Origin of the sequence: Marinobacter gudaonensis, from assembly GCF_900115175.1 — a bacterium.
Lineage (GTDB): Bacteria > Pseudomonadota > Gammaproteobacteria > Pseudomonadales > Oleiphilaceae > Marinobacter > Marinobacter gudaonensis.
In genome coordinates this window covers 188,895-246,565 of the sequence record NZ_FOYV01000003.1, presented here as the reverse complement: position 1 = coordinate 246,565, position 57,671 = coordinate 188,895, and the positions used below count along the sequence as shown (strand labels likewise).

General features: G+C 60.4%; 49 protein-coding genes and 2 tRNA genes (2 of these 51 cut by a window edge). 30 read left to right on the top strand and 21 right to left on the bottom strand.

The features are described from left to right. On the bottom strand, window positions 1-2,177 hold the 5' portion of the coding sequence (gene purL, locus BM344_RS15895) for a phosphoribosylformylglycinamidine synthase (RefSeq protein WP_091992166.1). It extends 1,729 nt beyond the left edge of the window; the window shows 2,177 of its 3,906 coding nt (coding positions 1-2,177); it begins with the start codon at window positions 2,175-2,177; its stop codon lies beyond the left edge, outside the window. A 334-nt stretch (window positions 2,178-2,511) separates the two neighbouring features. On the opposite strand from purL, the gene mltF reads away from it, so the two are divergent. After that, a complete protein-coding gene (mltF, locus tag BM344_RS15890) occupies window positions 2,512-4,011 on the top strand; it encodes a membrane-bound lytic murein transglycosylase MltF (RefSeq protein ID WP_091992165.1) in 1,500 nt (499 codons plus the stop codon). A 3-nt stretch (window positions 4,012-4,014) separates the two neighbouring features. Here mltF and BM344_RS15885 read toward each other — a convergent pair whose 3' ends face one another. Then, complete coding sequence (locus BM344_RS15885) at window positions 4,015-4,485, bottom strand: regulatory protein RecX (protein ID WP_091992164.1); 471 nt, start codon at window positions 4,483-4,485, stop codon at window positions 4,015-4,017. A gap of 170 nt (window positions 4,486-4,655) precedes the next feature. Here BM344_RS15885 and BM344_RS15880 point away from each other — a divergent pair, with 170 nt between their 5' ends. Next, window positions 4,656-7,118 carry a DUF349 domain-containing protein gene (locus tag BM344_RS15880; protein WP_091992163.1) on the top strand — a complete coding sequence of 821 codons (2,463 nt, stop codon included), beginning with the start codon at window positions 4,656-4,658 and terminating at the stop codon, window positions 7,116-7,118. A 14-nt stretch (window positions 7,119-7,132) separates the two neighbouring features. Here the strand turns inward: BM344_RS15880 and BM344_RS15875 are convergent, their stop codons facing one another. Next, entirely contained in the window at window positions 7,133-7,396 is a 264-nt protein-coding gene (locus tag BM344_RS15875; protein WP_091992162.1) for a late competence development ComFB family protein, read from the bottom strand. Window positions 7,397-7,587: 191 nt separating this feature from the next. Between BM344_RS15875 and BM344_RS15870 the strand changes: the two genes are divergently transcribed. The 4 genes from BM344_RS15870 (at window position 7,588) to BM344_RS15855 (ending at window position 14,199) form a co-directional block, all read left to right on the top strand. After that, entirely contained in the window at window positions 7,588-8,796 is a 1,209-nt protein-coding gene (locus BM344_RS15870) for an acetyl-CoA C-acetyltransferase (RefSeq protein ID WP_091992161.1), read from the top strand. A gap of 29 nt (window positions 8,797-8,825) precedes the next feature. Beyond that, on the top strand, window positions 8,826-10,976 hold the full coding sequence (locus tag BM344_RS15865; RefSeq protein WP_091992160.1) for a 3-hydroxyacyl-CoA dehydrogenase NAD-binding domain-containing protein: 2,151 nt from the start codon (window positions 8,826-8,828) through the stop codon (window positions 10,974-10,976). A gap of 230 nt (window positions 10,977-11,206) precedes the next feature. Further along, window positions 11,207-13,387 carry a carboxy terminal-processing peptidase gene (locus BM344_RS15860; RefSeq protein ID WP_091992159.1) on the top strand — a complete coding sequence of 727 codons (2,181 nt, stop codon included), beginning with the start codon at window positions 11,207-11,209 and terminating at the stop codon, window positions 13,385-13,387. A 23-nt stretch (window positions 13,388-13,410) separates the two neighbouring features. Next, the gene (locus BM344_RS15855) at window positions 13,411-14,199 is read left to right on the top strand and encodes a helix-turn-helix domain-containing protein (protein WP_228143662.1); all 789 of its coding nucleotides are present in this window, start codon (window positions 13,411-13,413) and stop codon (window positions 14,197-14,199) included. 19 nt (window positions 14,200-14,218) lie between these two features. On the opposite strand, the gene mtnA is transcribed toward BM344_RS15855, so the two are convergent. After that, entirely contained in the window at window positions 14,219-15,277 is a 1,059-nt protein-coding gene (mtnA, locus tag BM344_RS15850; RefSeq protein WP_091992158.1) for an S-methyl-5-thioribose-1-phosphate isomerase, read from the bottom strand. A 110-nt stretch (window positions 15,278-15,387) separates the two neighbouring features. On the opposite strand from mtnA, the gene BM344_RS15845 reads away from it, so the two are divergent. The 8 genes from BM344_RS15845 to rdgC all read left to right on the top strand — a co-directional run bounded on the left by BM344_RS15845 (window position 15,388) and on the right by rdgC (window position 21,221). After that, on the top strand, window positions 15,388-16,725 hold the full coding sequence (locus BM344_RS15845; RefSeq protein ID WP_091992157.1) for a TRZ/ATZ family hydrolase: 1,338 nt from the start codon (window positions 15,388-15,390) through the stop codon (window positions 16,723-16,725). Window positions 16,726-16,759: 34 nt separating this feature from the next. After that, window positions 16,760-17,476: a bifunctional 2-polyprenyl-6-hydroxyphenol methylase/3-demethylubiquinol 3-O-methyltransferase UbiG gene (gene ubiG / locus BM344_RS15840; protein WP_091992156.1), complete on the top strand. Its 717-nt coding sequence runs from the start codon at window positions 16,760-16,762 to the stop codon at window positions 17,474-17,476. After that, on the top strand, window positions 17,460-18,134 hold the full coding sequence (gene gph / locus BM344_RS15835) for a phosphoglycolate phosphatase (RefSeq protein ID WP_091992155.1): 675 nt from the start codon (window positions 17,460-17,462) through the stop codon (window positions 18,132-18,134). The genes ubiG and gph overlap by 17 nt, the downstream gene beginning before the upstream one ends. Window positions 18,135-18,192: 58 nt before the next feature. Beyond that, window positions 18,193-18,942: a YciK family oxidoreductase gene (locus BM344_RS15830; protein ID WP_091992154.1), complete on the top strand. Its 750-nt coding sequence runs from the start codon at window positions 18,193-18,195 to the stop codon at window positions 18,940-18,942. After that, a complete protein-coding gene (locus tag BM344_RS15825; protein WP_091992153.1) occupies window positions 18,942-19,175 on the top strand; it encodes a glutaredoxin family protein in 234 nt (77 codons plus the stop codon). Before BM344_RS15830 ends, BM344_RS15825 begins: the two co-directional genes overlap by 1 nt. 12 nt (window positions 19,176-19,187) lie before the next feature. After that, window positions 19,188-19,958: a peroxide stress protein YaaA gene (yaaA, locus tag BM344_RS15820; RefSeq protein ID WP_091992152.1), complete on the top strand. Its 771-nt coding sequence runs from the start codon at window positions 19,188-19,190 to the stop codon at window positions 19,956-19,958. A gap of 24 nt (window positions 19,959-19,982) precedes the next feature. Beyond that, window positions 19,983-20,183: a DUF2788 domain-containing protein gene (locus BM344_RS15815; protein ID WP_091992151.1), complete on the top strand. Its 201-nt coding sequence runs from the start codon at window positions 19,983-19,985 to the stop codon at window positions 20,181-20,183. A gap of 111 nt (window positions 20,184-20,294) precedes the next feature. Next, the gene (gene rdgC, locus BM344_RS15810; RefSeq protein WP_091992150.1) at window positions 20,295-21,221 is read left to right on the top strand and encodes a recombination-associated protein RdgC; all 927 of its coding nucleotides are present in this window, start codon (window positions 20,295-20,297) and stop codon (window positions 21,219-21,221) included. Between the two features lie 16 nt (window positions 21,222-21,237). On the opposite strand, the gene BM344_RS15805 is transcribed toward rdgC, so the two are convergent. After that, on the bottom strand, window positions 21,238-23,982 hold the full coding sequence (locus BM344_RS15805) for a bifunctional acetate--CoA ligase family protein/GNAT family N-acetyltransferase (protein WP_091992149.1): 2,745 nt from the start codon (window positions 23,980-23,982) through the stop codon (window positions 21,238-21,240). A gap of 202 nt (window positions 23,983-24,184) precedes the next feature. Between BM344_RS15805 and BM344_RS15800 the strand changes: the two genes are divergently transcribed. Further along, window positions 24,185-25,111 (top strand): histone deacetylase family protein, encoded by a 927-nt coding sequence (locus tag BM344_RS15800; protein ID WP_091992148.1) that lies wholly within the window; start codon window positions 24,185-24,187, stop codon window positions 25,109-25,111. Between the two features lie 5 nt (window positions 25,112-25,116). On the opposite strand, the gene BM344_RS15795 is transcribed toward BM344_RS15800, so the two are convergent. Next, complete coding sequence (locus BM344_RS15795) at window positions 25,117-26,040, bottom strand: flagellar protein MotY (RefSeq protein WP_091992185.1); 924 nt, start codon at window positions 26,038-26,040, stop codon at window positions 25,117-25,119. Window positions 26,041-26,220: 180 nt separating this feature from the next. Here BM344_RS15795 and pyrC point away from each other — a divergent pair, with 180 nt between their 5' ends. Then, complete coding sequence (pyrC, locus tag BM344_RS15790) at window positions 26,221-27,252, top strand: dihydroorotase (RefSeq protein ID WP_091992147.1); 1,032 nt, start codon at window positions 26,221-26,223, stop codon at window positions 27,250-27,252. Window positions 27,253-27,299: 47 nt separating this feature from the next. Next, window positions 27,300-27,956 (top strand): ribonuclease T, encoded by a 657-nt coding sequence (gene rnt, locus BM344_RS15785; protein ID WP_208603452.1) that lies wholly within the window; start codon window positions 27,300-27,302, stop codon window positions 27,954-27,956. A 49-nt stretch (window positions 27,957-28,005) separates the two neighbouring features. Here rnt and BM344_RS15780 read toward each other — a convergent pair whose 3' ends face one another. Further along, window positions 28,006-29,991 carry an SDR family oxidoreductase gene (locus BM344_RS15780; RefSeq protein WP_091992146.1) on the bottom strand — a complete coding sequence of 662 codons (1,986 nt, stop codon included), beginning with the start codon at window positions 29,989-29,991 and terminating at the stop codon, window positions 28,006-28,008. Window positions 29,992-30,383: 392 nt separating this feature from the next. Here BM344_RS15780 and BM344_RS15775 point away from each other — a divergent pair, with 392 nt between their 5' ends. Together BM344_RS15775 and BM344_RS15770 are read left to right on the top strand one after the other, a co-directional pair. Further along, window positions 30,384-30,683 (top strand): hypothetical protein, encoded by a 300-nt coding sequence (locus BM344_RS15775; protein WP_091992145.1) that lies wholly within the window; start codon window positions 30,384-30,386, stop codon window positions 30,681-30,683. A 64-nt stretch (window positions 30,684-30,747) separates the two neighbouring features. Then, complete coding sequence (locus tag BM344_RS15770; protein ID WP_091992183.1) at window positions 30,748-33,570, top strand: insulinase family protein; 2,823 nt, start codon at window positions 30,748-30,750, stop codon at window positions 33,568-33,570. Here BM344_RS15770 and BM344_RS15765 read toward each other — a convergent pair. Together BM344_RS15765 and BM344_RS15760 are read right to left on the bottom strand one after the other, a co-directional pair. Next, window positions 33,567-34,217 (bottom strand): TIGR04282 family arsenosugar biosynthesis glycosyltransferase, encoded by a 651-nt coding sequence (locus tag BM344_RS15765; RefSeq protein ID WP_091992182.1) that lies wholly within the window; start codon window positions 34,215-34,217, stop codon window positions 33,567-33,569. The two genes, BM344_RS15770 and BM344_RS15765, sit on opposite strands and share 4 nt — an antisense overlap. After that, window positions 34,204-34,911: a TIGR04283 family arsenosugar biosynthesis glycosyltransferase gene (locus BM344_RS15760; protein WP_091992144.1), complete on the bottom strand. Its 708-nt coding sequence runs from the start codon at window positions 34,909-34,911 to the stop codon at window positions 34,204-34,206. Before BM344_RS15760 ends, BM344_RS15765 begins: the two co-directional genes overlap by 14 nt. 87 nt (window positions 34,912-34,998) lie before the next feature. On the opposite strand from BM344_RS15760, the gene BM344_RS15755 reads away from it, so the two are divergent. The 4 genes from BM344_RS15755 (at window position 34,999) to BM344_RS15740 (ending at window position 37,632) form a co-directional block, all read left to right on the top strand. Continuing rightward, window positions 34,999-35,075 (top strand) — tRNA-Arg (locus tag BM344_RS15755). A gap of 101 nt (window positions 35,076-35,176) precedes the next feature. Then, entirely contained in the window at window positions 35,177-36,076 is a 900-nt protein-coding gene (locus BM344_RS15750; RefSeq protein WP_091992143.1) for a cation diffusion facilitator family transporter, read from the top strand. A gap of 99 nt (window positions 36,077-36,175) precedes the next feature. Then, window positions 36,176-37,018, top strand: a complete 843-nt coding sequence (locus BM344_RS15745; RefSeq protein ID WP_091992142.1) for a cytochrome c oxidase assembly protein — start codon at window positions 36,176-36,178, stop codon at window positions 37,016-37,018. Further along, a complete protein-coding gene (locus tag BM344_RS15740) occupies window positions 37,015-37,632 on the top strand; it encodes an SCO family protein (protein WP_407656870.1) in 618 nt (205 codons plus the stop codon). Before BM344_RS15745 ends, BM344_RS15740 begins: the two co-directional genes overlap by 4 nt. Here BM344_RS15740 and BM344_RS15735 read toward each other — a convergent pair. The 3 genes from BM344_RS15735 to BM344_RS15725 are packed head-to-tail and all read right to left on the bottom strand — an operon-like array spanning window position 37,629 to window position 42,607. Further along, the gene (locus tag BM344_RS15735) at window positions 37,629-38,252 is read right to left on the bottom strand and encodes a condensin complex protein MksE (protein ID WP_208603451.1); all 624 of its coding nucleotides are present in this window, start codon (window positions 38,250-38,252) and stop codon (window positions 37,629-37,631) included. The genes BM344_RS15740 and BM344_RS15735 overlap by 4 nt on opposite strands. After that, window positions 38,245-39,672, bottom strand: a complete 1,428-nt coding sequence (locus tag BM344_RS15730) for a hypothetical protein (RefSeq protein WP_091992141.1) — start codon at window positions 39,670-39,672, stop codon at window positions 38,245-38,247. The genes BM344_RS15735 and BM344_RS15730 overlap by 8 nt, the downstream gene beginning before the upstream one ends. Next, on the bottom strand, window positions 39,665-42,607 hold the full coding sequence (locus BM344_RS15725; RefSeq protein ID WP_091992140.1) for a hypothetical protein: 2,943 nt from the start codon (window positions 42,605-42,607) through the stop codon (window positions 39,665-39,667). Before BM344_RS15725 ends, BM344_RS15730 begins: the two co-directional genes overlap by 8 nt. A 156-nt stretch (window positions 42,608-42,763) precedes the next feature. On the opposite strand from BM344_RS15725, the gene BM344_RS15720 reads away from it, so the two are divergent. Together BM344_RS15720 and BM344_RS15715 are read left to right on the top strand one after the other, a co-directional pair. After that, window positions 42,764-43,411: an MBL fold metallo-hydrolase gene (locus BM344_RS15720; protein WP_091992139.1), complete on the top strand. Its 648-nt coding sequence runs from the start codon at window positions 42,764-42,766 to the stop codon at window positions 43,409-43,411. Window positions 43,412-43,530: 119 nt separating this feature from the next. Next, window positions 43,531-44,196, top strand: coding sequence for a hypothetical protein (locus BM344_RS15715; RefSeq protein ID WP_091992138.1), 666 nt, complete (start codon window positions 43,531-43,533; stop codon window positions 44,194-44,196). Between the two features lie 9 nt (window positions 44,197-44,205). On the opposite strand, the gene BM344_RS15710 is transcribed toward BM344_RS15715, so the two are convergent. Continuing rightward, entirely contained in the window at window positions 44,206-44,829 is a 624-nt protein-coding gene (locus BM344_RS15710; RefSeq protein WP_091992137.1) for an L-threonylcarbamoyladenylate synthase, read from the bottom strand. After that, window positions 44,829-45,182 (bottom strand): BolA family protein, encoded by a 354-nt coding sequence (locus BM344_RS15705; protein WP_091992136.1) that lies wholly within the window; start codon window positions 45,180-45,182, stop codon window positions 44,829-44,831. The genes BM344_RS15710 and BM344_RS15705 overlap by 1 nt, the downstream gene beginning before the upstream one ends. A 274-nt stretch (window positions 45,183-45,456) precedes the next feature. On the opposite strand from BM344_RS15705, the gene BM344_RS15700 reads away from it, so the two are divergent. From BM344_RS15700 to BM344_RS15685, 4 genes are all read left to right on the top strand, one after another. Further along, entirely contained in the window at window positions 45,457-47,640 is a 2,184-nt protein-coding gene (locus tag BM344_RS15700) for a DNA topoisomerase III (RefSeq protein WP_091992135.1), read from the top strand. A gap of 66 nt (window positions 47,641-47,706) precedes the next feature. Beyond that, on the top strand, window positions 47,707-48,441 hold the full coding sequence (locus BM344_RS15695) for a response regulator transcription factor (RefSeq protein WP_091992134.1): 735 nt from the start codon (window positions 47,707-47,709) through the stop codon (window positions 48,439-48,441). Continuing rightward, window positions 48,434-50,068 (top strand): FecR family protein, encoded by a 1,635-nt coding sequence (locus BM344_RS15690; RefSeq protein ID WP_091992133.1) that lies wholly within the window; start codon window positions 48,434-48,436, stop codon window positions 50,066-50,068. The genes BM344_RS15695 and BM344_RS15690 overlap by 8 nt, the downstream gene beginning before the upstream one ends. Before the next feature lie 33 nt (window positions 50,069-50,101). Continuing rightward, entirely contained in the window at window positions 50,102-52,669 is a 2,568-nt protein-coding gene (locus tag BM344_RS15685) for a CHASE2 domain-containing protein (RefSeq protein WP_091992132.1), read from the top strand. A gap of 28 nt (window positions 52,670-52,697) precedes the next feature. On the opposite strand, the gene BM344_RS17680 is transcribed toward BM344_RS15685, so the two are convergent. Next, window positions 52,698-53,075, bottom strand: coding sequence for a fibronectin type III domain-containing protein (locus BM344_RS17680; RefSeq protein WP_228143660.1), 378 nt, complete (start codon window positions 53,073-53,075; stop codon window positions 52,698-52,700). On the opposite strand from BM344_RS17680, the gene BM344_RS17520 reads away from it, so the two are divergent. Then, window positions 53,076-53,327 carry a hypothetical protein gene (locus BM344_RS17520; RefSeq protein WP_139229653.1) on the top strand — a complete coding sequence of 84 codons (252 nt, stop codon included), beginning with the start codon at window positions 53,076-53,078 and terminating at the stop codon, window positions 53,325-53,327. It abuts the gene before it with no gap. A gap of 40 nt (window positions 53,328-53,367) precedes the next feature. Here the strand turns inward: BM344_RS17520 and BM344_RS15675 are convergent. The 6 genes from BM344_RS15675 to lpxD all read right to left on the bottom strand — a co-directional run. Beyond that, window positions 53,368-53,444, bottom strand: a tRNA-Met gene (locus BM344_RS15675). A 197-nt stretch (window positions 53,445-53,641) separates the two neighbouring features. Next, window positions 53,642-54,325: a ribonuclease HII gene (rnhB, locus tag BM344_RS15670; RefSeq protein WP_091992130.1), complete on the bottom strand. Its 684-nt coding sequence runs from the start codon at window positions 54,323-54,325 to the stop codon at window positions 53,642-53,644. Next, on the bottom strand, window positions 54,325-55,506 hold the full coding sequence (gene lpxB, locus BM344_RS15665; protein ID WP_091992129.1) for a lipid-A-disaccharide synthase: 1,182 nt from the start codon (window positions 55,504-55,506) through the stop codon (window positions 54,325-54,327). Before lpxB ends, rnhB begins: the two co-directional genes overlap by 1 nt. Before the next feature lie 18 nt (window positions 55,507-55,524). Then, on the bottom strand, window positions 55,525-56,316 hold the full coding sequence (gene lpxA / locus BM344_RS15660) for an acyl-ACP--UDP-N-acetylglucosamine O-acyltransferase (RefSeq protein ID WP_091992128.1): 792 nt from the start codon (window positions 56,314-56,316) through the stop codon (window positions 55,525-55,527). After that, window positions 56,316-56,753, bottom strand: coding sequence for a 3-hydroxyacyl-ACP dehydratase FabZ (gene fabZ, locus BM344_RS15655; protein ID WP_091992127.1), 438 nt, complete (start codon window positions 56,751-56,753; stop codon window positions 56,316-56,318). Before fabZ ends, lpxA begins: the two co-directional genes overlap by 1 nt. 11 nt (window positions 56,754-56,764) lie before the next feature. Continuing rightward, window positions 56,765-57,671 carry the 3' portion of a UDP-3-O-(3-hydroxymyristoyl)glucosamine N-acyltransferase gene (lpxD, locus tag BM344_RS15650; protein ID WP_091992179.1) on the bottom strand. 119 nt of this gene lie beyond the right edge of the window, so only the last 907 of its 1,026 coding nucleotides appear in the window; the start codon falls outside the window, past its right edge; the stop codon is at window positions 56,765-56,767.

Here is a 57,671-nt window from a genome sequence, read left to right as displayed (position 1 = left end):
GCCGCCGCCAGGTTGGTGATGACCTCGCCCACCGCCATACGACCAGACGCGGGCGCATCGATGGTCGCAACCGGCGTGCGCTCGCCCATGGCCATAGCTTCACCGGTACGAACATCGAATGAGCTGGCCGTTACCGCCACATCAGCCACCGGCACCTGCCAGGGCCCGACCATCTGGTCGCGTGCCACCAGGCCAGTGATGGTTCGGTCGCCAATGGTAATCAGAAAGCTCTTGGAGCCAACCGATGGCAGGCGCAATACCCGACGAATGGCATCGTGGAGATCAATCTTCGTGGAGTCGAAGATCGGCTTGGTGAAGGAGGCCCGCCTGATACTCCGATGCATCCTCGGCGGCTTGCCGAAAAGGACCTCCATCGGGAGATCGACCGGCTTGTCGTCAAAATAGGAATCGCCGAGTTCCAGGTGATGGGCCTCGGTTGCCTCGCCAATCACTGCATAAGGGCAGCGTTCGCGACGACAAAGTGCATCAAACAGATCGAGGTTCTCGGCCGCAACCGCCAGTACGTAGCGTTCCTGGGACTCGTTGCACCAGATTTCCAGAGGTGACATGCCCGGCTCGTCACTGGGGATTTCACGGAGCTCGAATTTACCGCCCCGACCGCCGTCCTTGACAAGCTCCGGCATGGCATTGGAGAGGCCACCGGCGCCAACGTCGTGAATAAAGGCGATCGGGTTCCTGTCACCCATCTGCCAGCAGCGGTCAATCACTTCCTGGCAGCGACGTTCCATCTCAGGGTTGTCGCGCTGTACGGAGGCAAAATCCAGGTTCTCGTGGCTGGAACCTGAATCCATGGAGGAGGCAGCACCACCACCCAGGCCGATCAGCATAGAGGGACCACCCAGCACGATGAGTTTGGCGCCCACCGGAATATTGCCTTTTTCCACGTGTTCTTCACGGATATTGCCAAGGCCGCCGGCGATCATGATCGGCTTGTGGTAGCCCCGCACTTCCTCACCGGCAGCGCCGGGCACCATTTCTTCGAAGGTGCGGAAGTAACCTGCCAGGTTTGGCCGGCCAAATTCGTTGTTAAACGCGGCGCCGCCGATCGGCCCTTCAATCATGATATCGAGCGCGGATGCAATCCGGTCCGGCTTGCCGTAGTTGATCTCCCAGGGCTGGGCATCATCCGGCAAATTCAGGTTGGAGACAGTGAATCCTGTCAGCCCCGCCTTGGGTTTGGACCCACGGCCGGTTGCGCCCTCATCCCGGATCTCGCCCCCGGAACCGGTGGCGGCACCGGATGCCGGTGCGATCGCGGTAGGGTGGTTGTGGGTTTCCACCTTCATCAGGATGTGAATATCTTCCTGATTGTAACCGTAGACGCCGGTTTCCGGATCGGGGAAGAAGCGCCCGCCACGACTGCCGCGGATCACCGAGGCGTTATCCTTATAGGCCGACAGCACGCCCTCGCTGTTCATCTCAAACGTGTTGCGGATCATGGCGAACAGGGATTTTTCCTGACCCTCACCGTCGATATCCCAGGAGGCGTTGAAAATCTTGTGCCGACAGTGTTCGGAGTTTGCCTGGGCAAACATCATCAGCTCAACGTCGGTGGGGTCGCGTTCCAGGTCAGTGAAGGATTTGACCAGATAATCGATTTCGTCTTCTGCCAGCGCCAGACCTAACCGGGCGTTGGCTTCCACCAGGGCTGTACGGCCGCCGGCCAATACCGGTACGCGACCCAGCGGGCGGGGCTCTTCATGGCTGAACAGGAGCTCTGCCCCGCCCATTTCGTGAAATACTTTCTGGGTCATACGGTCGTGTAACAACGCCGCTATCTTTTCGCGCTGTTCCAGACCCAGTTTGCAGCCGGAACGTATATAGAAAGCCGTGCCGCGCTCAATACGATGAATCTGCCGGAGCCCGCAGTTGCGGGCGATATCCGTCGCCTTGCTCGACCAGGGCGAGAGGGTGCCTGGGCGCGGTACCACAAGAAAGAGTACGCCATCCGGCTCTTCAACCGGTACACTCGGTCCGTAGGTCAGGAGACGATCGAGAATAGCCTGTTCCGCGTCCGAGAGATCAGCCTCCAGATCAACGAAGTGCATGAACTCGGCGTAGATGTGTTCGACTTCAGGCACGATATCCTGAATCCGGGAGTGCAGCTTGCGTGAGCGGAAAGGCGAGAGCGCGGGAGCGCCGCGAAGTTCAAGCATGATATCAACCTGTATCGCGCGAAACGGGGAAATCCGGGTGCATTCTGAAAGGCCGCCATGATACTCGAAAGGCAGGCCGGGATACAGCGTGGAGAGGATTATTCACACGCCGTCGAATTGACATTATTTTGCATATTAATTGAGCAGATTTATTGACCGGCCGTGCGCCAGGAAGGATCATTGGTAAACGCGAAAGGGAGTTTTTGCGTATCCGATAGTCAGGCAAACGGGTTATCTCCCCGTAACCGGCGCATAAACGCGCCCGTAGAGTGCCCCTGGAAAAGTGCCTCACCGAGGCGTTCCAGCCGTACCGGAGATCAGGGATTTGTCCAGAATGCTCACTGCCATCAAACATGCTCCACACAAGGCACTGATTTCGTTGTGTGCTGTGTTGGTCGTGGCCGGGTGTTCGCAACCCTCCACGCTGCAGGAGATTCGGGACGAAGGCGTTCTCCACGTCATCACACGGTTGTCTCCCTCTATCTATATCGAAGGCCAGGAAGGGCCCAGCGGTTACGACTATGAACTCGCCAAACTGCTCGCCGACGAACTGGGTGTGGAGCTGCGGGTTCGAGTGGCCAGCGACAACACCGAAATACTCTCGGTCCTCGACAAGAACTACGCTCACATCGGTATGGCCGGCCTGTCACCACAGCCCGCGCTGGAGGGCCGCTACAAGACCGTTTCCATTGGCATTGCCGCTCAGTCCATGCTGGTGTATCACCGGGAACTTGACCGTCCGGAATCACTGGCAGAGCTGGCCGGGAAAACCATCCACGTTGCCGCCGACAGCAATCACGAGTTCCGGCTCAATGCGGCCAAGCAGGCCCACGATGGTCTCCAATGGCAGGTTCATTCCGGGCTGGACGCAGCAGGGGTCCTTGCGCGGGTTGAGAGTGGCGAATTCCCCTATGCCATGGTCTCGTCCAACGAGCTCGATCTGAACCACGTGTTCTTCCCGATGGTGAAAGAAGCGTTTGCGGTGGGTGAGACCACTGATCTGGCCTGGTTCTTTCCGGCGACCCAGGACAACTCCCTGAGCAATGCCGTCGAAGCGTTCTTCGAACAGAGACGCAGCGATGGCACGCTTGCACAAATTTCCGAGCGCTTCTACGGCCACCTGGATCGACTCAACTACGTTGGCGCACGCACCTTCATGCACCACGTCGAAAACCGTCTGCCGAAATACGAAGACCTGTTCCGGGACTATGCGGAAGCGTTCAATATGGACTGGCGTTTGCTCGCGGCCATTGGCTACCAGGAATCCCACTGGCGCCCCAATGCGGTTTCACCCACCGGTGTGCGGGGCCTGATGATGCTGACTCGAAACACCGCCAGCCACATTGGCATCAACAACCGGCTGGATGCGGAGGAGAGCATTCAGGGGGGCGCCAAGTATTTCCGTATCGTGCACGAGAAAATTCCAGAGCGTATTCCAGAACCGGACCGCACCTGGTTCGCACTGGCATCCTACAACGTCGGTTTCGGTCACCTGGAGGATGCCAGGAGGCTCACGGAAGGCGCCGGCCGGGACCCGGACCGCTGGATGGACGTAAAAGAATTCCTGCCATTACTGGCGCAGAAGGAGTGGTACAGCAAAACCCGTTTCGGCTATGCACGGGGACACGAACCGGTCATCTACGTTCAGAACATTCGGCGCTACTACGACGTGCTTTCAAGACTCAACGCGCCACTTGAGCAGGAGCCAGAGCAAGCCGAGCAGTTCGTCCGAATCGAAGGTGCCGAAAAAGCCCGTCCGGACACAGGCGCTGCCGAGGGCGACCTTCGCGCCGCCCTGCCCCGTGAACTCGGCATGATTCCGCCGACTCTATAGCTGTCAGTCCTCCCGGGCCTCCAGAGCCCTTTCTACCTGGGTAGCTGAGTAGCCGCGACGGCTCAGAAACCTCGCCTGTCGTACTTTTTCGTCCCAGTCGTCGGCGAGATTGGCCAGACCGAACCGCTTCTCGCGAAGGCTGATGGCCTGTTGGCACCAATCCTCGTCGGTCATGGCCTCAAGGCATTCCGGGCTTTGATGCACACCCCGCTGCTGGAGTTCACCGAGAATCCGGAGCGGACCATACCCCAGATCCATCCGCTGCCGGGCGTAGACATCCGCAAACCGGTCATCATCGAGCCAGCCCTCCTGCTCGTATTCATCCAGCACCGCCTCAATAATCTCCCCTGGCAGCTTTCGCTGGCGCAACTTCAGGGTCAGTTCCAGCCGGCTATGCTCGCGCCGGGCCAGCAGCCTCAGGGCTGCCGACCGGGCCCGGTATTCCTGATCGTCCTGATTTTCCGGTTTTGCCATACAGACCCTTTCCGCTGATGCTCACAAAACGCTAGACTACCCGCGATTTTCCCTGACTGACCAGCCCCTGGCAGATCAGAACTGTCCGGCCCTTCTCCGGGGCCGATGGCCGGTGGCGGCGAAACCACGCCCAACACCGTGAACTGGTTGCAATACCGAAGGATACTCTAATGGCCGCGTTCATCCAGAAACTGTTCAGATCCAGAAAAACACCGGAAGCCACCGCCCCTGGAAAAAATTCACCGGCGTCCATGGCGGACGAACAGGAACCTTCGCGGTCAGACCAGCGAGAAGAGCAGCTTCGGATTCTGGACGGCTCACCCTCTCAGGCAGACCTCGCAGAGCTCGCCATAAACGGCGCCACGGCGGATATACGTCAACGTGCGGCTAGCCGGCTGTCCGACCCCGATACGCTGCAGGACGTGCTGAAGCGAGCAAAAGGCAAAGACAAAGGCGTTTACCAGACCGTCAAGCTGGCCCTGCAGGCGCACCGCGAAGAACAGGCCCGACTCAACAACATCCACCAGAACATCGCCGTCCTTATCAGTCACGCCAGCGAGCAGGCCAGAAGCGAAGACACCAAGCTGTACAAGGCGCGACTGGACGCCCTGATTAACCAGTGGTCCGACGTGGAGACGCACGCCACGCCCGAGCAGACCCAGGCGTTTCTGGAGGCGGTCCATCGTTGCCGGGAGCGGTTGGCTGCCATGCAGTCTGCAGCGGAGGACGAACAGCGCCAGCGCGACCAGGCAACGCAGCGGTCAGAAACCCTGGCCCTGCTGGCTGATACACTTGAAGAGCTGCAACGCCACGCGCCTGACACACTGCCCTCCCTGGCGTCGCTCGATGCGCTTCAGAAAACTCAGGAGAACCGCTGGCTGGAAGCCACCCGCGACACTGCCGTGGATAAGCAGGAGCAGAAAAGCTACGAAACCTCCATGCTGACGCTTCGCAACTATGTGAACGCCGTGAGGCGGGCCAGCCAGGCACGGGAGGAAATCAACGACATCACTGCCAAACTGGCAAACCAGGAAAACGCCACTGACGACCAACGTTCCAGAGCCAGCGTCCTGTTGAAAGAAATCAGCTGGCCGGAAGGCTACCCGGAGCCCGTGCCCCTCGCGTCTCTGAGGCAACTCGCCGGTAAACGAGCATCAGCAAACACCACAGCCGACAACCCGGAGCGCCAGAAAGCCCTGGCGGAACGGCTGGAACGCACCATTGCACAGCTAGAAGCTGCCCTCGAGGCCAAACAGCTCAAAGAGTCGAAACAGTTGTTCAAGGCCGCCCAGCAGCAGGTTCGGGAGCTGGATGGGCGCCGTAGCAAACCTTTCCAGCCTCGTATGCAATTACTTAATGGCCAACTGAGGGAGCTCAGCGACTGGCAGGGCTTTGCCACCGAACCCAAGCAGATTGCCCTCTGTGAGCAGATGGAATATCTGGCCGAGCAGCCCATGGACCCGGAGGCAAAAGCCGAACGGATCAAGGAACTGCAAAATGAGTGGCGGGAACTCGGCGGGTCTTCCGACCGCACGCTCTGGTCACGCTTCAAGGCGGCATCGGATCGCGCCTTCGAACCCTGCAAGGCCTACTTCTCGGCGAAATCCGGCCTCAAGCAGGCGAACCTTGAAAAGCGCACCGCCATTTGCGACCAGCTCGAAGCGTTCCTAGACAACGCCGACTGGTCGTCCGTCGACTGGAAGGCGGCCGAGCGCATCCACCAGACTGCCAGGCAGGAATGGAAGGAAGCCTGGCCGGTGGAGTTCCGTGACAACCGGCAGGTGCAGAAGCGCTTCGATGAGCTTCTCAAACGCCTGGAGGCGCCACTGGATCAGGAGCGCCTCAACAACGAGCAGTTGAAGCAGGACATCGTGCAGCGGGCCGAGGCACTGGTGCAGCACGAACCACTGCAGGACGCCATGAACCAGGCCAAGGCCCTGCAGTCCGAGTGGAAAGCCATCGGCATTACCCGACACCGGGAAGACCGCAAGTTGTGGCAGGCGTTCCGCAAAGCCTGCGACCAGATCTTCGCCCGCCGGGATGCCGAACGCAGTGAACAGCAGGAAGCCGCCCGGGCCGCTGACGAAGCTGCGCAGGCCAATCTGCAGGAGGCAGCCGAGCTGGCTGCGGCCAACGACGAGGCATCTGCAGGCAAAGCCCTGTCGACACTGCGTGCTATCGACACATCGACGGTTTCACGGAGTGTTCGGGAGCAGGTCCAGCAGGAGCAGCAGCGAGTCAAGGTACTGCTGTCTACCCTTCGTCTGCAGAATCAGGTGGTGTCCTGGCAGGAGCTCATCACAACCGCCGCCAACGGCAAGCCGGTTAATGAGCAGATCCCGGACCACTGGCCGTCACTGGCACGGGGGATTGGCGTGGAAAGCCCGGTCGAACTGGTCATACGGGCAGAAATCCTCTGCGGCGTGCCATCGCCCGAGAGTGACCAGCAACGCCGCATGGAAATCCAGGTTCAGCGCCTGGCTGACGGTATGGGTGCCTCGGGCATTGAGGCCGATCCGCTGCAAGAGGTAGAGGCGCTGGTTGCGTCATGGTGCCTCGATCAACCGGGCAGCGCCGGCTCCGACCAGGCAGCGCGACTGAACGCTGCACTGGCCAGCCTCAAACCGACCTGATCGATAAAAGCCCGTCAGTCCCGCTGGTGCTCCCTGACAAATGCCCTGGCCTCTTTCACGGCGGCCAGGGATTTGCGCTTCATTTCCTTCAACTCATCGTCGGCCAGATAGAACATCATATCGATGGAATGGCGATAGTAGCGTGTTGGCAGCCGATTCAAGGCCACACACATCACGTCCGTCAGGAAGTCCGCCGTGTCAGCCTCCTCCCGGGTCGCGTCTATCGCGTCCACCACCAGGCGTTCGTAGAAATTGTCGATCGCATCGCGCAGAGACATGGCTCTCGCCCCCCTGAATCCATACTGCTCTTGCTATCACCATAGAAGTCCCGGCGCGGCTTGTCATGGACCCTGAGCAATTTTGTCAATGCGATTGGCAGCGGGCGTCATTACTCCCTGCCACCGCTACGGGCTATGGTTGCATCACACAGGCTACCCATTTCAGGACAACGACAACCAGAGGACAGACCATGACCACCGAAGCGTACATCTTCGATGCGGTCCGCACGCCCAGGGGGCGCGGAAAGAAAGACGGTTCCCTGCATAGCGTCAAACCGATCACGCTGCTGACCACCGTACTTACCGCCCTGCAGGAGCGAAACAGCCTGGATACGGCCCAGGTAGACGACATTGTCATGGGCTGCGTTACTGCCGTTGGGGACCAGGGGGCCGACATTGCCAAAACCGCTGCCCTGGCAGCCGACTGGGACGAGCAGGTGGCCGGCGTTACCCTCAACCGTTTCTGCGCGTCGGGGCTTGAAGCAGTCAACCTGGCGGCAATGAAGGTACGCTCCGGCTGGGAAGACCTGGTGGTTGCCGGTGGCGTTGAGGCCATGTCCCGGGTTCCCATGGGCTCCGATGGCGGTGCCTGGGCCACCGATCCGGAAACCAACCTGCACACCGGCTTCATGCCCCAGGGCATTGGCGCCGATCTGATAGCGACTCTTGAGGGCTTCAGCCGAGAGGATGTCGACGGCTTTGCCGTGAAATCTCAGCAGAAAGCGGCGAATGCCTGGGAAAAGGGCTACTTCGGAAAATCCATCATTCCGGTCCGTGACCAGAATGGCGTGGTGATCCTCGATCGTGACGAACACGTGCGCGGTAACACCACGGTAGAGTCGCTTGCTGGCCTGAAGCCCTCGTTCCAGATGATGGGCGAGATGGGATTTGATGGCGTTGCACGTGAGAAATACCACTACGTAGAGAAAATCAACCACGTGCACCACGCCGGCAATTCCTCGGGCATTGTCGACGGCGCCACCGCCCTTCTGATCGGGAGCGAAGCCAAGGGCAAGGCCCTGGGGCTGACACCCCGCGCCCGCATTGTCGCAACCGCGGTCACCAGTACCGACCCCACCATCATGCTCACCGGGCCTGCCCCGGCTGCCCGCAAGGCACTGGCGAAAGCCGGCATGACGGTCGACCAGATCGATCTGTTTGAAGTGAACGAGGCCTTTGCCTCGGTAGTGATGCGTTTCCAGCGGGAGCTTTCGGTTCCCGATGACAAAGTGAACGTGAACGGCGGTGCCATCGCCATGGGCCACCCGCTGGGCGCCACGGGCGCGATGATCCTCGGCACCCTGCTGGACGAGCTCGAACGCCGGGAACGGCGCTACGGCCTGGCCACCCTGTGTGTGGGTGGCGGCATGGGCATTGCCACTATTATCGAGCGCATCTGACCCCGATCACGTTTCAAGGAGAACCGACCATGAATGCCATCCATTACGACCTGGGGTCAGACCAGATTCTGACGCTCACTATCGATATGCCAGGCCAGTCCGCCAACACCATGAACTCGGCCTTCCGGGAAGCCCTCTCAGAGACAACGGCCCGGGTAAAAGGCGATCTCGACAAGATCCGGGGCGTCATCATCGCCTCTGCCAAAAAAACCTTCTTCGCCGGTGGCGACCTCAAAGAGCTCCACAAGGTCACCCATGATGATGCCCAGGCCTTTGAAGACATGGTCAACGGCCTGAAAGCCGACATGCGGTTTCTGGAAACCGCCGGCAAGCCGGTGGTTGCAGCCGTCAACGGGACTGCTCTGGGCGGCGGGCTGGAAATAGCACTGGCCTGTCATCACCGGATTGTTCTGGACGACGACAGCATTCAACTGGGGCTGCCGGAAGTCACCCTGGGCCTGTTGCCGGGCGGTGGCGGCACCCAGCGGCTGCCGAGAATGATTGGTCTGGAAGCGGCTTTTCCCTTCCTGATGGAAGGCAAGAAGGTGAATCCAAAGGCGGCCCTGAAAGCCGGCATCGTCGATGAGCTGGCGGATTCGGTAGAAGACATGATGACCCGGGCCCGCACGTTTATCGACGCCAACCCGAAATGCCAGCAACCCTGGGACCAGAAAGGCTTCAAGTTTCCCGGCGGCGCCCCCCACCACCCGGCCATGGCTCAGAAGCTGGCCATCGCCCCGGCCATGCTCAAGCAGAAAACCCGGGGCTGCTACCCGGCACCCGAGCGGATTCTCTCAGCCGCCGTGGAAGGCGCCCAGGTGGATTTCGACAACGGCAGCCTGATCGAGACCCGGTACTTTGCCGAGCTGGTCATTGGCCAGGTGGCTAAGAACATGACCGGTACCTTCTGGTTTCAGCTCAACGCCATCAAGGCAGGTGGCAGCCGGCCCGAGGGCGTTGAGAAAGAAACCTTTCGCAAGGTAGGCGTACTGGGTGCCGGCATGATGGGGGCGGGCATCGCCTATTCCACAGCGACCCGGGGCATCGATGTGGTTCTAAAGGACGTATCCCTGGAAAATGCCGAGAAAGGCAAGGCCTACTCGGAGAAACTGTTGACCAAGAAGGTCAGCCGCGGCCGTATGACCGAAGAGCAGAAAGCCACGGTTCTGGACCGAATCACGCCCACCGATTCCGCAGACGATCTTGACGGCTGTGATCTGGTGATTGAAGCCGTGTTCGAGGACAGCGAGCTGAAAGCCAAAGTCACCGGAGAAGCCGAACCGAAGCTGGTGGCGAACGGAATCTTCGGGTCCAACACCTCGACCATTCCCATCACCCAGCTCGCCGAAGCCTCGGCAAAACCCGAGAATTTCATTGGTTTGCATTTCTTCTCGCCGGTGGACAAGATGCAGCTGGTGGAAATCATCGTAGGCGAGAAGACCTCCGATGACACCCTCGCACGCGCGTTTGACTACGTTCAGCAGATTGGCAAGATCCCGGTGGTGGTCAACGACAGCCGTGGCTTCTTCACCTCGCGGGTGTTCGGCACCTTCGTTAATGAAGGTATCTGCATGCTGGGCGAAGGCATCCATCCGGCCAGCATCGAGAATGCCGGCCTGCTGTCGGGCATGCCGGTGGGGCCGCTGGCCATCTCCGATGAAGTCAGCATGACACTGATGCAGCACATCCGGAACCAGAGCCGGAAAGATACCGAAGCCGCGGGCGGTACCTGGAACCCGCACCCGGCCGAAGCCATCATCGATGCCATGGTGAACGAGCACGGCCGCAAGGGTAAGGCCGCGGGCGCCGGGTTCTATGAATACCCGGCCAACGGAAAGAAATACCTGTGGCCGGAACTGGAGACGCTGTTCGTGAATCCGGAAACGGCCCGATCCGTGCCCTTGCAGGAACTGAAAGACCGGATACTCTTTATCCAGGCCATCGAAACGGTGCGCTGCCTTGAAGAGGGTGTGCTGAGAACCGTGGAGGACGCCAACATCGGCAGTATCTTCGGCATTGGCTACGCCCCGTGGACCGGTGGCGCCATCCAGTTCATTAACCAGTACGGTGTTCGGGCCTTCGCCCAGCGCGCAGCAGAACTGGCTGAGCGGTATGGTGAGCGGTTTGCGCCGCCCAGGCTGCTTCTGGAGAAAGCCGAAAGTAACTCGGATTTTTCCTGACCTGAGCAACGTTTATGCGCTGGAAAGCACCTTTCCGGCGCAGATTCCTCCCAGCCCCGGCTCCCAACGCGCCACCGTTACCAACCTGCCAACTTCATGGACAGATTGTCACGAACCGATACGCCGTGCCTATGGCAACAGGTGTAGCGCTTGCCTACAATCAATTTAATCGCTCACGGGAAACGGCCCGCAGTATCCGGCCTAAATCCCACCGTCAGGTAAGTATCTCTATGACCATTGCGGAAATCATCTCGGCTCGTTCCACCCTGGCAGGCAGTCGCCGCACCGGGGCATGTAAGGCAATCGCCATTGCCCTCCTGCTGTCCGCGCCACTCGGGCTGCAGGCGAAAATTGACGCCAATGCTGTGTATGAGCCGGTTTCTCCAACCATCGACCAGGCCCGTGCAAACATCCTGATCGCACGACAGCTTCAGTTCACCCATTTCCGCGATCTGGGCATCAGCGATGAGCTCTCCGGCGATGTCTTCGACGCCTACCTGGATTACCTCGACGGACAGCGTATCTATCTCTCCCGGGAGGACATTGCCAAATTTGACGAGGTACGCACCAAGCTGGGTTCTGCGCTCAAGACCGGCCAACTGCAGCCGGGCTTTGATATCTACAACCTGGTTCAGCAGCGCATTATCGAACGCCTGAAGTTCGCCCTGAACACCATCGATAACGGCCTGGACTCGCTGGACTTTTCCTCCAATGAGCGAATCCTCGTAGACCGCTCCGAAGCCGATTGGGAAGCGGACGCCAAGGCCCTGGACGAGCTCTGGATCAAGCGCATCAAGAATGCCGTACTGGCCCAGCGCCTGAACGGGGCCGAAGATGAAGACATTGCCGACACCCTTCGGCGCCGCTATGAAGGCCAGTTAAAGCGTGCCTATCAAGCCCGCAGCGAAGATGCCTTCCAGGCCTACATGAATGCCTTCACCGGCATGTGGGACCCCCACACCTCGTACTTCTCTCCGCGCACGTCGGAGAACTTCAACATCAACATGAGCCTGTCGCTGGAAGGCATTGGCGCTGTGCTTCAGTCTGACAACGAGTACACCAAGGTAGTGCGGTTGGTACCGGGAGGGCCTGCCTCCAAGCAGGGCGAGCTGCAGCCGGCCGACCGCATTGTCTCGGTGGCCCAGGAGGGTGAAAAGCCCGTCAACGTGATTGGCTGGCGCCTGGACGAGGTCGTTGACCTGATTCGTGGCCCCAGGAATTCTACCGTGACCCTGGAGGTGATTCCTGCCAACGCCTCGGATGAAACCATCACCGAGACCATCGCCATCAAACGCGATGAAGTGAAGCTCGAGGAGCAGAGCGCCAGCAAGGATGTGATCGAGCTGAACCGGGGCAGCAAGGACTACCGGATTGGCGTGATCACCATTCCCACGTTTTACGCGGACTTCCAGGCCATGCAGGCCGGAGACCCGAACTATAAGAGCACCACCCGTGATGTTCGGCAGCTTATCACCGAGCTGGAAGCCGAGGGCGTTGAAGGCCTGGTGATCGATCTGCGCAACAATGGCGGCGGTGCCCTGCACGAAGCCAACGATCTGGTGGGACTGTTCATCGACAAAGGGCCCACGGTACAGATCCGTAACGCCAACAACGATGTCCAGGTGCTTAACGACGAGGACCCCTCAGTTGCCTACGACGGCCCGCTAGTTGTACTCACCAACCGCATGAGCGCCTCGGCCTCTGAGATCTTCGCCGGAGCCATCCAGGATTATGGTCGCGGTCTGGTTGTCGGCTCCCAGACCTTTGGCAAGGGTACTGTGCAGGCCGTTCGGCCCCTGAATCATGGCCAGCTGAAGATCACCCAGTCCAAGTTCTATCGGGTCTCTGGTGGCTCCACCCAGCACAAGGGTGTGATCCCTGACATTGAAATCCCGTCCCGGATCGACAAATCCCGGATTGGCGAAGATGCACTGGAACATGCCCTGCCCTGGGACCAGATTGAAGCTGTTCCGCACACTCGCTATTTCGATTTCAGCGGCATTATTGATGAACTTCGCAAGCGCCACGAGGAGCGTTTCGCCACCAATCCAGAGTTCAGCCTTCTGCAACAGGAAATCGACTTCCTGGAGCGGCAGCGTGAGACCGACACTGTCAGCCTGAACCTGGAAGAGCGGCGGGCCCAACATGAGCAGATCGAGCGTACCCGGCTGACCATCGCCAACGCCCGTCGCGAGCTGCAGGGCAAGGAGCCGTTCGATTCTCTGGAAGATCTGGAAGACTGGCAGGACCAGCAGGCAGCCGATCCGGACACCACCGACGACGAACTCGATTTCATCATCCGTGAAGGCGGCCACATCATGGCGGACATGCTGGACCTGGACCAGAAAATGGCGTCCATCCTGAACCCGCAGCAGTTTGCCGTGCAGGCCCCGGCAGCAGCTGCCCGATAGTCCGGCACCACCATGGATGAACGATGACCGACAGGGATAAGGAAACGCCGGCCAGTCCCCAAAAGGCGCGCGTACTGCAAGACATGCTCCTGGATGCGCTGCACGCCATGCGCTCCATGGAACAGGTGGAAGACCTGGAGAAACCGGACGCAGCCGAGCGTACGCCAGAGGGCCTGGTCGACCGGCTGGCCAGCCTTACCGGTTCGGCCCTGCGCTTTGGCGCCAGGGCCACGGATACATCGCTGCGGGTGGGCCGGGCGCTGATCAATTCACAGGACCAGCTGCGCGCCATGCTCACCGCCGGGCAATCCTTACGGGATATTCGCGAGGTGGCCGGGCTGACGCTCTCGGAGATGAGCGAAGCCCTGAATCTCCGGGACAAGTCCGTGCTCGAAGCCATAGAAAACGGCACGACCACCCTCTCTTTCGAGCTGATCCTGCGCCTGGCAGCCCTGATCGCCCGGAACGACCCCATCCCGTTCATCATGCGCACCACCCGGAACTACAATCCTGAGGTCTGGCAGATCCTGAACGACTGGGGCGTCGCCCGACTGCCATTGCAGTTCGAGCGCGAGCGGGAGTTTATCAATATTTTCCGGCGCCACGACGACGCCCGCGCCCTGTCCGACGAGGGCTTTCGCAGGGTGCTCGAGTTCACCCGACAGAGCTTTGAAATGTCATTGCATTTTATTGAAGAGCAGGAACGTCAGGTGGCCGAGATAAAGGCTTCACACACGAAGGGCCAGCCCTCCGAGAACACCAGGCCAGGGCAGGCCCCGAAGGGCAGAAAACCGCCCTCGGGAGAGTCCTGAGCCCCTGCACACCCCTAGCCTAGCCAAACAATGCCTTCATTCCGGTGATGTTGGGGCTGTGTACAACCCCCTTCTCGGTCACGATCGCATCAATCATGCTGGCTGGCGTTACGTCGAACACCGGGTTGAACACATTGACCCCCTCCGGAGCCAGGGGAATGCCCCGGATCTCGCGCACTTCCAGACCGTCCCGCTCTTCCAGCGGAACCTCTGCACCGGACGCCAGGGACATGTCCACGGTGCTTGAAGGCGCCACAACCATAAAACGGACCCGGTGATGGCGGGCCAGCACCGCAAGGCTGTAGGTGCCGATCTTGTTCACCACATCGCCGTTGGCGGTAATGCGGTCGGCGCCAACGATAACCCAACGCACGTCCTTGCGGGCCAGGATGGAGGCGGCCGCACCGTCGGCGTTCAGGGTCACCGGGATCTGATCCCGGGCCAGTTCCCAGGCAGTCAAACGGCTACCCTGCAGCCAGGGTCGGGTTTCATCCGCAAACACTTCCTTGAGCAGCTTCTTTTCGTGCATGCGCCGGATCACACCCAGTGCCGTTCCATAGCCGCCGGTGGCCAGGGCGCCGGTGTTGCAGTGGGTCAGTACCGAAACCGGCTTTTCCAGGTTCATCAGGTCCAGGGCGTGGTCGGCCATGGCTACATTGGCCTCAACGTCTTCCCGGTGAATGGTCTCCGCCTCGCTGGCCAGGCGTTTCACCGCCTCATCCAGTGAGTGACAGGCGTGAAAAACCCGCTCCATTCGCTGCAGGGCCCAGAACAGGTTGACCGCTGTCGGGCGCGAGGCCGCCAGTTCGCGGATTGCCTGCTTGATTTCCGCCTTCCAGTCGCCACCGCCTGCATGCCGGGCCGCCAGGGCCACCCCATAGGCTGCACTGATACCGATAGCGGGCGCCCCCCGAACCACCATATCGCGGATGCTCTGGGCCACCCCGGAAGCCCCCTCGAGAGTCATCCAGTGCTCCTCCCCGGGCAGCAGCCTCTGGTCCAGCAACTCGAGACGGCTGCCATGCCAGCGAATCGCCACTGTGCCCATAGCGGTGGAAGAGGTGCCTTGTTTTGCCATGTGGTTTGCTCCGGTTTCAAGCGCTGAAAACCGCCAGTATAACGGTTATACTTCCGGGCTACATTTCCGACGTGCGCTGGTCAATCACCGGGCGCTGAAAGGCAGGTTTAATGACGGCAGACACCATCAACGCGGCCGATATCCGCATCAATGCCCGCTGGCTGATCCCGATCGAGCCGGCCGACACGGTGCTTGAACATCAGGCAATCATCCTTCAGGGCGACCGGATTGCGGCGGTACTATCCCAGTCCGAGGCCGACCGGATTTACCGGACCCGGGAAACCGTGAACCTGCCCGATCACGTAGTAATGCCCGGCCTGATCAACATGCATGGCCACGCAGCCATGACCCTGTTCCGCGGCATGGCGGACGATCTGCCCCTGATGACCTGGCTGAACGATCACATCTGGCCCGCGGAAGGCCGTTTCATCAGCGAGCAGTTCATCGCCGACGGCACCCAATTGGCGATGGCCGAAATGCTGCGTACCGGCACCACGACCTTCTCGGATATGTACTTCTTCCCTGAGGTTGCCGCCCAGGTGGCACACGATGCCGGTATGCGTGCCCAGATCTGCTTTCCTCTGCTGGACTTCCCCACGCCATGGGGCTCTGGCCCAGAGGAATACCTGCGAAAAGGCCGCGAATTTATCGGGACCTGGCAATCGAACCAATACATCACACCGGCGATTGGTCCGCACGCACCTTACACGGTGTCCGATGCCCCACTGAAGGAGGCCGTGGTCCTGTCGCGGGACACGGGCGCACCCATCCAGATCCACCTCCATGAAACCGCGTTTGAAGTGGCCGAGGCCAGTGAGAAACTGGGGCAGCGACCGACCGCCCGCCTGGCTGAGCTCGGCCTGCTGGGCACCAATACCCAGTGTGTACACATGACACAAATTGATGACAGCGACCTGGCACTGCTGCGCGAAACCGGTGCCCATGTGATCCACTGCCCCGAGTCCAACCTGAAACTGGCCAGCGGCCTGTGTCCGGTCCAGAGGCTACTCGATAACGGCGTGAACGTGGCGATTGGCACGGATGGCGCGGCCAGCAACAACGACCTGGACCTGTTCGGGGAGCTGAGCACCGCCGCCATGGTAGCCAAGGTCGTGGCCGGCGATGCGTCCGCCCTGTCGGCCCACAAGGCTCTCGAGATGGCGACCATCAACGGGGCCAGAGCCCTGGGCCGAAGCCACGAACTGGGCACCATTACCGAAGGCAAACTGGCGGACATCATCGCCATTGATCTCAGCGACCCGTTCCTGCAGCCGGTGTATGACCCGGCCTCCCATCTGGTGTACAGCAACCACGGCCGGGCGGTAAGCCATAGCTGGATCAACGGCGTACCACAGATACAGGACGGCCGCCCCACACGCATTGACGTCGCCGATCTCATGCTCCGGGTACGGGACTGGGCTGAACGAATTCGCCGTCAGGCCGATTGACCGATTTCCGATTGATTCACCAGGCAGAAGCAACATGACAAACCAGAATGTAGACCGGAACGAAATCGCCAAGTTCGAGGCGCTCGCCAGCCGCTGGTGGGACCCGACGAGTGAGTTCAAGCCGCTGCACGACATCAACCCGCTGCGTCTGAATTACATCGACGAACGGGTATCCCTGGCTGGCAAGCGAGCGCTGGACGTGGGATGCGGCGGCGGCCTGCTGTCCGAAGGCATGGCTCGGCGAGGTGCCCACGTAACCGGTATCGACATGGGTGAAGCGCCCCTGTCCGTTGCCAGATTGCATGGCATGGAAAGCGGCGTGAACGTCGACTACCGCCAGACCACGGTGGAAGAGCTGGCCAATGATCCGGAGCACAAGGGCCAGTACGATGTGGTCACCTGCCTGGAAATGCTCGAGCACGTGCCCGACCCTGCTTCTGTCATTCGAGCCTGCGCGGCCATGCTCAAGCCCGGCGGACACATGTTCGTCTCCACCATCAACCGCAACCCGAAGTCGTTCCTGTTTGCCATTGTGGGTGCCGAGTACGTACTGAGGTTGCTGCCCAAAGGCACCCATGAGTGGAAGAAGTTCATCCGTCCATCCGAGATGTCCGACCATCTGCGCCACGCTGGCCTGGAGGTCCGGGAGCTTACCGGAATGACCTACAACCCGATCACCAAGGTGTACAAGCTTGGTCGGGATGTGGACGTTAACTATCTGATGCACGCCAGGGATGCTCGTGACGCCTGATTCGCCCCCGATTTCCGCCGTTCTGTTCGATCTGGACGGCACGCTGATCGACACAGCGCCCGATTTCATTCGGTGCCTGAACCAGTTGCGCCTGCAACACGGTTTGGCACCGTTGCCAGCGGAGCAGATCCGACGCTCCGTTTCCAACGGCGCCCGCGCCATGATCCGGGTCGGTTTCGGGCTGGAACCCGAACACCCGGATTATCTGGCAAAGCACACGGCGTTCCTGGATCTGTACGAGGCAGGCGTTGCCGAGGAAACCCGACTGTTCGAGGGCATGGAGGAGCTCCTGCAGGCACTGGAGCATCGGGGAATCCCCTGGGGGATTGTGACCAACAAACCCGCCCGCTTTGCCGTCCCGCTCATTGAGGCACTTGGGTTGTCCTCCCGCTGCGCAACGCTGGTTTGCCCCGACCATGTTACCCACCGCAAGCCCCATCCGGAATCGCTGATCCTGGCCTGCCGCCAGATCGGTACCGAGCCCGGTACCGGCCTTTATGTGGGTGACCACGAACGCGATATTGAGGCCGGTCGGAATGCTGGCATGCGAACCGTGGCCGTGCGCTATGGCTATATCGAGCAACCCGAACGCGTTGATCTCTGGCAAGCGGACCTGATCGCCGATACCGTCAAAGACCTGGCAAAGCTGTTACAATAGGCGTCTATTTTCAGGAGGCGGTTTTGCAACCGCACACAGCTCGACACGGAGACAGGTTATGCAGGATTACCAGGCACCCGCCGATCTTCTGAAAGACCGCATCATCATGGTGACGGGCGCGGGTAGTGGTATTGGCCGGGCAGCCGCGAAAGCCTACGCCGCCCACGGCGCCACTGTCATTCTGGTAGGGCGCACAGTCAGCAAGCTCGAAACGGTTTACGACGAGATTGAGGCAGCTGGCCATCCCAAACCCGCGATCGTTCCCATGAACTTTGAAGGGGCCGCGGTCAAGGATTACGAAGAACTGGCCATGACTCTGGAAGACAACTTCGGGCAACTGGATGGCCTGCTGCATAACGCGGCCATTCTGGGCGACCGCAGCCCCGTTGAGCTCTACGACCCGGAGACCTGGAACAAGGTCATGCACGTGAATGCAACAGCGCCGTTTCTGCTGAGCCGGGCCATGATCCCCCTGCTTCGCAAATCCGATAACGCCTCGGTGATCTTCACCTCCTCCGGCGTAGGCCGGAAAGCCAAGGCCTATTGGGGCGCCTATGCGGTGTCCAAGTTTGCAGTGGAAGGCCTGAGCCAGTTGCTTTCAGAGGAACTGGACGACGACCGCCACAACATTCGGGTAAACAGTCTGAACCCGGGCGCTACGCGTACCAACATGAGAGCCCATGCGTACCCGGCAGAAAACCCGCAGCAGAATCCGGCGCCAGAGGCGTTGATGCCGGTTTATCTGTACCTCATGGGCAAAGACAGCCGGGATGTAAACGGCCAGAGACTGGATGCCCAGCCCAAGTAATGGAACTGCTCTTTTACACCACGAGCCAGTGCCATTTGTGCGAACTGGCCGAAGCCCTGCTGATCAACACGCCCATGCCGGAACCGATTCCGGTCGATGTGGTGGACATTGCCCAGTCCGAAGAGCTGGTGGCACGCTACGGCACCCGGATACCGGTGCTCAGGCGCAATGACACCGGTGCGGAGCTGGACTGGCCGTTTACCAGGGATGAATTACTCACATTCCTGCAATGAGGATTGCCTGACATGTTGATGGTTATTTCCCCTGCAAAAACGCTCGATTACGAGAGCCCACTGGCAACGGAGCGCTATACCCAGCCAGACTTTCTCGACGATGCCTGCGAACTGGTCGATCAGCTCAAGGAGCTGGAACCACACCAGATCAGCAACCTGATGAGCATCAGCGACAAGCTTGGCCAACTGAACGCCGAGCGCTTTCACAACTGGCACACGCCCTTTACGCCGGAAAATGCCCGGCAGGCAGTACTGGCCTTCAAGGGCGATGTATACACCGGCCTGGATGCGGAAAGCTTCAGCGAGCAGGATTTCGAGTTCGCCCAGAATCACCTGCGCATGCTGTCAGGTCTGTATGGTGTATTGAAACCACTCGACCTGATGCAGCCCTATCGGCTGGAAATGGGCACCCGCTTTGAAAACAAGCGAGGCAAGGACCTGTACGAGTTCTGGGGCAGCAAGATAACCGAGGAAGTCAATCGCCTGCTGGCAGCGGACGACGGGGTGCTGGTGAACCTGGCCTCCAACGAGTACTTCAAGGCGGTCAGAAAGAAAGAGCTGGATGGCCGCCTGGTAACCCCGCAATTCAAGGACTGGAAGAACGGTCAGTACAAGATGATCAGCTTCTACGCCAAGAAGGCGCGGGGCCTGATGTGCCGCTATGCCATCCAGAACCGCATCACCCAAGCCAACGACCTGAAAGGCTTCAACCTCGAAGGCTATTACTTCAGCGAAGACCAATCCGATAACAACAACTGGGTTTTCCTGCGTGACGAACAGTAATCCACGTTGATATCGGAGCAAGTAATGAACGAAGCTGTCTTTTCGCAACTCGCGCTGTTGGTGTTCCTGACCGGACTGATTGTCTGGATGGGGTTCATCGTGTGGGACCTCGCCAAGAAATCCCAGGCCGGCCGGTTTGGCACCATCGCCCTGTTTACCGTGCTGGGGGCCGGTGTGGTGGGTTTTATCGTGAAGACCGTACTTGTCGAGATCATGCAGATCTAGCGCCAGAACCGTCACTTTACGGCCACTGCCCGGTGGCCGTATCATCCGTCTCCGTTTTTCGAACCGTCACCGGTTCAGATCGATGCAAATAAACAGCAAGGACCGAGCCTGATGTGGTTTCGTAATGCCCGCGTATTCCGTTTTACCAAGCCCTTCGCCATTACCGCTGAGGAACTCGAGGAAAAGCTGGGGGCGGATGCCTTCAAACCCTGCGGACCTCAGGAAACGAGCCGCCAGGGCTGGGTGCCTCCCCTTGGCAAGCATGGAGAACAGCTGGTGCACAGCGCCGGTGGCTATCACCTGATTGCCCTGCGCAAAGAAGAAAAGATCCTCCCCGGGCCTGTGGTCAAAGAGGCCGTTGAGGAGCGGGCCGAAGCCATCGAGTTCGAACAGAGCCGGAAGGTCCGCCGCAAGGAAAAGGACGAGATCAAGGAACAGGTCATGCTGGAAATGCTGCCCCAGGCCTTCTCCAGGAACCGTCGCTGTTATGCCTATCTGGCACCACAGGACGGCGTTCTGGTGGTGGATGCCGGCTCGGCGAAACAGGCCGAAGACCTGGCGTCCACCCTGCGCAAGAGCCTGGGTTCGCTGCCGGTTCGGCCGCCGGCGGTAGAGCAGGCACCGGCCTTTACCTTTACCGGGTGGCTTAACGAAACCATCGATCTGCCCGGCAGCATTGTTCTGGGCAGCGAGTGTGAACTGAAAGACCCGTCGGAAGATGGCGGCGTGGTGAGCTGCAAGGGCCTGGATCTGAGGGCCGACGAGATCCGCAATCACCTCGACGCCGGTATGCAGGTCACCAAACTCGCCCTGACCTGGGACGACAACGTGTCGTTTGTGCTGGATGAAGAGCTGGGCATTCGTCGCCTGAAGTTCGGCGAAACGCTGCAGGAGCAGCTCGACGATGTCGACGTGGACGACGCCGTCGCCAAGTTCGATGCTGCCTTCACCCTGATGACCCTGGAACTGTCCCGTCTGATTCCCGGCCTGCTGGAGGCCCTGGGCGGCGAGGATCGTTCGGCCATTGTTGAAGAATAAATCGCGGTGAGCGCCCTCAGTGGGCGCTCTTGCCCAGCCGCTCCCGCTGCCAGTCCTTTTCCGGTTCGTTCAACACCAGCCGCAAGTCCATAACTTCTTCCTGGGTATTGAACTTGATCTCGAAGCCCAGGTGTTCGGCCAACTGCAGCATCGGGCGGTTGTCCGGCAGCACGTTGCCGACCATTTCCATGGTGCCTCTGGCCCTGCAGTAATCAATCATCTTCTGCATGAGGGCGACGCCCAGACCCTCGCCCTTCATCTTGTCGTGCACCATCACGGCAAACTCGCACTGCAGGTTGTCGGCATCAGTCCAGGTGCGCACGGTGCCCAGGGTTTCCTCGCCCTCGCCGTCTTCGCGGGGCGCGTTGGCGATGAACACCATCTCCCGGTCGTAGTCGATCTGCACCATCTGGGCGACGTCTTCCCGGGAAAAGTGCTTGCGATACTGGAAGAACCGGTAACGGATGGACTCCGGCGACTGCAGTTCGTGAAAGGCCCGGTGGGCGGGCTCGTCCTCGGCCAGCACCGGGCGGATGATGACCCGCCGGCCGGATTTCGGCAGCACGATCCACTCCTCAAGCTCTCGCGGATAGGGCTGGATAATGGGCTTGCCGGGCTTATCCGACAGATCAATCGCAATGTTCACCGCAACCGCGCCCTGCTCGTTGAACAACAGCGGTGAAATTTCCAGACCCTGGATTTCAGGAATGTCGATTACGATTTGCGAAAGCGTCACCAGGGTCTCGGACACCGCCCGGATATCCTCTTCCGGCTTCAGGCTGTGTTCCTTGAGAAGCTTGTACATATAGGTGCGGCGCAAGAGCTCACGGGCAAGCACCATGTTCAGCGGCGGCAGCGCAATCTGCCGGTCGGTCATCACATTAATCTGCGCGCCGGCAGCGCCACAGACCACCAGCGGGCCAAACAGGGGATCGCGGGTGATGCCCACACTGAATTCGATACCGCCCACGTGCTGGTAGGAGCGTTGCACCGCAAAGCCCAGAAAGCCGCTGTCCGGGAAATGCTTGCGGTACTCCTCCATCAGGTAGCGGCAGGAATCCATGATGGCAGCCTCGCTGTTGAGCTTCTGGACGGTCCCCTTGTAGCGACGCTGGGTCGGGCTCAAATCCAGGAACGGATGGCACGCCTGCTCGTGAATGATCGTGATGTCGATGGGGCGACGCTCCACCGCAAATACTTCCAGCACTTCTTCCATATCGTCGCAGTACATGGTTTCGATGGTGCTGATGCCATAATCGCGCACCAGGTCTCGGGCTTCGCGGTTGGAAAGGTGGTAGCGCCCCGAACGCCTGGCGGATGCCACCAGACGCCGGGTCTGGGTGCGATCGGCAAAATGATCGGTGAAGGATTCCGGTGTCTCGGTGAGCAGCCTCTGGACTCGCTGGTGGCGGACGTGCTGCATGAACGCCATCACCGCCTTTTCCGGATTGAAGAACGAAGGCAGGCCGGCCCGGTAGAACTCCTCCCTTGAATCCATCACCGTGCTCTGGCCGAGCCAGCAGGTGAACACGTTCAACCGGGTGCCTTTGGAGGCCTGAACCACCGCGTCCGCGATTCTCAGACTGTCTTCAGTGAGGCTCGGCGCATACATCACCAGCACATTGGCCACTTCCGGATCCCGGGCCAGGATCTTGATGGCCTGGCCGTACAGTTCCGGCGAGGCGTCGTAATTAAGGTCAATCGGGTTTTTCCGGGTCCAGTACGGTGGCAGGAGTTCGGCGAGTGCTTCAATGCTGGATTCTGACATACGGGCCAGTTCGCCGCCCAGATCCGCCAGCCGGTCGACCGCCAGTACACCCGGCCCGACGCCATTGGCCATGATCGCAAGGGATTCCCGGCGCAACGGGCGCATCCTCGTCAGCGTCTCCAGGGCGTCGAACATCTGCCCCAGGCCGTCGACCCGGAGCACACCGGCCCGCTGCAGCATGGCGTCGTAGATCGGATCGCTGCGTTTCAGGCCTGCCGGCAGTTCGTGGGGGAACCACTCGGACTCGGGTACCCGGCCGGATTTCACGGCAATAACCGGCTTGGTGCGGGAAGCAACACGAACCGCCGACATGAACCGCCGGGCGTTTGGTATGTTCTCTATGTGCAGCAAAATGGCACGGGTCTGGGTGTCCTGGGCCAGATAATCGATCAGATCGTCGTGATCAATGTCCATCCCGTCGCCGAGGGTCAGGAAATAGGAGAACCCGACACCCCGGGCGAAGGCCCAGTCGAGCACCGAGCTGGCAATGGTACCTGACTGCCCCACAAACGCCACACGACCGGGGATGGCCCCCATATGGGCATAGGTCGCGTTGAGGCTGCGGGCGGGCACCATCAGGCCGATGGTATTAGGCCCGAGCACGCGAATGCCGGTTTCCCTCGCCGCTTCCCGCACCGCATACATCAGCGGCTGGCCGGTCTTGCTGTGGGTGCGGGACATGCCGCCGGTCATCACGATGGCGGTGCGCACCCCGGCCTCGCCGAGTTTCTTGATGGTTTTGGCCACGGTATCAGGCGGCGTGCAGATGATGGCGAGATCCGGGCAAAAATCCATCTTGGATACCCGGCGCACGCAGGGCACACCGTGCACGTTCTCGTAGTCGTTCTGGTTGACGACCAGCAAGCGCCCGGGGTAGCCGCCCCCCATCAGGTTCCGTAGCACCATGCCGCCCAGGTTGTCGGCCCGCTCCGACGCGCCTATCACCGCAATGGATGCAGGGTTGAACAGGCTTTCCAGGTAACGGGTACTCAAGCATTCTCTCCTTGGCAATCAGCCAACCGCTCCTTTGGTCAATCAAAGGAACGGTCACTTTCTATGTGTCTTCCTATCTTAGGCACAGAGCTCTCGATGTAAAACGTCTATCGCCCCTATAAGACCAAAGAAACGCGGCACCCTGCGGGTATCCCTGATAGAGTAAAAGAAAATATAAGTACAGGCAGGACAGTCCGAAGTTATGACCACGGCATTCTTTTCGCACGATGATTTCATGAGGCACAACATGGGGCCGGAACATCCGGAAAGTCCGGAACGGCTGGCCGCAATCATCAGTTACCTGGCAGACACCGGACTGGACCAGAGGCTCGACTGGGTGCGACCCGAAGAAGCAACCCGCGACCAATTGCTCATGGTGCATCCTGAGAAATACTTGCACCAGCTCGATCTGATGCAGCCAACACGGGGCCGCGTGTTCACCGACCCGGACACCGCGATGATGCCGGACACCTTGCGGGCCGCCAGGCTGGCCGCCGGAGCCAACGTGCAGGCGGTCGATATGGTAATGAGCAGCCAGGTGACCAACGCCTTTGTCTGCGCCCGTCCGCCGGGGCACCATGCGGAGCGGTCAAAATCCATGGGCTTCTGTTTTTATAACAATGTGGCCATCGCGGCCATGCGGGCCCTGACGTTTCACCACCTGGAGCGGGTCGCCATCATCGACTTTGACGTGCACCAGGGCAACGGCACCGTTGACATTGTAGGCGGCGACGAGCGCATCCTGATGTGTTCGAGCTTCCAGCACCCGTTCTACCCTCACTCGCATGTGCACAGACAGGCGGGCAACATTGTGAACATCCCCATTGCCGCGGACTGCTCCTCAGAGGAATACCGTCAACGTGTTCAGGATGGCTGGATGGAGAGGCTGAATGACTTCAAGCCGCAGCTGATTCTGATTTCCGCGGGCTTCGACGCACACAGGCTGGACCCCATGGCCGAGCTCAATCTGGAAACCGACGACTATCGCTGGTTAACGGAATTGATCGTGGGCGTGGCGCACGAACACAGCAACGACCGGATTATCTCCACGCTCGAAGGCGGGTATCACCTGCGGGCCCTGGCCGAGAGTGTCAACGCTCACCTGGAAGTGCTCGACTCGGTGTACTGACGCCCTTACCCGGTCGGTTCGCCACCATAGCCCGTGGCCTGCTGCAACTCTGGCCGGTCGCCGGCCCGCTGCAAGCGGATATTGGTGCGCCGGTTGTCGGACGGACGGTTCGACGCCGGGTACTGGTCGCCGTGGGCCCGGACGGTAATCATGTTCTCGTCGATGCCGCTGGCCTTGAGGTAGTCGGCTACCACATTGGCCCGCTCCTCCGACAGAGCCCGGTTGTCGATCCGGCTTCCGATGCTGTCGCTGTGGCCATCCACGAAGATGCGCTCCACTGTTGAGTCCGCCATCACGTAGGACACGATATTATCGAGAAGTTTCCGGTCGGCGTCTGACAGGCTTGTGCTGCCACTGGCAAACGGAACCCTGGAACGCTGGATCTGATCAAAGTTCACCGGCAGCAAGTTCAACGTACAGCGCTGATAGCGCTCGAACTCGCCGGCAAAGTTGATGTTGGACACCTGCACTCGCACCGGCCGGTCGTCAAACCAGGCCTCGCGGGTAATCGTGGGTCGCATGCCGTCCAGCAGGCTGTGTGCCAGAACGTGGGCCTGGCGGGTTCCCAGCGAGACCTGTCTGTTGCCCTCGGCGACGTTGACGCTGGCCACGGGTCTGGGAGCGATGCCCGGTCGCCACACCGGCGCCTCAACCACCAGATCGCCACGGCCCGGCCGCATCAGGGGCGTGCTTGCCTCCAGAAAAAACGACAGGTCCTCGCCGGCGCGGTGGTTGAATACCGCGCGTCCGTAGCCGGGCACCTCGTGTACCAGGCGACACTCGAACACGGACTCGGACAGATACCACTGGCTGTTTTCAATGCCGGCGCCATAGCTGGTGGCCTGCACCGCCAGGGGAGTAGACGCGCCGGCCAACAGGCCGGCCGCGAGCAACAGTGATCGCTTCAAATCAGGGGATTTTATCGGCATGGCCATGGCTGCTTGAATCCAAATCGGTATACCCCGGTTAACGGCCGATTCGCCGGTGGCTTTAGGGCTTAACCAGAAAACAATCGCGGGCCCGATCTGGTATAATCCGCCAAATTTTCGGCCTCCGGACATGCCGCCGCTCCGGAACTCCTCTTGCCCAAGGCATCGCGGACAACCAACATGACTGAAAAGCTCACTATCACACGCCCGGACGACTGGCATCTGCACGTCCGGGACGGCGACATCCTGACCGACGTGGTTCCGGCAACCGCCGCCTGTTTCCGCAGGGCCATCATCATGCCCAACCTGGTGCCGCCGGTGACCACTGCAGCGGACGCCGGCGCCTACCGGGACCGGATTCTGGCCGCCGCCGAAGGCACGGGTTTTGAGCCGCTGATGACCCTGTACCTGACCGAAAGTACCAGCCCCGAAATCGTTCGCGAGGCGAAGGCCGCCGGTGTCGTTGCCGCCAAGCTCTACCCGGCGGGCGCCACCACCAACTCGGCCTCGGGCGTGAAGGACGTACGCAACATCTACCCGGTGCTGGACGCCATGGCCGACTGCGGCATGCTGCTGCTGGTCCATGGTGAAGTGACGGACGGTGACATCGACATCTTTGATCGCGAGAAAGTGTTCCTCGAGCGGGTTCTTTCCCCGATCCTGGAGGCTTTTCCGAAGCTTCGGGTGGTGCTGGAACACATTACCACCGCCGATTCCGCAGAGTTTGTTAAGCAGCACAATGGCGGCAACCTGGGCGCCACCCTTACTCCCCAGCACCTGATGTACAACCGCAACCATATGCTGGTGGGTGGCATCCGGCCACACCTTTATTGCTTGCCGATCCTCAAACGCAATCGCCACCAGCAGGCCCTGCGCGATGCGGTGGCCAGCGGCGATTCGCGGTTTTTCCTGGGTACCGATTCCGCACCCCATTCAAAGAACCGCAAGGAAACCGCGTGCGGATGTGCGGGCTGCTACTCGGCCTACGGCGCTATTGGCCTGTACGCTGACATTTTTGAGGAGTTGGGCATTCTCGACAAACTCGAGGCCTTTGCCAGCTTCAATGGCGCCGATTTTTACGGCCTGCCACGAAATACCGATACCATCACCCTGGTGCGCGAGCCCTGGACCATGCCGGCAGAACTGCCCCTCGCAGACGGCACCATTGTGCCCCTGAAGGCAGGTGAAACCGTTAACTGGCGGCAGGCGTAAACCTCACTGAACGGATTCCTTCTCACACGGCCAAGACCGGAGCTTGAGTGACTGACGAGAGCAAACCACCCCACCCCATGTCCCGCCGCTTCCGCGGCTTTCTGCCCGTGGTTGTCGATGTTGAAACCGCTGGTTTCAACCCGGAGCGGGATGCCCTGCTGGAAGTGGCGGCCGTTATCCTGACCATGGATGAGGACGGCTGGCTGACCCGCGCCGAGACCCATGTGCAGCAAATCGATCCGTTCGAGGGTGCCAATCTCGAACAGTCGGCGCTGGATTTTACCGGCATCGATCCCTGGAATCCCGAGCGGGAAGCCGTTCCGGAACGGGAAGGCCTGAGCGAAATCTTCGGCCCCATCCGCAAGGCAGTGAAGGCTCACGACTGCAAACGCGCTGTTCTGGTCGGACACAACGCCACCTTCGACCACAACTTTATCTTTGCAGCGGCGCTGCGGGCGGATATCCGCCGCAACCCCTTTCACCCGTTTTCCACTTTCGATACCGCCACCCTTGCAGGCCTGGCCTACGGGCACACCGTGCTGGCCCAGGCTTGCAAGCTGGCCGGCATTCCGTTCAGCAACAAAGAAGCGCATTCGGCAGCCTACGACGCCGAGAAAACCGCCGATCTGTTCTGCGGGATTGTCAATCGCTGGCGTGAACTGGGCGGCTTCCCGCCCCCTCCGGTGCCAGCAGATCCCGAATAACGCCCATAAAAAAACCCGCCGAAGCGGGTTTTTTTATGGCTACCGGGGCTTACCAGTAGATACCTCTCATGATCGCTGCGAAAGCCACCTGCTCGGTGGAGACCTTGGGCTTTTCGCCGGACTTGCTGCCGGCGGCCGCCGGCGAATCCGGGAACATCCGGTAGCCGGTGTTCATGACGATCTCGCCCATTTTCGGGGCCAGGGCATGCAGCACCTGGGCAAAGATGCCCAGACGCGTGGCGATCCGCTTGGGACGATAAACGATGGCATCGGCCACCATGCCCGCCGCCTCGTCCGGTGTCAGGGTGGGCACCGAATCGTAGATCTTGGTGGGCGCAATCATCGGCGTGCGCACCAGCGGCATGTTGATGGTGGTGAAGGTGACGTTGCGATCCGACCACTCGGCCGCAGCGCAGCGACTGAACGCATCCAGCGCCGACTTGGAAGCCACATAGGCCGAGAAGCGGGGCGCATTGGTCAGCACGCCGATCGACGAGATATTGACCACGTGGCCACGACGACGCTCGAGCATCTTGGGGGCAAAGCCCATGATCAGGCGTACCGAGCCAAAGTAATTCAGCTGCATGGTGCGCTCGAAATCGTGGAACCGGTCGAAGGACAGATCCAGGGAGCGGCGGATGGAACGACCGGCGTTGTTCACCAGCACATCCACGTGGCCGTGATTGTCCAGAACGGTTTTCACAAACTCGTCGCAGGCGTCCATGTCCGAGAAGTCGCAGGGGTAAGCGTGCACACTGGCGCCCCGGGACTCCAGCTCTGCGGTCACTTCCTTCAGGCGCTCAAGCTTGCGGGCACCGATCACCAGGATGGCACCGGCGTCAGCCAGCTTCTGAGCAGTCGCCAGACCAATGCCCGAGGTTGCGCCGGTCACCACGCACACGCGGCCTTCCACGGTGCCCTTCAGGGTACGGTCCTTGAACAGGTCGGGATCCAGATTCCGCTCCCAGTAATCCCAGATCACCGGTGCATAATCCGGCAGGCGGGGCACTTCAATGCCGGTATCCTTCAGCACCCGCTCGGTTTCACGGGCGTCGAAGCGGGTCGGATAGTTAATGAACGACATTACGGAGGGCGGAATGCCCATGTCGTCCAGTACCGCGGCAGTCAGACGCTTCACCGGCGGCAGGTTCTTCAGGCTCTGGCGAATGAACGGGGGAATGAAGCCGAACATGCGCGAGTCGATACGCATGCCCATCTTGGGCGCGTGACCGGCTTCGCTGAAAATATTGAGAATCTCACCCACTTTGTAGGGATCGGAATCCACCAGGTGGAAACACTTGCCGTCCTCACCCTCCAGATGAGCAATGTGGTCCATGGCGTTGACCACGAAGTCCACCGGCACAATGTTCAGCCTGCCACCCTCAATACCAACGGTAGGCACCCACTGCGGCAGGGCATGGCGGATCTTCTGGATCATCTTGAAGAAGTAATAGGGGCCGTCCACCTTGTCCATTTCACCGGTGGCGGAGTGGCCGATGACCATACCCGGGCGGTAAATGCGGAACGGCACCTTGCACTCCTGGCGCACGACCTTCTCGGATTCGTGCTTGGTGCGCAGGTACGGGTGGTCCAGCTTCTCGGCTTCCTCGAACATGTCCTCGCGGAAAGTGCCCTTGAACAGTCCGGCTGCCGCGATGGATGACACGTGATGGAAGTGCTTGGCGCCCATGGCCTCGGCGGCGTTCACGGCGGCACGGGTACCCTCGATGTTGGTCGCCTGCTGCGCCTCCTCGTCGGCGCCCATATCGTAGACAGCCGCCAGGTGGAAAAAAAGGTCGATGTTTCCCTTGAGCGACTTGAGAGTCTTGGCGTCGATACCCAGGTTTTTGCTGGTAAGGTCGCCAATCACGGCTTTTACCTGAGTGTCGTCTGCACCCCAGCGCTCACGAAGCTTGTCCAGCTTTTCTTGCGACTGTTCACGCACCAGCACGTAAACCGTGCCACCCCGTGCGAGCAGTTTTTCTACCAGAAACCGGCCAATAAATCCGGTGCCACCCGTCAGGAAATAATTCATCGATCTTCCACCCTGCCTGTTGCTCAGTTGTTGTCTATCCATGCCGGATCGCTCGACTCGCTACGACTAAAGTCGTATATCGATCCGGAAACGCCGGCATTGTACTTAATTGCAACCCTCATGTACCGAACTTTTTTAGAGTTTTTACTCTGTAAGCCCTTGTTTTTATTAGAGCCGTTACTCTAAATTCCGCACCTGCGCAGCCTGGGCGCCTGTCCGGTTCGCCGACACAATGTGTTTGAGACTAGCACAGGAATCCACCCGTGCCTGCCCCGGCAAACAATTACCACAAGGCAATGAAACACCCCGCCAGCAATGACATAATCGGGAACTTATCAGGCCTTTGGGCCTCTCTCTTTTTCGACCCCTGAACAGATTCCGGACGACCAGCCATGCAAAACGACAATCCCAACGCCGAACGTTATATTTCCATCGCCAGAGCCTGCCTGAGGGCAATCAACGACACCGCGGAGACCGCCGGGAGCCGTGAAGAGAAGATTCAGGCGGTGTACGAGGCCATCGATCAGGCTTTCCAGGCGGAATTTTCAGACTATCGGCAATCGGTGGCCATCATGGCAACGGTGCTGGAGCGCATTGCCTCCGGCCAGCTGGATGGTGAGAAAGCCGCCGACCTCGCCCGTAAAACACTTGACCAGCAGCCGGAAAGCACCCGTAACGCGCTGATGCACTGATCGTCAAACCGTTTCCGAGGACCCGAGAGAGCCTATGAGCAACCGCAACGCTTCCAGAGTGACCATGCTGCAGCCGGCAATACGCCTGGCAACCCTGCTCCTTTTCCTGTTCGCCGGCGGTTCCGCCCTGGCGGCCACGGTGCCGGAAAAGAGTCCAAACGACGACAACCAGTACCGGTTTATTGAACTGCAGAATGAACTGCGGGTGATCCTGGTGTCGGACAGTGATGCCGACAAGGCAGCGGCCTCCATGAACGTAGCGGTGGGCAGCGGTGACGACCCCAAGGACCGCGAGGGGCTCTCCCATTTTCTCGAACACATGCTGTTCCTGGGCACCGAAAAATACCCGGACCCGGGCGAGTACCAGCAGTTCATCAAGAGCCACGGCGGACAGCACAACGCCTTCACGGCTTTCCAGGACACCAATTACTTCTTCGACATCCAGGCCGAGTTTCTTGAGCCCGCTCTGGATCGCTTTGCCCAGCAGTTCGCCGCGCCGCTGTTCACTGCCGAACTGGTGGACCGGGAACGCAATGCGGTGCACTCGGAATTTAGTTCGAAGCAGAAGGACGATGGCCGGCGCTTCTACTCAGTCAAGAAAGCCGTCAGCAATCCCGACCACGCCTTCAACCAGTTTGCGGTAGGAAACCTGAGCACGCTTGAAAACACCGAGGACAACCCGCTGCGCCCGGACCTGATCGAGTTCTGGAAGCAGCATTATTCCTCTAACCTGATGACGCTGGCGGTGTACGGCCCGCAATCACTGGATCAACTGGAGGCCATGGTTCGGAGTCGCTTTGACGCCATCGAAAACCGCAACCTGGAGGCCAAACGTCACCGCCCGGCTCTGTATCAAAGCGAAGACCTGCCTGCCAAGGTGACGGTAGAGGCGCTGAAGGATGTGCGCAGCCTGACCCTGACCTTCCCGATTCCGTCCCAGCAGGACAAGTACCGGACCAAGCCCGCCAGCTACGTGGCCAACCTGCTGGGGCATGAAGGACCGGGCAGCCTGTTCGACGTGCTCAAGCGCGCCGGCCTTGCCGACAGCCTGTCTGCGGGCCTGGGCATGGATACCGGCGAAAACGCCACTCTGGAGATCAACATTGCCCTGACACCGGAGGGTCTCGAGCGCCAGGACGCCCTTCTGCCCCTGGTGTTCGATTACATTGAAAAGATCCGGACCAAAGGCATCAGCGAGCAGCGTTTCCGGGAAATGCAGAACCTGGCCCGCCTCGATTTCCGCTTTCGCGAGGAAGGCAGCCCGATCAGCGAGGTAACGCGCCTCTCCAGTTACCTGCAGGAGTACCCGCCCGAAGATATCCTGCGCGCCCCCTGGCTGCTGGAGCGCTATGCGCCTGAGCAGTATCGGGAAATCCTGGACCGGCTGGTGCCATCCAACCTGCTGGCGTTTGTCCTGGCCCCGGAACCCGGCCTGGACAATCCCAACCGCACCCAGTGGTACGAGGCGGCCTGGTCCATCGAGCAGCTGGACAGCCAGGCCCTGACAACCCAGAGCCTGCCTGCACTCGCAGAGCAGCTTCGCCTGCCCGAACCCAACCCGTTTGTTCCTGAAGACCTGGAAATGGTGGCTGGCGCCACCATGGATAAGCCGGCCAAACTCGGTTCGATAGAAGGCATGGACGTGTGGTTTGCCAGAGATACCCGGTTTGAAACCCCGAAGGCAAACGTGTTTGTTGGCCTTCGAAGCCCGGCCACCAGAGCATCGGCCAGAAGCTACGTGCTTACCCAGTTGCTGGTAGACAGTATCAACGCCAACCTCAACGCCTGGGCCTATTCCGCCAGCCTGGCCGGGCTGGATTACAGCGTTTACCCGCATCTGCGGGGCATCACCGTGCGCGTAGGCGGCTACAACGACAAACTGCACACGTTGATGAACCGCATCCTCCTGCAGCTGGCCAAGCCGGAGCTGACCGAGCAACGGTTCCGGATTGCCCGGCAGAATCTGATCGACAGCCTTCAGAACAAGGCCAAAGACCGGCCGGTGGAACAGACCTCCGAGTTTATCCAGAGCGCCCTGATCGAAGGCGTCTGGAATACTGACGACAAACTGCAGGCGGCGCAGCATGTCACCTTCGATGAGCTGGTGTCGTTCTCCGAGGAAGTGTTGTCCCAGGTGGATCCGGTGATGCTGGCCCACGGCAATCTTACCCGCGCGTCTGCCCTGAACCTGGCCCGCCAGGTTAACGCCCTTGTGCTGCGCGACAGCGAGCTGATCACCGTGGAGCGCAGCCGGGTGCGCCAACTGCCGGAGCGCGAAACCCGGGTCTCCCTCACCGTTGACCATCCGGACACCGGGTACACGCTGTATATGCAGGGTGATAACACCAGCTTCCGGGAACGGGCCCGTTTCCGGTTGCTGGCACAGATCATCAGCAGTCCCTTCTACGAGGCCATCCGCACCAACCGGCAGCTGGGCTACATCGTGTACGCAACGCCGTTCGAAATGCTGGAAACCCCGGCCCTGGGCTTCGTGGTCCAGTCACCCTCGGCCTCGCCAGAGGAGATCGACCAGGCCGTGCAGGCCTTCGCCGCCGAGTTTGAGCAAAGCCTGACGGCAATGACAGACGCGGGGCTGGCGCGGGAGAAACAGGCCGTGATCAGCAGCCTGCTGGAGAAAGATCGACAACTCGGGGAAATTTCCAACCGCTACTGGCAGGAGATCGACCGCGGCGAAACCGGGTTCAACTCGCGCGCACAACTGGCGGATGCTGTTCGGCAGGTGGGCCGCCAGGAACTCCTGACCACCTTCCGGGAGGCTGTGCAGGCAAGACTTCAGGCACTGCGGGTGGTGACCGGGGGCGAAGGCCTGAACGAAGACAAGGCCCTGAGCCAGCTGTTGGAGCTGCCACCGGTACCGGCGGGCTAACCGGCAACGCCCATCCCGAGGAATCGTTGCCAGTCCTCGGGTTCATCCACATCCCAGCGGGGCTCAAGCAAACAGTAGCTGAGCCCCGCTTTATCCAGGCGCTCGGAAGTTTGCTCAAGCACCTTCGGAGTGCCCCATTCGATGCCTTCAAGCATCCCCGCAATCACGCGGGAGGCGCCAATCAGCACATAACCGCCATCGTCCGAGGGACCCAGCACCACATCGTGATCCGCCAGGCAGGCTATGGCCTTGCGGGCGTAGTCCGGATCCACCGACGGACAGTCACTGCCCACGATCACAGCGCGGTCACATTCTGAGAGCGCTTCGCTCAGGCCGTTGTACATACGCGCGCCAAGATCGCCGCCCTGCTGGACGCCCTGGGCCAGGCCCGCCCCCTCAATCTCTTCGAGAATCGGCAGCGCCTCACTCCGTTCGCCGGGCTCACTTCCGGGCTCCCTGTCCCACCATACTTCCACCGGATACCCCGTGGTGCACAGATTATCCAGGACCGCCAGGGTCAGCTGAACATGGGCCTCAAGAGCGCCAGCGGCACCAAGCTCCGGCATCAGCCGGGTCTTGACCCGGCCCGCTTCCGGCCATTTGGCAAACTGGAGGAACACCGCCGAACAGGGACTACTCTGGGGCATGACGAACATCCGATCGATAGACTTGGGCCAGACTCTCCGGCGACTCGCCACGCCAGTAACGCCAGCGCAGACGCCACATGAGAAAAATCGTACGCCAGGCTCCGTGTTTCTGCCAGCGACGACTGTCGGTAACCACGGGCTCGCGGATACAGAAAGGCCGCGACACCAGGCACAGACGGCGGGAGAACTCCACATCCTCCATCAGCTGCAGCGCCGCAAAACCGGCCAGTGCCTCGAACACATCACGACGCACGAACAGGGCCTGATCGCCGGTGCAGATTCCGGTCAGGCGGGAGCGTTGGTTCATGAACCAGGCAATCACCCGAAATAACGGCCGCGTGCCACTCAGCCGCACATCGAACCGGCCCCAGGCCCGGCGGGATTCAAAGAAGGCCGTCAATTGCTCCAGGGCACTGGGGGGCAGGCGCGTGTCCGCATGCAGGAACAGCAGAAGATCGCCCCTCGCCACAGCCGCACCGGCGTTCATTTGCACCGCCCGGCCCTTATCGGACTGAAGCAGCCGATCGCAGAGGGGCCGGGCACGTTCGGCGGTACCGTCGCAGCTGCCGGCATCCACCACAATCACCTCATGGCCCCGGGCACGGACGGGCGCCAGGGCCTCAAGCGTGTCCACCACGGAGGCGGCTTCCATCCACACCGGCACGATCACACTTAACGAGAAAGCTTCGGACAAAACACACTCCGGGAAAGTCACCGAAACAGGGATGAACCTTGAGCCCCACGGTTCAGACCGCTATCATACCGCCCTTCTCGCGGTTTTGCCCCCGTAGCTCATCTGGATAGAGCGTCCCCCTCCTAAGGGGAAGGTAGCAGGTTCGAGTCCTGCCGGGGGTACCATCCCTCCAAACCGACGCCCCCTTCGACGACCGCTTCCATTTGACCCTATAGTTACTACAGGGTTTAAAACGTTGCCATCGCTGATTTTCCACGGGGTAACCATGCACGACCACAATCACGACCACCGCCATCATTTCGATACCCACAACCGCTCGTTCGCCCTCGCGGTTGTTCTCAACACCCTGTTCGTGGTGATTGAAGCGGTTTACGGTGTACTGTCCGGATCACTGGCCCTGGTGGCGGATGCCGGCCACAACCTGAGTGACGTAATGGGGCTGATCATGGCGTGGCTGGCAAGCTGGCTCGCCAGCAAGGCGGCGACCTACAGCCGGACCTACGGGCTCAAGAAAACCACCATCCTCGCCGCGCTGTTCAACGCCCTGTTCCTGATTGCCGCCGTGGGCGGCATTACCTGGGAGGCCATCCAGCGGCTGAGCAATCCGGCGGACGTGGCGGGCCTGACGGTGATCGTTGTTGCCGGTATCGGCGTTGTCATCAACGGCGCTACCATGCTCCTGTTCATCAAGGGGCAGAAAGGCGACATCAACATTCGAGGGGCTTTCCTGCACATGGCGGCGGATACCGCGGTCTCCGTGGGGGTGGTGATTTCCGGTATTATCCTGATGTCCACCGGCATCACCTGGATTGATCCGGTGGTCAGCCTGGTGATTGCCGCCGTGATCTTCGTGGGCACCTGGCAGTTGCTCAAGGACTCGGTCAAGCTTGCGGTGGATGCCGTGCCCAAGGGCATTGATCCCGCCACTGTCCAGGAGCGCCTCGAAAACCTGCCGGGCATTCAGTCGGTCCATCACCTGCATATCTGGCCCCTGAGCACCACCGAAGCGGCACTGACAGTCCATCTGGTGAAGCCAGACCCGGCCGATGACGACCAGGTTCTGGAGACGGCCTCAGCCATGTTGCGTCAGGAGTTCGATATTGATCACACCACCATCCAGTGGGAGCGCAACGGCAGCGGGTGTCCCAGTGGTACCCATTGTTGATGTTGATCCCGATGCGCCGGCCCGGGCCAGGGGCAATCCGGCTGGAGCTGAGACTTTTGATAGGCTACCTTCGTGGCTTGATGAATTGATGGACAAAGCATGACAGCCCTCGACTACCTGTTGCCGTACGATTTTTCGCCCATCACCGTCCTCTCATTCGGGCTGGTGCTGGTGCTGTACGGCGTGGCGCTGATTCGAATGCCCGAAACCGAGCGCCCCGGTTCCGGGCGGATTGTCACCTTTGTTCTGGGCGTGTTGCTCTGCTACGCGGTGATGCAGACCCGGTTCGACTACTACTCCCAGTACATGTTCTTCGTGCATCGCGCCCAGCATCTGGTACTGCACCATCTGGGGCCGATCCTGATCGCCCTCTCCAACCCGCTTCCAATCCTGCGCTTCTGGTCCCGGCGCATACCCGGCCCGGCCTTACCCTGGCTTCGGCCTCTGGGCTTGGCCTACCAATGGCTGCAGCACCCGGTTGTCGCGCCGGTGCTGTTTGTGGGGCTGATCTACTTCTGGCTGTGGCCACCGATTCACTTCGATGCCATGCTCAGCCGCTCACTCTACTGGGTGATGAACTGGAGCATGCTGCTGGACGGCCTGCTGTTCTGGTGGCTGATTTTTGATCCCCGCTCGCCGACCGTTACCCGCGCCCTGGGCCACGGCAAACGCATCCTCATCCTCGCCCTGGTGGCCATTCCCCAGATGATCCTGGGCGCCATGATCGTGTTCTCGCGAACCATGGTTTACGACGTCTACGAGGTGTGCGGCCGGGCCTGGCCCATGGCGCCGGAAACCGACCAACTCTTCGGCGGCCTGCTCACCTGGATACCGCCAGCGATGATGAGCATCCTGGGTATTCTGATCATTCTGAGACGGGCCATGTACGAGGATGACAGGTACAACTCGCTGGCCGCGCGACAACCGGAGATCACACGATGACGGCAGGAAGCATCCGCAGATACGCGCTAAGCCTGTGGCTGACAGCGGCCATGGCCGCACTGGTGACCCTGGCTGGCTGTTCCGACTCTGCCCGGAGCTGGAACGCCAAGGACATCAGCGGACTGATGCCTGATCTGGAATTCCAGCTGGTGAACAGCGAGGGAGAACCGGTCACTGCCGCCGATTCCGCCGGCGAGATTCGCCTGCTGTTCTTCGGATTCACGTCCTGTCCGGACGTCTGCCCTACCACCCTGCAGAAAGTCACACAGGCCACCGAGGGCCTGCCTGACCCGGTTCGAAAAGACGTACAGACACTGTTCGTGAGTGTCGACCCGCAACGGGATACACCAGAGCGGCTGCAAGAGTACGTGAATTTTTTCGGGGACCGGATTCAGGGGCTCACCGGCACCGAGCCGCAGCTGCGGGAACTGGCAAAGCGCTACCGGACCACCTTTGGCTACGATGAACCGGACGCCGAGGGCAACTACATGGTGTCCCATAGTAGCGCCGTGTACGTGTTCGACCGGGACGGTACGGCACGCCTGCTGATCCGGCCAGATGCCAGCGCCCATGAGATTCGCGAGGATCTGGAGTTGCTGGCAGCCGAAGGCTAGCCCTGCTCGTATTCGCGCACCAGCTCGTTGAGAAAATAAAGGCCTGCCGAACTCAGGAAGCAGCGGTCCGCCCCTGCCCTGAACAGCAGGTTCCGTTTCTCCAGATAATCCAGCGCCTCTGTCATTCCCTTCTCAAACCGGGCCGCCCTGAGGATGTCCTGGTATTCCTCATCGGCGGCCAGCGCCGAGAGGTCCTGCCCGTTCAAACCGGCATCGGCCCGCCCCAGGTACTCCAGGTCCCGGCCGCTGCGGGCAAAGTAGCGGCCGATCAGCAGCAACACCACCTGCACCCGGAAGGCGTTTTCATCGTGTTCCTCGCTCTCGTCGTCGCTGCTTTCCTTGAGAAAGAAGAAGGCGCCGGTTTCGTTGAACACCAGCTCGCTGCCCAGGTGCTCGTAGAAGGTCCGGAAATGCGAGAGGTGGTTGTACAACAGGTTGTAGAGCGGATTGGCCCGCAGTTCCGAGCGATTGTTGTCCCACACGTCCCGCACGATCACACGGCCGGTCTGGAACTCGCGATAAACGGCCGCGCTGTGTGCGGGCAGGATCCCGTCGAAGCTGGAAGATTTTGGTGCCTCCGGGCTGCTCTCCAACTCCACGGTTTCAGAAAATTCAGGCATGATCTGGCTCTTGTTTCGATTCGGTACGGTCGGTTTCAAGTCGACGTTTTCGGTACACAAACTGCTCGCCTTCCGGCGCCTGTTCCAGGGTTCGGAAGCGGTTGGTAGTGATCACCTGTAGCCCTTCCGGTGGCCCATTCACCAGTCGGTTCAGGGCCGCCAGCAAATCCGGGAAACGATAGCCAGGAATAAAGCCGTCCAGCCGACCGTGGAGCTCCCGCACCAGGTCCGCCGTGGGCCGCAATTCCAGGGTTTCCAGCCATCGGTACAGCTGGTTGATGCGTTGGACATCGATGCGGCTTTCCCGGCCACTGCCAGCCACTTCCTCAAGCATCGGCACTTCGGCTTTGCGACGCAGGTCGCTCAGGCGCAGATCGAGCTCGCTGAACAACAGCTGGTAGTAGCTGGACGACTCGCCAAAGGCATAGTGCTTGGGCCGCTGCTGCGCCCGCAGGCCTACCAGGAACCCGGTGCCGCGGGCAAAGTCGCCGCCCTCCAGCCATTTACGACGCAGGCTCAGAGTTTCGGTGTCATCCTTCAAGGTCCGCAGTTTGCCGTAGAAGTGTTCCATGGCGTTGTACTGGGCCATGCCCCGGCGGGTCTTGCGCAGGAAGTGCTCCACCTCCTGAGCCACCGCCTGAATGGGCTTGTACAGGGCGTTCAGGCTGATGGAAGAACGGAACAACTGGTCCGCCAGGCTGTGGTCGTCGTGGCTTTCCAGCAGGCGCACCATGGCTTCCAGGGTTTCGAACAGGTTACTGCCATCGGGCAGCCGGGTGTCCGGGTTCAGGAACACCAGCGTGGGTTTGATGTGCCGCTCGTAGAGGGTCACGATCTGCTCGAACAGGTTCTGGCGGAACTCCAGGTACTTCTCCGGTGCCCGGCTGGCATCGCCGGACAGGTCCGCCAACTGGGCGCTGATGGTCTGCATACGGAGCACGTTCTGGCGCAGCAGGCCGATCAGCTGGCTGACCCGCTCGTTGAGATCGTCCCGCAGTTCGGTATAGTCCGGGTCCGTATCGCTGAAACTGCTGGTTTCCAGGCGGTTGCGAACGTCTCGCAGGGTCACCAGGTGGCCACGCAGGCGAGCGTCGGTCAGCTCCTGGTAGAGCGAGGCGTTGCAGGCCCGCATAAGGTTGATCAGGGCGTCCTGCAACACCAGGCGGCGCTCGCCCTCGGCCTTGATGATGTCGATGATCAAGCCGCCGCGAAACAGGTTGTCGGTGTTCAGCGCCAGCCGTACTCGTTCCCGGTCGGCCCTGCCGAGGCTACGGGTGTAGTCCATCACCTCGGCCACCAGATCGCTTTCGCGGATGTACCGGGCTTCGTTGCGGTCCATGCGCTCGATCAGCCGGAACAGGATCTTCGGGTGCTCGAACAACAGTCGGGTGGTGTCCAGGGTGCTGAAGCGTTTACTCATCCACCGGCTCCAGCAGGCTGTTCTGGGTCTGATCTGCCCAGTGGCTCAGGGCCTCGCCGCCGGTAAAGCCTTCGGCGCCGCCCCAGAACACCAGCGTACGTTCCTTACTGTAGGGCCGCGCGGTGCGCATCTGCCCCACTTCCAGATGCCGGCCAATCAGGTAGATGACTTCGGCACTGGCACTGTGGGTGGCTGCCGAGAACAGGTTGAAGCCTTGCTTGCGTAATCGCTCCAACAAAGACGGCATCTGGCTGATATCCACGCTCGCCAATTCATCAAGCACCATGGGGAACGATAGCTGCACGCCCGGGTACAGCACCCGCTTGAGCAACCGGTACACCAGTTCCAGATTGATGAGGGCGGTGGTGGAGGTGGACTGGCCCTTCTTGTCCAGGTTGGCGGCGTTTTCCTTGCGGGTGCGGTAGGAAATACCGGTGATCACCTTGTCCATGGTCAGACGCTTGCTGCCGCCCTGCTCTCCGAAGAAATCCGCTACAAACACCCGCAGGCGATCGTAGAAGGCGTCGGACTGCAACTGGTTGCCATACGGGTCGATGTTGTTGGCTTCTTCCACCAGGTTGCGGAATTTCGGGTCGGTGTGAATATCCACCCGGATTTCGACCAGATCATTGATGCGCACCCCGTCCAGCTCCCGGTTGAGCTGGGCTTCAAAGCGGGCAATGTGTTCGTGGTTGGATTTCAGGGCCTGGCGGTAGCTGGCCACGGTTTCGTTGTGAATGGCCACCTGCTCTTGCAGCACCCGCCAGCGCTCGGCCATGCCAGCAAACAGGTCCGCAAGGCTTTTGAAGGTTTCGCGGATCACCGAGGTCGCCGGGCTGTCCTTCTGCAGTTCCCCCTCTCCGTCCTCGTGAATACCCAGGTATACGAACTGGCGAAGGTGGTCGAGGATGTTGCGGCGGCGCTCTTCGAGATCGTCCAACTGGGTTTGCAGGTCGTCGAAGGCGGCGGCCGATACGCGCTCGATGTCCAGCTGCTGCTCCGCTTCCACCGTTTTCAGGTGCGGGAACCGATGCTCCACGGTGCCAACGCTCTTGCTGAGGGCCGCCAGCTCGCGCTCCCGCTCCTCAATGCGGTCTTTTTCAGCCTTGGCTTTTGCCGCTTTCTGCTGCACCGCCTCCTGCTTCTCCTGCTCCAGCCGGGCCTGCTCGTCCAGCTTCACCAGCTGCTCTTCCGCGGCCTGCTTTTCCTCGGTGGCATCTCGCAGTGTGGTGGCCGCCGCCGGGTAGCGCTGGAGCGTTTCCAGGTCTTTTTCGATGGCGCGGATTTCCTTCTCTGTGCGCTCAATCAGCCGTGGCCGGTCGTGTTCCTGATTCGCGGTATCGGCCAGTTCCGAGCGCTCTTTCTCAAGCCCGTTCAACTCGCCTTCGATGTGCTGACGCTGCTCGGCAAAGTTGGTGTGCCGGGCCGGCTGGCCCTGGTACTCGGTATCAAACCAGTCAAAACCGCGCTCGTTGGGCGCAAACAGGCGGGCGAAGGCTTCAATGGTTGCCTTGCTGTCCGAATCCAGATCCTGGCCCGGGCTGGCCATCATCAGCCTCGGGTCGACAGCCCGAAGGGGCGCAGCAGTGGCTTCATCCAGCTGGTTCTGTAACTGCCATTGCTGTTTGCTTTCCCGGTCTTTCAGGCTTTCAAGCTGACGCTCCAGATCCTGCTTCTTGCGCTGAATCTGCTCCAGGCGAATCTCGGCCTGGGCGGCGCTCTTCAGGGCGGCCAGGTGGCCTTTCTTGCTTTCCAGTTCCTCGTTCTGGATCTCCGCGATCTCCTGGAGCGTCATATCGCCATACTGCGAGACCAGCAGTTCGCCGTCTTTCTGGTTCTGCTCCGCCTGTTTGATGCGTCGTTCGGCGGAGCGGATCTCCCCCTTCAAACCACTGGCTTCCTGTTCCAGCTTCTTCAGGGTCTGCAACACATGGCGCAGGGTGTCGTTCTGTTCGTTGTAGGCTTCGAGCGCCACCCGGCGTTTGGCCGCAATGTCGGCCAGTGCGGAAGTCACGCCATCGCGGAAGGCGGCGAACTCGTGCTGGCTGTACAGCAGGGTCTGGTAAGCCTGGTAGTCCCGGTTCAGCTTCTCGAACCGGGACCGCTCTTTCTCGATGCGGTTGAGCTGGCTTTGCTGCTCTTTGAGCTGATCGTGGCGATTCAGGAAATCGTCAATATTGAAATCGAAGGCGTCGTCGGCAAATTTCTTGTCCGCCTCGATGATGCTGGCCACGGCATTGGCCATGGCCTGGTCGTCGGCCTTCATTTCGAACAGCAGCAGAATCAGAGTGCGCAGGGACTGCACGCGGCGATCATCGGACTCGCCCAGGGGCAACACGGAATAGCGCACCGCGTCCGCGTTCATCAGCTCGCTGCTGTAGAGCATGGCTTTCAGTTTGGCCGGGTCGTTGACCAGTCGGGTGTCCCTGGAGAGCTTCTTCAGCGCCTCCGACAGCCGGCTGAATGAGAGTTCCGGCACCGCCTGGCCAATGCCGTCCTCGTCATCGCCGTTCCAGAACAACGGCCGAAGCTGGTCGTAGCTCACAGGCACAAAGGCCCGGCCATAGCTGAGCTGGCTGGCGTTGTCCCGGTACAGGATCTGGCAATGGGTGCCCGCCGGATTTTCCGCTTCCATAATCAGGAAGCTGAACTGGCTGGGGAAATAGTGCTGATAGCTTTCCTCGTTGGTGTAGAAACTGCCGGCGCTGGCATTGCGGAAGGCGAATTTCTTGCGGCTGTTCTTGAAGTTGTTTTCCGGGAGCAGGAACAGGCGCAGGGAATTGAGCAGGCTCGATTTGCCAAGGTTGCCGGGGCCCAGGATCAAGCCGTGGTTGTCCACCGGAATTTCCACGTAACAGAAGCCGGCGGAGTCCACCAGCACCAGGCGGCGAATGCCGAAGGTAAAGGTGCTCGCGTTCGCCTGGGTATCACTCATCCAGAATCATCTCCTGTTCCATGATTTTACCGGTAGCCCGAAAGACTTGCATCAGCGGGTGCAAAACCGAAATCTTCCGCCACTGACAGGGCTTTTGTAAACCTTGCGTTCATACCTTGGTAAACTTGCGCAAAAGTCTACAGCGTGAGGCAGATGATGTCCCTGAAATACCGAGTGATCCCCGTGACCCCCTTCGAACAGAACTGCACCCTGCTCTGGTGCACGGAAACCATGAAGGCAGCCGTGGTGGACCCAGGCGGTAATCTGGAACGCATTCGGGCTGCCGTAAAGGAAGAAGGTGTCACGCTGGAAAAAATTCTCCTGACCCATGCCCACATTGACCACGCAGGCGGCACGGCGGAGCTTGCCAAGGCCTCGGGCTTGCCCATCGAGGGGCCGCATCGCGAAGATGATTTCTGGATCCAGGGTCTGGCCATGCAGGCGCAGATGTTCGGGTTCCCGGCGCCAGAGATTTTCACGCCGAGCCGGTGGCTTGAGGACGGCGACACCGTCACCGTGGGCAATGAGGTTCTCGAGGTACTGCATTGCCCTGGCCACACGCCGGGCCACGTGGTGTTTTTCCATCGCGCCTCAAAACTGGCCCAGGTAGGCGATGTGCTGTTCAACGGTTCCATTGGCCGCACGGATTTCCCAAGAGGCGACTACAACACCCTGATCCGGTCCATCCGGGAAAAGCTCTTCGCCCTTGGCGACGATGTGCAGTTCATCTGCGGCCATGGGCCCATGTCCACATTCGGTCGGGAACGGCAAACCAACCCGTTCGTTTCCGACCACCGGGGCTGACGCGCCCAAACCGTCCTCCAACCTGGCCTGAAATCTGCATCACCTTCGGCAGAACCCGAATGTGCAACGCAGATTTCCCAGTCGCCGCAATCCGGCGCGCCGAAGGAGGAAAGCCATCCATGTCCCTACTGACGTCCCTGATCCGGGCAAGCACCCAGTTCCAGCAGGCCATGGAAAAACGCCAGGCTTCGGCCACTGGCCATGAGACCGCGCCGGACAAGGCTCGAGGCGCAAAGGTAGAGGCTGAGCCCTCACCCGGCGATGACCGATTCACGCCCTCGGAAAACAGCCAGACGGACCTGGCTCGGCTGAAAGCACGCAGGCTGGCGATGGCCGACTACAAGCAAACGGTGGGGCAGGACCTTGCCTTTGTTCGGGAAACACTGCGGCACAAACTTGCCGAGTACAACCTGCCGCCGGCAACTGCCCTGAGCGTAGCGAAGAACGATTCCGGCAGCATTGCGGTGGAAGGAAACGTTCCGGATAAAGCCCGGGGCCTGATCGAGAACGACCTCAACGTGAACCGGAGTTTCCGAGAGGCCTTCAACCGGCTGAGCATGAATGAACCCACGCTCCATTTCATGGACAACGCGCTCAAACTGAACCAGGCCTACGGCGTCAACAACCCGCTTCTGGACACCCTGATCAGCGAGAACGAACAGTTCAACGGGTTGCAGGACCTGGTGCACCGCTACGACACCCTGCGCCGCACCGCCGGCGCGGAACAGTTGGAAGCCGCGGGCAACGCCCGAAGCTACGCGTTCAACCTGAACGCCCGGGCCTGATCGGCTGGCTCACACCTCGAAGGGTGCCGGATCGCCCTTGCCAACCCGGGTGACCACCGGCACGTCCCCGGTGAAGTCCACCACCGTGGTGGCCTCCAGACCACAGAAACCGCCATCGATGATCAGATCCAGCTCGTGTTCCAGGGTATCCCGGATCTCGTAGGGATCGGTCATCGGTTCGGTTTCACCGGGCAGGATAAGCGTACTGCTCATGATCGGCTCGCCCAGTTCGCCCAACAATTCCTGGACAATGGCGTTATCCGGCACCCGAACGCCGACAGACCGACGCTTCGGATGCAGCAGCCGCCGAGGTACTTCGCTGGTCGCATCCAGAATGAACGTGTAGGGCCCCGGCGTGAAATTCTTCAGCAGCCGGTACTGGGTGTTGTCCACCTTGGCATACACCCCAATGTCCGAAAGATCCCGGCACACGAGCGTGAAGTTGTGCTTGTCGTCCAGCCGACGAATCCGCTTGATCCGATCGGCCGCCTGCTTGTCCCCCAGGTGACACCCGATGGCATAGGCGGAATCCGTGGGATACACAATCACCCCGCCCCGCCGCAGGATATCCACCGCCTGATTGATCAAACGCTTCTGCGGCGTCTCCGGGTGAATCTGGAAAAACTGACTCATCAACCCTCTCCCTGAGCGGTGCGCGCCGCCATCGCCGGATCCTTCTTGGACCCGCCCATACAATTCGGAGACTCCGGCGCCGCCTGCCCGGTCGCCTGCCACTCCTCCGGCGAATACAGATGCAGAGCCAGCGCATGCACCGGCCCGGCCAGTTCCTCGGCAAGCACCTTGTAAATCGCCTGATGCCGCCGAACCTTCATCTGCCCCTCAAACTCCGGCGACACCAGGGTCACCTTGAAATGGGTTTCCGAATTCGGCGGCACGCTGTGCTTGTGGCTCTCGTTCTCCACCTGAAGCACCTGCGCGTCAAACTCATCGCTCAATTTGGTTTCAATGGCGTTCTGGATTTTCATGTCTTGATACTCCTGCCTCTTCTTCATCAGCCACTCGGCGAATTGCACTTGGCCAGAAGCGGGTGTGAAGATGGCCGTCCCAAAAGTGTGTGTTGCCATGGATGGCAACACCAAGCCCCCATGGATGGGTTCACGGCGTCTTTTGGGACGGCCATCTTCACAGCCGCCTCCCCCAACGCTTTCAGTCTACTACACATACCGCCACCACCCGAACCTTGACACCACAAAGCCAAAGCGCCACATTCCCATCCCGATTCACCAACACCCAAACCCCATGCACCTCTACATCGCCGAAAAACCAAGCCTCGGCCGCGCCATCGCCGCCGCCCTACCCGGCCCGCACCAGAAAGGCCAGGGCTGGATCCGCTGTGGCGACGGGGAGAACGCGGCTACGGTGAGCTGGTGTATCGGCCATCTCCTGGAACCCGCCGAACCGGCCCGCTACAACCCGGCCTGGAAGAAATGGCGGCAGGAGGACCTGCCCATGTTCCCGGACCAATGGCAGGTCATGCCCAAGGACAGCGTGCGCCAGCAGCTCAAGGTGCTTGAATCGCTGATTCGCCAGGCCCAGACCATCGTGCACGCAGGCGACCCGGACCGAGAAGGCCAGCTCCTGGTGGACGAAGTGCTCCGTTATTTCGGGGCCAGCGTCCCGGTGCAGCGGATACTGATCAACGACCTCACGCCAGCGGCTGTGGCCCGCGCCATCCAGAGCCCGCGCGATAACCGGGAATTCCGGCGCCTGTCCCACTCTGCCCTGGCCCGCCAGCGGGCAGACTGGTTATACGGCCTCAACCTCACACGCTTTTACACCCTCAGCTATCAGCAACAGGGCGAGCAAGGCGTCTACTCTGTTGGCCGGGTACAAACCCCGGTGCTCGGACTGGTGGTGGAGCGGGACAATACCATCGAACACTTCCAGCCCAAGCCCTACTTTCGCATCGAGGGTAGGTTTCGGGCTCAGGAAGAAGAGGCCGACGCGCAGCCGTTCAGCGCCCGATGGCTGCCAGACGAGCAGTTCCGCGAACATCTGGACGAGGAAAACCGGATGCTCAGCCGGGAAGTCGCTGATCAGATTGCCGAGACTATCAAGAGCCGGCCCGGCACCATTACTGAATCCCGCTTCCGGGATCGCCCCGAAGCGCCGCCCCTGCCCTTGTCGCTGTCGGCCCTGCAGATTGAAGCGGGGCGACTGTTTCGAATGGGCGCCAAAGAGGTACTGGATACCGCCCAGAATCTCTACGAACGCCACCAGTTGATCACTTACCCCCGATCCGATTGCCGATACTTGCCGGAGGGCCATTACAGTCAACGCGAACAAGTGGTCGGCGCCATCGCACGGGTTGCGCCAGCCCTGAGTGACGCCTGCCAGGCAGCAGACTTTGACCGGAAAACCACCGCCTGGAACGACAAGCAGGTGGATGCCCACCACGCCATCATCCCGACCACCCGGCCCTCCGCCAACGGCAAACTGACCCTGGCCGAGGAAAACATCTATGGCCTGATCAGCCGCTACTATCTGATGCAGTTTTCCGCCGATGCCATACACCGGGAAGGCAGGCTGACCCTGCGCGTGGCCGATCATCAGTTCCGGGCCACAGAAACCGCCGTGCTGTTGCCAGGGTGGAAGGCGCTGGAGCTGAAACTCCGCGAACAGCGCTCCGAGCCCGACAAGGCGCCGCTTCCAAGACTGGAGAAGGGCGAACCGGTGTTCTGCGAGGACAGCCTGGTATCGGAACGCAAGACCCAGCCTCCCCAGCATTTTACCGACGCCACCCTGTTGTCAGCCATGACCAACATCGCCCGCTTTGTGAGCGATGCGGAGCTGAGAAAAACTCTAAGGGAAACCGATGGCCTGGGCACCGAGGCTACGCGGGCGGCCATCATCGATACCCTGTTCAAGCGGGATTACCTCTACCGGGACAGTCGGCACATCCGGGCCACCGACAAGGGCAAGGCCCTCATCGGCGCCCTGCCGGAATCGGTCAGCAAGCCCGACCGCACCGCCGTCTGGGAAGCCACACTCGAAACCATCCGGCGTGGCGAGGGCGATCCAAGGCAATTTCTTGACTCGCTCAAGCAGGAGATCCGGACGCTGATGGACCGTCCGGAGGGTCAGGCTGCTGATCCTTCAGGGGCCCCGGGCGACCTCGCCGAGACGTCTTCCCCCCACTGCCCGAAATGCCGGGCACCCATGCGCGAGCGGGACGGCAAATTCGGGCGATTTCATGCCTGTACACGCTATCCGCAATGTCGCGGCACCCGCCCACTGGAAGAAACTCGTCCCGAAGACGGAACCGGCCAGAAACCAGTACCCTGCCCCCACTGCTTCTCGCCCCTGGTGAGGCGCCAGGGGAAAAAAGGTTGGTTCTGGGGCTGCAGTAATTTTCCTGCCTGCCGACAAACAGTTGATGATGACAACGGCAGGCCGGCCCTGCGTTTACGCAAGACTACATAACGAAACTGAACCCGGATCCACATTTTGTGATAATTCGCCGACGCATTCTTATCCTGGAGACGGTCGATGCGCATTGCTCTGCTTGAAGACGAAACCGAACAGGCACAGCACATTCAGGCAATATTGTCTGAGCGTGGTCACCACTGTGACAGTTTTCCAACCGGCCAGAATTTTCTGAGCGCCGTTTTGCACAGAAGTTACGACCTGCTGATCCTCGACTGGCAGATACCAGACATGACCGGCATCGACGTTCTCGAGAATGTGCGAGCGCAGCTGAACTGGCCGATTCCGGTCTTGTTCCTGACTCAGCGAGACAGCGAGACCGATATCGTTCGGGCCCTGGACGCTGGCGCCGATGACTACCTTGCGAAACCGGCGCGGGCCGCCGAACTGGTTGCCAGAATCAATGCGCTGGCCAGACGCTCCAATCCCGACAGCGACAAGGAAGTGCTGCGCTACGGCCCTTTCGAAATCAACACCCAGCAGCGCACCATTACCTTACACGGCACACAACTGACCCTTACCGACAAGGACTTCGACCTGACCCTGTTCCTGTTCCAGAACCAGGGACGGCTGTTGACCCGGGAAATGCTTCTTGAGCGGGTCTGGGGATTGGCCAGGGATATCAACACACGCACTGTGGACACCCACATGAGCCGGCTGCGTCGGAGGCTGGGTCTAAACCCGGAAAACGGATTTCGAATCAAGACCATCTATCAGCGCGGCTACCGCCTGGAGGCGATGAAAACGCCGGCTCCCACAGCCGAGGACGGGGATCTTCAGAAGGCAGCCAATGACTGACCGCTCCACCGGGCTGTTTGCCCTGCTGCTCTCCGCCCTCATGGCACTGGGATCGGCACCTGCAGGCGCCGAGCTTTCCGTTACCCGTGGGTCAGCGGGACAGGCGGATAATGCCTCCGCCAACCAGATGCCTGAGTGGATCTACACGCTCCGTCCGGGCGAGAGCTTTCGGGAGGTGGCCGACGAGTTGCTCGCTACCGGTTACACCGGCGCGCGACTGCTGCAGTACAACAGAATCAGTAATGGAGCCGCCCTGGCTGCCGGCGACAGCGTTCGCATTCCGCTCTCCTGGCTGAAACGCCAACCGCAGCCCGCCAAAGCAACCTCCGTGTCCGGCACGGTTCAGTTAATCTCCGCCAGCACCGGGCGGAAGATGCCGCTGGACGAAAACACCCTGATCCGGGTGGGTGACGAGATCCTGTCAGCGTCCGGTACGGCAACGGTGGAACTGGCGGACGGCTCCGAGGTCCGGATTTCCCCCAACTCCCGACTCATCTTCAATCGCCTGACCCAGTACGGCAAGGCCGGCATGGTGGACACCCGACTGAGGCTCGACCGTGGCGAAGTCCACACCCGCGTAAAGCCGGTTATGGACGGCGGTGCCCGTTTTGAGATCGAAACACCCTCAGCCGTGGCCGCTGTGAGAGGCACTGTTTTCGCACTACAGACATCGAACACTGGCAGCAGTCTGCAGGTAACGGAAGGCACCGTCGATTTCGGCGCGCCCGGCAAGGTTCGCCGAATCCCGGCGGGCTACGGAGCCAGTCTGTCCACTGGTGACCGGGGTGGATTGAGCATCCGGCGGCTGCCACCGGCCCCTCAGATCAACCCCCTGCCCGCCACGCTCACCAGCCTGCCGTCGACGATGACTTGGCAGGATAGCCGGGCACCAAGGCACCGTATCGATATTTTCGAGACCGAGACCGGTCGTTGGGTGGAAAGCCGCACAACCGCCGCAAACTCGTTCGATATCGGGCTTCTGGACAACGGCAGTTACGAAATCCATCTGGCCGCACTGGACAACAGCGGCATTGCCGGTATGCCCGGCGTGGTGCCGGTAGAGGTGGATCTGCAGGCTCGCGCCGCAAGCCTCGTGGCGCCGACCGATGGTGAAACCGTGAACGACGACATGCCAGAGTTCCGCTGGCAACTCAAGGGCCAGAACGAAGTCGCCCGGGTCGAAATTGCAGAGGATCAGAATTTCAGCAACCTGATCACCACCAGCGAGTGGGCCCCCGAAAACTCTGCTCTGCCATCACGTCCTTTAGGGCCGGGCAAATATTACTGGCGGGTGGTTACCGAAGCCGGCGGTAACTCTGTGGCCACCACCGAAGCGCGCACTCTGGTGGTAAACGGCAGCCTGCCGCCCGTTCGAATTATCAGCGTGAACTACATCGACAGCCAGGTACGGGTATTCTGGGAAAAAGTGGACACCGCCACGGACTACCGGCTGCAGCTCTCTGAGGAGCCAGGATTTAACAACATCATCAAGGAAGCGACGCTCTCTGATACCACCGCAGCCTTGCGTCTGATTCCCGGAAGGCGGTATTTTGTGCGCCTGAAAGCTCTTTCTGATGGCCCTCTGGAAAGCCGCTGGGGACCCGGGAGGGAATTGTACCTGGAATAAACCGTTGATCGACCGAAACACACAGCAGGACTCATGAACCGGGATTGGCTGCCAATACGAACAACTCCCTGGACCCTGGGCCTGATCCTGCTGATGCTTGTGCTGCTGGTTCAGATCAGCGCCCTGCCGCAACGCCTGGACTTCTGGCTTTATGACCAGGCCATAACCTCTGCCCCTCCCCGAGTCTCAGACGACGTGGTGCTGGTAACCATTGACGAGCGAAGTCTGGGTCATCTTGGGCGCTGGCCCTGGCCGAGGAACCTGCATGCGGAGCTGGTCTCGAAACTCCATCAGGCCGGCGCCAAGACCATCGTGTTCGATATCCTGTTTTCCGAGCCCTCCCCCGACGACGCATTACTGGCAAAGGCGATGAGGCGGCACGGCAATGTCTTCCTTCCGGTTTACCTGTCGCCGCCGACCTCCCATTATCTCCTGCAGGAACAACTGCCTGTAGACCCGCTCGCCGGTGCTGCTGCCGGCCTGGGCCACGCTCATGTGGAGCTGGACAGTGACGGCGTGGCCCGCGGCCTGTATCTGTACAACGGAATGGGTCAGAAGCTTTGGCCCAGCCTTTCTCTGGCGGTGACCGGCGCCGAGCCGGACCAGGCATCAACGGTGGATGCGCCTGCCTATGTGAACGTCCGATCCGGATATCGAGCCGTTCCCCTTGCCGGAGGCGCGGGCTCCATTCCCGCCTATTCCTATTCGGAAGTTCTCAACCAGGCACCGGCACCGGAACTCTTCCGGGGTAAAACGGTGTTCGTCGGTGCCACCGCCGCCGGCTTCGGTGACATTCTGCCCACCCCGTTCTCCGGGTTGAGCCGGCCCATGTCAGGGGTCGAGTTTCACGCCAATGTGTTCTCTGCCCATCAACTGGGACTGCTGATCCGCACGGCTCCACCCTGGGCCGCCGCCCTGCTTACAGCCCTGACCATCCTGGTGTTGGCAGCGGTATTGCCCAGGATGCGGCCGGCACGCACCCTACTCGCCTGCGGCGCGGCGGCGCTTCTGCTCCTCGGTCTGTTTCTGTTCGGCCTGTTCAGGCTGGGCTGGTGGCTTCCGGTAGCCAACGCACTGCTGGTTCCCCTGCTGGCCCTGCCCGTTTCCAGTGGCCTACGACTGGCCATGACCAACCGCTTTCTGAACCGGCAGCTCGATGATCTTGCGAGAAGCCCCCAGGTCTCCCTCCCTGCACCAGCCGGGCGCCACCCGACCCAACTCCTGGAGCATTTCCGGGCTCTGCTGAGACCGGAAGGTTGGCTGCTCATGGAAGAGAACGACCTGCTCGCAGCCAAGGGGCTGGTCCCGGCTGACATCCCGGCTGATCTGACACCAGGCTACTGGCACCACGACAGCAACCGCAGCTGGATCCAGCTGTTACGGGGTGGCACGCGCTACCAACTGGGCCTGTTATTGGCGAACGATCTTGGTCGTGAGGCTATCCAACGCTACCTTCGCAGGCTGCGCCTTGAGGATCCGGCACTGACATCGCACGCGTCCAGGCCAAGGGAAAACATCTCAGCCCGGATCGAGCGGGTTCGTCTCGCCACCGAGCGACTCAATCACATGCAGGAGTTCATTCGCCGCAGCTTCGAGCGAATGCCGGATGGCATTATCGTGACCGACGAGCTGGGCGTCATTCGTTTCGCCAATGGCCACATTGAGGAATGGTTCCAGGAGCCGATGCCGAGCCTCGGTGGCCTGCCGCTGGTGAAACTGCTGGAGGGCCACGACCCCAGGGAGACACCGCCCTGGCATGAAACCGTATCCGACACCCTGACCCTCCAGCAGAGCCGCACAGTGGACCTGAAAATTCGCCACAAGGACTTTCTCATTCATTTTGCGCCCTTCTCCCTGCCGGATGGTGATCAGCAAGGCATCATTGCCAACATCTCCGACATCTCGGAACTCCGGGAGCAGCAGCGACAGCACCGGGAGGCGATCGACTTTATCTCCCATGATGTGCGCTCACCCCTGGTATCTCAGCTTGCGCTGATCGAACAACTGAAGCGTGATCCGAGCCACATTGATCAGGAACAGCTGGACCAGTTGGGTCGACTGGCGCGGCGAAGCTATCATCTGGCCGAGGAGTTTGTTCAGTTGGCCCGTGCCGAACAATTAACCGAAACCCGTTTTTATGAATGCGAGTTTCTGTCCATCGTGGAAAACGCTCGCGATAGCGTCAGTGAACAGGGCGTTGAGAAGCAGATCCAGATCCAGCTCCATGGCTCCGAAGATCTCTGGCTGAAGGGTAACGCCGAACTGCTGGAGAGAGCTGTCATTAACCTGCTGACTAACGCCATCCAGTACAGCCCGGAAGCGTCTACCGTGAGCATTCAGGTATTCCGGGCCGGCCACCAGGCCTGCCTGACCATCGCCGACGAGGGCAGCGGCATAGATCCAGACGAGCTACCGCACCTGTTTGATCGGTACCGACGCCAGAAGCGCACTGAGCTCGCCGGCATTCACGGCACCGGCCTGGGCCTGTCGTTCGTGAAAACGGTGGTTGAAAAGCATCGGGGAGAGATTTCGGTGGCATCGAGCCCGGGGCATGGATCGGCGTTTACGTTGAAACTGCCGATCGCAAACCCTCTTCAGTAAGGCAAGCCGACCTTCAGCCGGCCTTGAATCATGAACTGATCGATTTGCTGACGACGTCGGACGGGGCGCTGATAAGACCATTAATGTCCTGCACCTGAATGGTGAAGTACCAGGTTCCAGTGGCAAGGCCGCCGATCCGGTAGGACATGTCAGCCTCGGCCGCCGCATTTTCGACCACCACTTGCTTGGTCAAGTCATCCGCATCCTGACCGTAGCGAATGACATACTTGTCCAGCTCGCCCATTGGAATGCTCTCGCCATTCACCCGGGTCAGCGGCGCTGTCCAGCTCAGAGTCGCGGCCCCCTGCCCCCCGCCGCCGGAGCCTCCGCCACCGCAGCCGGTTAAAACGATCCCTACTATACACGCGGCAATCCATGCCTTTGACATTTTAATGACGCGCTTCATATGGATTTGGAACCAAAATGTCGTCGAATTTTAAAAATTTTACAAAACAGACCGGATTATCTATGTGAAGCCCGTCATTTCCCAAGTTACGAAATTGTCAATTTCTCGTCAGGAATCGGTAAGAAAGAAGGGGAAGTGCCTGAATTATTGGGCAAATTTTTGCCCGCAAAGGGCAGAACGGGGCGCTCGACATCATACGGAAGTTTTACGGGCGCACTGGACGTTGAGATTGCATCGGAAGGCGATGTCTGAAAACAAATAAAGCCCGCTTGAGCGGGCTTTATTTCATAAATGGTAGCGGGGGCTGGATTCGAACCAACGACCTTCGGGTTATGAGCCCGACGAGCTACCAGACTGCTCCACCCCGCATCAAACTTTGCATCTCTGCTTATCGCTGATTCCGGCAAAAGGCCGGGCTCATAAACCGAAGGTCGAGACTCCCTTCGGCTTTTGCGGAATTGGGAGCCCGATGAGCTACCAGACTGCTCCACCCCGCATCAAAACTGGTTGTTGCCGGGACACCCCCGATCAACGTGCGCGTATATTAAGGATTAGACTGGAGGCTGTCAATCGATATCTTCGAAAAGGTCGGTCCTGAAAACAGGCTCGGACTCAATCGCTGGGCCACCACTGAAGGCACCCACCTGCTGACTTACCTCCTGAACCGGGCGGAAGGACCGACGGTGTTCCGGTGTCGCGCCAAGGCGGCGCAGGGCCTCCAGGTGGACAGGAGTGGGGTAACCTTTGTGCTGGGCCAGCCCGAATCCCGGGAACCGCTCTTCCAGAGCCTCCATCTCACGGTCACGGGTTACCTTCGCCAGAATGGAGGCCGCGCTGATGGCTTCAACACGGCTGTCCCCCTTGATCACCGGCTCCGACGGCCAGTGCCATTTGGGGCAGCGATTCCCGTCCACCAGAACGTACTCTGGTGGAATCGCCAGGCCACACACCGCTCGCTCCATGGCAAGCATGGTAGCCTGGTAGATATTCAGCTCATCAATTTCCCGGGCCTCGCATCGGCCAATACTCCAGGCCAGGGCCTGATCGAGAATCTGCTCATACAGGGCGTTTCGGCGCTTTTCACTCAGTTTCTTGGAATCGGCCAAACCGGCAATGGGTCTGTCCGGATCCAGAATTACGGCGGCGGTAACGACAGCACCGATCAACGGGCCCCGACCGACTTCATCCACACCCGCCAGCAAGGATCCGGTATAACGACATTCGAACGGAGGCAACGGGACCCTGGCCATTATCGCCCGTTCCTCTCAAGCAGATCGGAGATGGCCGCGGCCGCCTTTTCATCGGCATCCTGCCGGAGTGTCTGGTGTAACTCGGTAAACGCCTCTTTCAGCCGCGCTCGCTCTTCCGTGTTCTCAAGCCGCTCGAGTACGGCGGCGCCAAGACTTTCCGGGCTGGCGGCATCCTGGAGCAATTCCGGCACCAGCGGCTGCCTGGCAAGCAAATTGGGCAAAGCGACATGGGGCACTTTCACCAACCGCGAGACCAGGGCATAGCTGAGGCCGCTCAATCGGTAGCCCACCACCATGGGCTTTTTCAGCAGCATGGCTTCAAGGGTAGCAGTACCGGAGGCAAGCAGCACCACATCAGAGGCGGCCATCACATCCCGTGAGCGGCCCCGTACGATGATGACAGGCAACTTGACAGCGAGTGCGTCCACCAGGGCCCGCACCTGCTTCTCACGTTCCCGGTTCACACAGGGAATCACCAGCTGCAGGTCTGGCCGCTTTTCCTGAATCCAGCGGGCCGCCTCCAGAAACAGGGTGCCCAGCCGCTCCACCTCACCGGCGCGACTGCCAGGCAACACCGCCAGAACCGGCGCCCCGGGATTCATGCCCAAGGAGGCTCTCATTGCCAGTGTGTCCGGCTCCATGGGAATCCGGTCAGCGAGCGGATGCCCCACAAACGCCACAGGCACCTTGTGCTCCTCGTAGAATCGGGCTTCGAACGGAAACAGGGTCAACATCAGATTCACGGATTTCGCAATCTTGAAAATCCGCTTCTGCCGCCAGGCCCATACCGACGGGCTCACATAGTGGACAGAGAGAATGCCGGCCTCGCGACAGCGCCGCTCTATGGCAAGCGTGAAATCCGGGGAATCGATGCCGATGACGACGTCAGGTGGCGTGGCAAAAAAATAGTCCAGCAACCGGGCACGAATGCTGAACAGCTCCCTGATGCGACCGAGCACCTCCACCAGCCCCATCACCGAAAGCCGCTCCATTGGCACCAGGGAATGGAAGCCCTCGGCCACCATCTCGTCGCCCCCTATGCCGACAAAACGGGCGTTGGGAAAACGCTTACGGAGAGACCGGATCAGGCCGGCACCGAGGATATCCCCCGATGCCTCACCGGCAATCATGCCAAACGTCAGCTTACTCTGGCTAATAGTTGCTTGAGTCGGTTGTGTCACCAACGGGCTCCCGCCGGGTTAGCGGATGATGCCGCGATGCGCTCCGCGCAATGAGTCGACAAGGGGTCGAATTTCTGCAACATCGGCAAAGGACTTCTCAAGTTCCTCGACGGCCTGTTCGGTGGTCAGCCCCTGACGGTAGATAACCTTGTAGGCCCGGCGCAACGCCAGCAGCACTTCCGGGCCGAAGCCACGGCGCTTCAGTCCCTCCACATTCATGCCATGGGGCTGCGCCGACTGGCCACTGGCCATGACATAGGCGGGGATATCCTTGAGTACGATGCTGCCACCGGCCGCCATGCTGTGGGGACCAATATGACAGAACTGGTGCACCATGGTGCCACCACCAAGGATGGCATAGTCACCGACAGACACATGGCCAGCCAGGGTGGCACAGTTCGCCAGAATGGTGTTATCGCCCACAATGCAGTCGTGGGCGACATGCACGTAAGCCATAAGAAGATTGCCGCTGCCGATGCGGGTTTCACCCCGGTCCTGCACAGTGCCACGGTGAATCGTGCAGTTTTCGCGGATTACGTTATTATCTCCGATCACCAGCGTGGTTGGTTCGCCGGCGTATTTCTTGTCCTGACACTCTTCACCAACGCTGGAAAACTGGAAAATCCGGTTGTTCCTGCCAATGACCGTCGGCCCCTTGATCACCACATGGGAGAGGATTTCGGTACCATCGCCAATTTCCACGTCCGGGCCAATATAACTCCAGGGACCAACGGTAACGTTGCTTCCCAGTTTGGCTGACGGGTCCACAATTGCCTGAGGATGGACACCCGACCAGTCATTTGTCGCCATCAAACTTCTCTCTCAGCGGTAAGAATCTCTGCCACGCAGACGACTTCTCCGTCGACCAGCGCGCGACAATCGAATTTGTAGATGCCTCGTTTCCCGGAAATGAATTCCGACTCCATACAGAGCCGGTCACCGGGCAGCACCGGGCGCTTGAAGCGCGCCTTGGTTGAACCAGCCAGGTATTGTACCACGCCGTCCGAGGGTTTCCGGCCGACCGTCACAAACCCGAGAATCCCTGAAAGCTGGGCCATCGCCTCAATGATCAGCACGCCGGGCATGATGGGGTTGTTTGGAAAATGGCCCTGGAAGAACGGCTCGTTGAACGAAATATTCTTGTACCCCTTGATCGACACGCCTTTTTCGACCTCCGTTACCCTGTCCACCAGAAGGAACGGATATCGATGCGGGAGGTACTCCAGAATTTCGTCAATCTTCATCATGTTGATCGGCCTCAGCCCTTAATTTTCTTTTCCAGTTCTTTCACACGGCGCGCCAGCACGTCCAGCTGGCGGAAACGAACGGCATTCTTTCGCCATTGACGGTTGGTATCGGCACTGGTGCCGGAAGAGTACACGCCTGGTTCGCGAATATCGCCAGTCACCAGGGTCATGCCGGTCAGGTGCACGTGGTCTGCAATCTCAAGGTGCCCGGCAACGCCCGACGCCCCACCGAAGACACAGTGGCGCCCGATGCGGGTACTACCGGCAATGCCCACCATCGCCGCCATGGCGCTGTGGTCACCGATGCGTACGTTGTGGGCCACCTGGATGAGGTTGTCGAGCTTGACCCCATCTCCGATCACGGTGTCATCCAGGGCGCCACGGTCAATTGTAGTGTTGGCGCCAACTTCGACATCGTTACCCAACACCACCCTGCCCAGCTGGGCAATTCTCTGCCACGCGCCTTTTTCGTTGGCAAACCCGAACCCGTCGGAGCCAATCACCGCGCCGCTGAGGATATGACAACGTTGGCCAACGACTACATCATGGGCCAGGGTAACGCGCGGCCGAATTACGCTACCTGCACCGATGCGGGTTCGGGCGCCCACCACGGTGCCCGCGCCCACCACGACTTTCTCACCGATGCTTGCCTCAGCTTCCACGACCACATGAGGGCCAATGCTCGCGTCGTCGGCGATGGTGGCTGTTGGGTCAATCACGGCCGTCGGGTGGATGCCGGCAGATGCCACGGGAGCCGGGTCGAACCAGTGACTCAGCCGAGCATACCCAAGGTACGGGTTATCCAGTAACAGAACATTGGTGGGAACATCCTCGGCAGAGGCAGGTGAAATGATCACCGCAGAAGCACGGGTCTCAGACAGGTACTTGCCGTAGGAAGGGTTGGCCAGAAAGCTGATC

Coding starts and splice junctions, on each gene's coding strand:
- BM344_RS15765 (WP_091992182.1), bottom strand. CDS start 34,217: ATGCCCCAGAGTAGTCCCTGTTCGGCGGTGTTCCTCCAGTTTGCCAAA.
- BM344_RS15770 (WP_091992183.1), top strand. CDS start 30,748: ATGCTGCAGCCGGCAATACGCCTGGCAACCCTGCTCCTTTTCCTGTTC.
- BM344_RS15815 (WP_091992151.1), top strand. CDS start 19,983: ATGAACGAAGCTGTCTTTTCGCAACTCGCGCTGTTGGTGTTCCTGACC.
- mltF (WP_091992165.1), top strand. CDS start 2,512: ATGCTCACTGCCATCAAACATGCTCCACACAAGGCACTGATTTCGTTG.
- BM344_RS15825 (WP_091992153.1), top strand. CDS start 18,942: ATGGAACTGCTCTTTTACACCACGAGCCAGTGCCATTTGTGCGAACTG.
- BM344_RS15750 (WP_091992143.1), top strand. CDS start 35,177: ATGCACGACCACAATCACGACCACCGCCATCATTTCGATACCCACAAC.
- BM344_RS15860 (WP_091992159.1), top strand. CDS start 11,207: ATGACCATTGCGGAAATCATCTCGGCTCGTTCCACCCTGGCAGGCAGT.
- BM344_RS15885 (WP_091992164.1), bottom strand. CDS start 4,485: ATGGCAAAACCGGAAAATCAGGACGATCAGGAATACCGGGCCCGGTCG.
- mtnA (WP_091992158.1), bottom strand. CDS start 15,277: ATGGCAAAACAAGGCACCTCTTCCACCGCTATGGGCACAGTGGCGATT.
- BM344_RS15735 (WP_208603451.1), bottom strand. CDS start 38,252: ATGCCTGAATTTTCTGAAACCGTGGAGTTGGAGAGCAGCCCGGAGGCA.
- lpxA (WP_091992128.1), bottom strand. CDS start 56,316: ATGGCGACAAATGACTGGTCGGGTGTCCATCCTCAGGCAATTGTGGAC.
- BM344_RS17680 (WP_228143660.1), bottom strand. CDS start 53,075: ATGAAGCGCGTCATTAAAATGTCAAAGGCATGGATTGCCGCGTGTATA.
- ubiG (WP_091992156.1), top strand. CDS start 16,760: ATGACAAACCAGAATGTAGACCGGAACGAAATCGCCAAGTTCGAGGCG.
- BM344_RS15780 (WP_091992146.1), bottom strand. CDS start 29,991: ATGAATTATTTCCTGACGGGTGGCACCGGATTTATTGGCCGGTTTCTG.
- BM344_RS15720 (WP_091992139.1), top strand. CDS start 42,764: ATGTCCCTGAAATACCGAGTGATCCCCGTGACCCCCTTCGAACAGAAC.
- BM344_RS15725 (WP_091992140.1), bottom strand. CDS start 42,607: ATGAGTGATACCCAGGCGAACGCGAGCACCTTTACCTTCGGCATTCGC.
- BM344_RS15795 (WP_091992185.1), bottom strand. CDS start 26,040: ATGCCGATAAAATCCCCTGATTTGAAGCGATCACTGTTGCTCGCGGCC.
- yaaA (WP_091992152.1), top strand. CDS start 19,188: ATGTTGATGGTTATTTCCCCTGCAAAAACGCTCGATTACGAGAGCCCA.
- BM344_RS15740 (WP_407656870.1), top strand. CDS start 37,015: ATGACGGCAGGAAGCATCCGCAGATACGCGCTAAGCCTGTGGCTGACA.
- BM344_RS15705 (WP_091992136.1), bottom strand. CDS start 45,182: ATGAAAATCCAGAACGCCATTGAAACCAAATTGAGCGATGAGTTTGAC.
- gph (WP_091992155.1), top strand. CDS start 17,460: ATGCTCGTGACGCCTGATTCGCCCCCGATTTCCGCCGTTCTGTTCGAT.
- BM344_RS15880 (WP_091992163.1), top strand. CDS start 4,656: ATGGCCGCGTTCATCCAGAAACTGTTCAGATCCAGAAAAACACCGGAA.
- BM344_RS15685 (WP_091992132.1), top strand. CDS start 50,102: ATGAACCGGGATTGGCTGCCAATACGAACAACTCCCTGGACCCTGGGC.
- fabZ (WP_091992127.1), bottom strand. CDS start 56,753: ATGATGAAGATTGACGAAATTCTGGAGTACCTCCCGCATCGATATCCG.
- BM344_RS15730 (WP_091992141.1), bottom strand. CDS start 39,672: ATGAGTAAACGCTTCAGCACCCTGGACACCACCCGACTGTTGTTCGAG.
- BM344_RS15875 (WP_091992162.1), bottom strand. CDS start 7,396: ATGTCTCTGCGCGATGCGATCGACAATTTCTACGAACGCCTGGTGGTG.
- BM344_RS15745 (WP_091992142.1), top strand. CDS start 36,176: ATGACAGCCCTCGACTACCTGTTGCCGTACGATTTTTCGCCCATCACC.
- BM344_RS15695 (WP_091992134.1), top strand. CDS start 47,707: ATGCGCATTGCTCTGCTTGAAGACGAAACCGAACAGGCACAGCACATT.
- pyrC (WP_091992147.1), top strand. CDS start 26,221: ATGACTGAAAAGCTCACTATCACACGCCCGGACGACTGGCATCTGCAC.
- BM344_RS15800 (WP_091992148.1), top strand. CDS start 24,185: ATGACCACGGCATTCTTTTCGCACGATGATTTCATGAGGCACAACATG.
- BM344_RS15710 (WP_091992137.1), bottom strand. CDS start 44,829: ATGAGTCAGTTTTTCCAGATTCACCCGGAGACGCCGCAGAAGCGTTTG.
- BM344_RS15845 (WP_091992157.1), top strand. CDS start 15,388: ATGACGGCAGACACCATCAACGCGGCCGATATCCGCATCAATGCCCGC.
- BM344_RS15690 (WP_091992133.1), top strand. CDS start 48,434: ATGACTGACCGCTCCACCGGGCTGTTTGCCCTGCTGCTCTCCGCCCTC.
- BM344_RS15775 (WP_091992145.1), top strand. CDS start 30,384: ATGCAAAACGACAATCCCAACGCCGAACGTTATATTTCCATCGCCAGA.
- rnhB (WP_091992130.1), bottom strand. CDS start 54,325: ATGGCCAGGGTCCCGTTGCCTCCGTTCGAATGTCGTTATACCGGATCC.
- BM344_RS15830 (WP_091992154.1), top strand. CDS start 18,193: ATGCAGGATTACCAGGCACCCGCCGATCTTCTGAAAGACCGCATCATC.
- BM344_RS17520 (WP_139229653.1), top strand. CDS start 53,076: ATGGATTTGGAACCAAAATGTCGTCGAATTTTAAAAATTTTACAAAAC.
- rdgC (WP_091992150.1), top strand. CDS start 20,295: ATGTGGTTTCGTAATGCCCGCGTATTCCGTTTTACCAAGCCCTTCGCC.
- BM344_RS15700 (WP_091992135.1), top strand. CDS start 45,457: ATGCACCTCTACATCGCCGAAAAACCAAGCCTCGGCCGCGCCATCGCC.
- BM344_RS15870 (WP_091992161.1), top strand. CDS start 7,588: ATGACCACCGAAGCGTACATCTTCGATGCGGTCCGCACGCCCAGGGGG.
- BM344_RS15855 (WP_228143662.1), top strand. CDS start 13,411: ATGACCGACAGGGATAAGGAAACGCCGGCCAGTCCCCAAAAGGCGCGC.
- BM344_RS15715 (WP_091992138.1), top strand. CDS start 43,531: ATGTCCCTACTGACGTCCCTGATCCGGGCAAGCACCCAGTTCCAGCAG.
- BM344_RS15865 (WP_091992160.1), top strand. CDS start 8,826: ATGAATGCCATCCATTACGACCTGGGGTCAGACCAGATTCTGACGCTC.